Below are 57,671 nucleotides of genomic sequence, written 5' to 3' on the forward strand. Positions count from 1 at the left end.
AGGAACCGTCCGGACCGGGGTTCCGGACGGCGCAGCAACGCGGGAATCGCCACGTGGGCGAGGTTGAGGACGCCGCGGAGGTTGACGTCGAGGACCGCGTCTTCCTGCTCCGGCGGCATCTCCCATAGCGGCACGCCGCCCGCGATCACTCCGGCTGCCGCGATGGCCGCGTCGAGGCCGCCCCAGCGTTGTTCTGCTGCTGTTACCGCTGCGGCCAGCTGAGCGCGGTCTCGGACGTCTGCGCGGAATTCCTCCGCGGTGCCGCCTTTTTCGCGGATCTTGGCGACCACTGTGGACAGTTCTTCGCCGGTGCCCATCGGGTAGGGGAGGGCTGGATCGTCTTCGGCGACGTCCACGGCGAGCACGGACCAGCCCTGTTCGGCCAGCTTCACTGCGGTGGCCGCGCCGATGCCGCGCGCCGCGCCGGTGACGAGAGCGACGTTCATAGCGTCCCCGCCGAAGTCCAGTCGCGCACATGCGTGCGCAACTGTGTCGTGAGGTCGTCGAGGAGGTCGCGGCCTTCGTCTGCGGTAGCTCCGGTGGGATCGCCGAGAATTCCGGTGTCGGTCACCGCCCGCACGCCGCCCTTGCGCAGCGCGGGAAGCAGCTCGCTCAACGGACGATTATCGCCCGGCACCGCCTTGTCCATCTGCACCGCGTTTGGCCGAAGAGCCAGCTGCAGTGCGGTTTCCGGCCGTCCGGCGTGGGGATCGCCTTGCCAGCGCGGCTCGAAGACCGAGACGTCGCGCGATTCGGCACGCAGTGTCGCGACCGCGCGGGTCACCGAAGCCGCGTTGCCGCCGTGTGCGGACACGAAAAGCAGCCGCCGGAACGTCTCGCAGGCCGACCGGCCCAGTTCCACGAGCAGGAGTTCCGTGGCCGCTTGCCCGATCGACAGCGTTCCGGCGAACCCGGCGTGCTCGCCGCTCGATCCGTAGGGGACCGCGGGCGCGACCAGCACGTCCGGCCGGGTCGCGGCGAGCCGGTCGCACAACGCCGACGCGACGTCGGTGTCCGTGCTCAGCGGCAGGTGCGGGCCGTGCTGCTCGGTGGCCCCGAGCGGCACGGCGAGGATCGCGCCGGACGCCGCGTATTCGGCGACGTCCGGCGACGACAGGTCGGCCAGGCGCATCTCAGCGGCCTGGAGTGAAGCCGGCGAGCGGGTTCTCGTCGCAGGCCCGTTCCGGCGGACGGCGCATGCCGATGGTGACCGGCACCTTGCGGTGCGAGTGGTCCAGCGACGGTTTCGGCACGCTGCCCGCGGCGACTCCGGCCAGCGCGCGTTCGCCGTGGCCGCGCACGCATTCCGGGTCCGGGCCGTCGAGCGGGAGCCCGGTGAAGAACTTCGCCGCCATGCACCCGCCGCGGCAGGCGTCGAACGCCGAACACGACGTGCAGGCCCCGCCGCTCTGCGGGCTGCGCAGCTCGGCGAACAGCGCGGATTCCCGCCACACGCCGGCGAATCCGCCCTCGCCGCGGATGTTCCCGGCGAGGAAGGTGTCGTGGATGGCGAACGGGCACGCGTAAACGTCGCCGACCGGGTCGACCAGGCACACCACCCGGCCCGCGCCGCACAGGTTCAGCCCGGGCAGGCCGCCGTCGCCGTAGCCCGCGAGGTGGAAGAACGAATCGCCGGTGAGCACGTTTTCGCCGTGTTTCACCAGCCAGTCGTACAGTTCCCGTTGCTGGGCCGCGGTGGGGTGCAGCTCGTCCCAGACGTCCGCGCCGCGGCCGGACGGGCGGAGCCGGGTGAGCCGCAACTGGGCGCCGTAGCGGTCGGCGATTGCTTTGAAGTCGTCGAGCTGCCCCGCATTCTGCCGGGTCACCACGACAGAAATCTTGAAGTTCCCGAACCCGGCGGCGGCGAGGTGCTCCATCGCCCGGATCGCGGTGCGGTAGGAGCCGGGGCCGCGGACGTGGTCGTTGACCTCCTCGGTGGCGCCGTCGAGGGAGATCTGGACGTCGACGTAGTCGCTGCCGGCCAGCCGTTTCGCGACGTCCTCGGTGATCTTGACGCCGTTGGTGGAGAACTTGACCCCGACGTGGTGCTCGGTCGCGTAGTCGACCAGCTCCCAGAAATCGGGCCGGACGGTCGGTTCGCCGCCGCCGATGTTCACGTAGAACACCTGCATGCGCTCGAATTCGTCGATCAGCGCCTTGCACTCCTGCGTGCTCAGCTCGCGCGGGTCGCGGCGGCCGGAGGAGGAAAGGCAGTGCACGCACGAAAGATTGCAGGCGTAGGTGAGTTCCCAGGTCAGGCAGATCGGCGCGTCGAGCCCGAACTGGAATTCGTCCACAAGCGACATCACACGCTCCTCGGATGGATCATGTCCGACGCCGCGAGGGCGGCGAGGGCGGCGCGGTAACGGGGCAGTTCCGCCTGCGCGACCCCGGCCCGCGCGCACGCCGCGCGGGCGGAGGGGTGGTCGGTCAGCGCCTGCACCGCGGCGAGCATGGTGCGGCTCTTGAGAAAGGACAGCCGGCGGGTGCCGAAGTGGTACAGCAGCGCGCCGAACCGCTCCGGCCGGATGGAGACCCGGCTGTCCAGTTCCCAAGCACCGTCCAGATCGAACGCCGCGGCGTCGCGGTCAGTAGACACCGCACATTCCGTCGATCGAGACCTCTTCGACGAGCAGCTCGTCGGCTACGACCTCTTCGGGCTGCGTCTCGGGTGCGGCGGTCGTCTCGCTCATCGTGACTCCTTTGTCTCGTCCGGCGATATTTGACACCTGGTGTCGAATGTGACGGCGAGAATACTGTCACCCAGTGCCAGAAGCAATGGCTCGCTCTCGCGGGGCACCCGAATGGGGGTTCTGCGCGGCCGGGAACCGATGGCCCGGCCGGTCCGACTCCTCAGGAGGCGGACCACGCGAAGGGAGCAGGATGGCCATCGGCATCGACGACGTGCCACGTACCGAACCGGCGGCCGGGTGGGCGGCGCTCCGCCCGCTCGTGCTGCGGCTGCATTTCTACGCCGGAGTGTTCGTCGGACCCTTCCTCCTGGTCGCCGCGCTGACCGGGATCGCGTACGTGTGGACGCCGCAGCTGGAACAGGCTGTCTACCCACAGGAACTGCACGTCCCGGCCGCGGCCGGCGCGGTCCCGCTCGATCAGCAGGTTCTGGTCGCGCGCGGTCAGGTTCCGGACGGGAAGGTCATCGGCGTCCGCCCGGCACCGTCAGCGACCGACACCACCCAGGTGATCTTCGACCGTCCGGGCCTGGCACCGAGTTATCGGTACACAGTGTTCGTCAACCCGCACGACGGCCAGGTCCGCGGCGCCCTCGAGACCTACGGTTCCGGGCAGGCGCTGCCGGTCCGCGGCTGGATCGACAACCTGCACCGCAACCTCCATCTCGGCGACTTCGGCCGCCTCTACAGCGAACTCGCGGCAAGCTGGCTGTGGGTGATCACCCTGGCCGGACTGGCGTTGTGGCTCGGCCGCCGCCGACGCCTGCGTGCCGTGCTGCTGCCGTCCGCCGGGAAGCCCGGACGGCGCCGGCTGCGGTCGTGGCACGGTTCGGCGGGCCTGTGGATCGCCGCAGGCCTGTTGTTCCTGTCCGCCACCGGGTTGACCTGGTCGCTGCACGCGGGCGCGAACGTCACCGACCTCCGGTCCTCTTTGGACTGGACGACCCCGTCGGTTTCGGCCTCGGTGCGGACTCCCGGCGACGTCGGCTGGCAAGCCGCGCGCGACGCGACGGCCCGGGCCGGACTGTCCGGTCCAGTGGAAATCCGGCCGCCGTCCGAAGGCGGCTATGTGGTGCAGCAGATCGGCCGGAGCTGGCCGTCCCGGCAGGACTCGATGTCGGTCGACCCCGGAACCGGCCAGATCACCGGAACGCTGCGGTTCGCCGACTATCCGCTGGCCGCGAAACTGAGCCGGTGGGGGATCGACGCGCACATGGGGCTGCTGTTCGGGGTCGCCAACCAGATCGCGCTGACGGTCCTCGGCGTGGCGTTGATCTGCGTCGTCGGCTGGGGATACCGGATGTGGTGGCTGCGCGGACGGGCGAGCTTCGGCCGCCTGCCGATGCGGGGAGCCTGGCGTCGAATCCCCGGCCGAGTGCTGGCTCCGGTGCTGGTGGGAGTAGCGGTAGTGGCGTGGTTCCTGCCGGTGTTCGGGGTGACGTTGCTGGGATTCCTGGCGGTGGACTGCCTGCTGGGCTTGCGCGGGGAGGTCGCGCGATGATCACCGGACTCGGTTTGCGCTGGATCCTCACCCTGCTGTTCGCGGCAGCCGGGGTGTTCTGCCTGTACCGATGCGCGCTGCGCCCCGGCCTGAGCGGCCGAGTGGCGGACGCCTTGCACGCGGCGATGTGCGCCGGAATGGTGACGATGGCGTGGCCCGCGACGATGACTTTCGCCCGGATGCCCCAGGTGGTGCTGTTCACGGCCGCCGCCGGATGGTTCGCGGTGACGGCCGTGCTGGGACTCGGACACGGACGTCTCCCGGGCGCCCACCACGCGCTGATGATGGCCGGGATGGCGTGGATGGCGTTCGTGATGCCGTCGGCGATGGCGGGCATGACGATGTCCGCGACGTCGATGGGTGCCGAGCACGCCGGAATGGACATGGGCGACGCGGGGATGACGATGACCGGGCACGCACCGGTGCATGTCGTGGTGGTCGCGGTCGCGCTGGCGGTGGTGTTCCTGGTGGCGGGGCTGGTGTGGCTGGCCCGGGCGATCGACCATGCCCGGACGGTCGCCCGTCCTGGGCGGCGGGAGGCTGGGCTGGCGATGGAAGGGGTGATGAGTTTGGGGATGGCGGTGATGGCGGTGGCGATGATCTGAGCGGGTCGGGTTGGGGGCTTGGCTTGGATTTGGGCCGTCAAGGTCTCGGCGAGCTGTGGCGACTGATCCGCCTCGGGTTGCCTCAGTCGGTACTGCGGGGTTTGCCTTGAGGTGTGCGGGTTGCGGCTGCGTTGGCTGGTGCCGGGGGTTTGCCTCAAGCTGTGCGGGTTCGGTCGTGGTGGGCTGCGTGCGCTGGTGTCCGGGCGCGAGCTGTGCGGGTTGCCGCTGTGGTGGGCTGTGCCCGCTCGTGCCAGGGGTTTGCTTCAAGCTGTGCGGGTTCGGTCGTGGTGGGCTGCGCGCTGGCGTCCGGGCGCGAGCTGTGCGGGTTGCCGTCGTCGTGGGCTGGCTCCGCTGACGCCACGGGAGTTGTCCGCGCGGGCCGCTTTGGCTGCGTGGTCGTCGCCGGGGGACCCTGCCGGACGGGCGTGAGGTTCGCAACCGCGCCTCGTCCGGCGGTGTTGCGGTGGCCGAGCGTGGCGGGCATTCATGCGGCTAGCTGTGTGAGCGTGCTCGGCGGGAGTCAGGTGGCGGGCGAGCCGTGCGGGTTGCGGTTGTCGTGGGCTGGTTCCGCTGATGCCACGGGATTTGCCCAGCGCGGGCCGCTTTGGCTGCGAGGTCGTCTTGGCCGGGGGACCCCGCCGGACGGGCGTGAGGTTCGCACCACCGCACCTCGTCCGGCGGTGTCGCGGCGGCCGAGCGTGGCGGGCATTCCTGCGTCCGGCTGTGTGAGCGTGCTTGGCGGGAGTCAGGCGGCGCGGTGCCGTCCGGTCGGGCGCTGGGAATCGCGGCCGCGCTTCGGGTGCGGGCGGACCAGGGCGAGTGCGCCGTGGGCCGTCACGGAGGTCTGGTCCGGGTCGTCGGCGGTGTCGGCCAGGTCCGGGCCTGGCCGGTGGCGGAGCCGGTGCTGCCGGTGGACCGCGTAGAGCAGCACCAGCCCGACGACGAGGAAGACGTGCGACAGCACCCGGGCGACGGTCACCCGGTCGCCGATCAGGTCACTGGTCGTGAGCACCGCGAGGACGATCACAAATCCGGTGATCATCGGCAGCTGCCCGGCCGCGGCGCGCGTGCGCAGCGCGGCCCACAGCAGTCCGACGCCGACCGCGAGGTTCCAGGCCGCGCTCTCGTTGATGAGGTGGCCTTCCATGAACGCGCCGCCGTGGGCGTTGTCCATGCCGAGCAGTTGCGCGAAGGCGAGCCCGCACTGGACCAGCCCGATCAGCCCGAGCGCGACCCGCAGCCCCCATTTTTCCCGGGGCGGAGCCGGGGTTTCGGCGAGGATCCGGTCGGTGAGGTCGGGCACCGCGGGCGCGCTGCGGACCAGCAGGGAACGGCGCAGCGACGCGCTCCGCTCGTACCAGCTCCGGCACGACGCGCAGGTCTCCAGGTGCTGGTCGACCTGCGATTCGGGCAGCGGACCCGCTTCGCCGTCGAGTCGCGCGGACAGCGCTTCGCGGAAGATTTCACAGCTCACGTCTGTCATAGTCGCTCGGACCCGCGCTTCGGTTCCCGGCGGGCTCCGCGTTTTTCCCGGGCACTGGTCACGGAACCGTCCCGGAACGGCATGGACTACCGTGAGGTCCGTGTCCACCGGCCGCGACAACGACGACGAGCGGGTCACCGCGCTGGCCCTCGCCGCTGGCCGCGGCGACCGGATCGCCCTGGAAGCCTGGGTCCGCGCGACCCAAGCCGACGCGTGGCGGTTCCTGGCCCACCGCACCAGCCCGGCCGACGCGGACGACCTCACCCAGGAAACGTACCTGCGCGCGTTCGGCTCGCTGCCGAGGTTCGCGGGCCGGTCGTCGTCGCGGACGTGGCTGCTGTCCATCGCTCGCCGCGTGGTCGTCGACCGCATCCGCGCCCGTTCGGCCCGCCCCCGCGAATCCACGACGGCCGACTGGCAACGCGCGGCCGAAGAACAATCGGCCCGGACGCGCACGGCGGGCTTCGAGGACCTGATCGAACTGGGCCTCCTGCTGGACACCCTGGACGAGGACCGCCGCGAAGCCCTGGTGCTGACCCAGTTCCTGGGCCTGTCGTACGCGGAAGCGGCCGAGGTGTGCGGCTGCCCGGTCGGCACCGTGCGCTCCCGGGTGTCCCGCGCCCGCGACGATTTGCTGCGCGCCCAGGAGGAGAACGACACCGCGATGTGACGCGGGTTGTTCTCCTGTGCTGGAGCACAGCTCTCGGTGAGCGGGCTCGTTCGGCAGCCAGGCGGACTATCTGGCTTTCTGGCTTTGTCTGGTTGCCAGGCGGACGCATGAACCTCCGACGGCCAGGCGGATTGCCCAGTCCCTCGTTTCCACATTTCGCCCGGAGCCTGGGTTCGGTGAGATCGCCGACGGCGGGGACCAGGCGGTCGGCTCGGCCGGTCCTGTGCGAGCGCGGCGGTCGCGCGAGGTGATGCGGACGAGCACGCGGACGGCGGTCGTGTTCCGCCGCGTGAGCAACCCGAGCGACCAGGCGCTTCCCGCGGAAGCCTGTCGCGCCCGTGACAAAGCAGGTGCTCATGCCGGGAACACCTCCGCTGCCCGGCGCTCGACCCCACCCGGTGCTCGACGGTGCCTGTGGCCGGCCTCGTCCGGTGCCAGTGCTCGACTGCCAGTGTTCGACTTCGCCTCGTGCCCGCCCGGTGCCGGTATCCGAACGCCCGGTGAGCACCGGGCGTTGGAGCCGACCGTGTGCCCGGTGCCGGATTTCGACCGCGCGCCCGGAGTGCCCGACCCCGCCCGGCGACCGACCAGTCCCGGAGTCCGACGCGCCCGGTACTGGATCCCCGCCGTGATCCAGATCGCGGGAACTCGCGGCGATCTCCTCCCGACCATTCTCCTGTGCGCACTATTCCGACCCCGCACCGGCGCGCTTTGCTTGCCGCGGCGGGTATTGCCGCGGTGGCCGTGGTGGCGGTGGTCGCCGCGGCCGGCGACGTCTACGCCGCTCTCGGCAACCCGGCTCCGGGTCCGTTGACGTCCGTTGGCGCCTCCTTGCTCCGGTTGATCGCCGACGCGGCGGGGGTGGTCTGCGTCGGCGCGCTCGCGTTCGCGGCTTTTCTGAGCCCGCCGGGTGAATCGGGCCGGCTTTCGCCGGACGGGTACGCGGCGACCCGCACCGCGGCGGGTGCCGCGGTCGTCTGGACGCTCGCCGCCGCGGTGCTCGTGCCGTTCGACGCCGCCGACGCGTCCGGGCGGCCGGTTTCCGAGGCGTTGCACCTGGCAAACCTCGCCGTCCTCGTCGACGCCATGGAGGAACCCAAGGCGTGGCTTTGCGTCCTGGCGGTGGCGACAGTCGTGGCGATCGGCGTGTGGCGCACGTTGACCTGGCGGACCACGGTGTTCTGGCTGGGGCTCGCCGTCGTCGGGTTGCTGCCGCGCGCGATCAGCGGTCACGTCTCCATCGGCGCGTGGCACGACCTGGCCACGAATGCGTTGGTGTGGCACGTGATCGCCGCCGCGCTGTGGACCGGGACCCTGGTCGCGTTGCTGCTCCACGTCCGCGGTGCGGGCACGGCGCGCGAGGTCGCACTTCGCCGGTACCGCAGGTTGGCGACGTGCTGTCTCGTCGTGCTGGCTGCATCCGGGATAGTCGACGGTCTCGCCTTGGCCCGTCCGGCTGGATTAGTTACTGGCTATGGCTTGCTCCTCGGGGTAAAGGTCGTGCTGACAGCGGTGTTGGCGGCGCTGATCGCGGTCACCCGCCGTCGGTGGCGCGGCGGGACTGCGGCTCTCGTGGCGGAGGTCGTGGTGCTGGCTGGGGCTATGGGCGTCTCGGCCGGGTTGGCGCACCTCGTGCCGCCGGCGTTCGTGAACGATCCGGCGACCGTCGGCGAGACCGTGCTCGGCTACGACCTGCCTGATCCGCCGACGTTCGCCCGGCTTTTCCTGGATTGGCGTCCGGACTTGCTGCTCGGTGTCGTGGCAGTGCTCGCCGTGGCGGCCTACGCGGTCGCGGCGCGCCGCCTCCGCAAACGCGGCGACGGCTGGCCGCGCGGCCGGTTCTGGGCGTGGACTTGCGGCTGGGCGACGGTGCTGATCGCGACGTCGTCCGGCCTCGGCAAGTACTCGTCCGGAACCTTCAGCCTGCACATGGTCATCCATATGACGCTGGCCATGCTCGCCCCGGTGCTCCTCGTGCTCGGCGGCCCGGTGACCCTCGCGCTGCGCGCCTTGCCCGTGGCGGGCAAGGGACCGGACGGCCCGCGCGAATGGCTGGTGGCGCTGCTGCACTCGCGGTTCACCAGGCTGGTCGCCCACCCACTGGTGGCTTCAGTGGTGTTCGTCGGCTCGTACTACGCGCTGTACTTTTCCGGCCTGTTCGGCGAGGCGATGCGCTACCACTGGGCACACCAGCTCATGAACCTCCATTTCCTCGTGTCCGGCTACGTTTTCTTCTGGCTGGTGATCGGCGTCGACCGCCCGCCGCGTTCGATGCCGCATCTCGCGCGGCTCGGCATGATGTTCGCGGTGATGCCGTTCCACGCGTTCTTCGGCGTGATCCTCATGAACAAGCAGACGGTGATCGCCGAAACGTTCTACCGCAACCTGTCGCTGCCGTGGATGTCTGACCTCCTTTCCGACCAGCGCCTCGGCGGCGGAATCGCTTGGGCTGCCGGCGAAATCCCGATGATCGTGGTCGTCGTGGCGCTGCTGGTGCAGTGGAGCCGCCACGACGACCGCGAAGCCGCTCGCCTGGACCGTCGCTTCGACCAAGGCGAGGACGACGATTTCGCCGCCTACAACGCGATGCTCGCCACCTTGGCCGCCAGAAGGCAGTAGCCGCGGTCTGCCCTCTGGCCAAGAATCAGGCGGGAGCACGCGCTGAAAGCGGCTCAGCGACAGCGATCTCGTTGTGCTGAGCCGATTCCGTCGCTAACCCACGGCGGTCACCACCTCGTCCAAGGCTCCGGACTTCACGTCCGCGACGAGAACCTTCAGCTGTGCCACGCTCATCTGCACCAGCTGACCGAAGTCGTCGGTCAGCACGACGCGGCGTTCCGGCGGGGCCTCGTTGTCGACGAACAGCTCGGGGCAGCCGCAGTCGCAGTTGCCGCAGAACGTGGTCACGTGCTGCATATCTCCTGTCGCGGCAAGGGATTTGGTCATGGTCTCTCCTGTCTGATCGGGTCGGGCCGGGCACTGCCACCATCCGGATAGTCGTCGCAGCGGGCCAAAAGGTTCCCGAGTCACCCGAAGGTGTAACGGCGGAAAACCAGGCGTACGATGGAAAGCAGTCCGCCTTCCCGGTGCCGGCACTGCCACCGCCTAGTGCCCGTCCTGGAATCCGGAGAATCATGTCCACGCAGACCGCCGCCCCCGCGGCGACCCCGAACCGTCACCTCGATCTCGCCGTCGGCGGGATGACCTGTGCCGCTTGCGCGGCGCGCGTCGAGCGTTCCCTCGGCAAGCTCGACGGCGTCCGCGCCACAGTGAACTACGCGACCGAACGCGCGAGCGTCCACTATCCGCCCGACCTCGATCCCGCCGTGCTCGTCGCGACGATCGAGCGGGCGGGCTACACCGCGACCGTCCGCGGCGAAACGAGCCCGGAAAACCGCGACGCCCGCGTACGCGATCTGCGCCGCAGGCTGATCGTGGCCGCTGTGCTCGCGGTCCCGCTGGGCAACCTGTCGATCACGCTCGCACTCGTGCCGTCCTTGCGATTTCCGTTGTGGGAGCTGGTGTGCTTGCTGCTCGCGACGCCGGTCGTGTTCTGGTCGGCGGCCCCGTTCCATCGTGCCGCGCTGCGCAATCTGCGGCACCGATCGTCCAGTATGGACACTCTCGTTTCTTTGGGCGTGCTGGCGTCTTACCTATGGTCGGCGGCTTCGGTGCTGATCGGCTCGGGCAGCGAGGCGGGTTACTGGATCGGGTTCGGCGCCACCGCGCCGGGCGCGGATTCGGTGTATCTCGACGTCGCGGCCGGAGTGACGACGTTCCTGCTCGCCGGGAGGTACTTCGAGGCACGGTCCCGGCGCGGCGCGGCGGATCTGCTCGGCGCGCTCGACGCGCTGGCGGCGAAGGACGTACGGATCCTGCGCGCGGACGGCGAGGTGCTGGTCGGCATCGGCGAGCTGGTGGTCGGCGACCGGTTCGTGGTGCGGCCGGGCGAGAAGGTCGCCGCGGACGGGACTGTCGACAGTGGACTGTCCGCGGTGGACGTCAGTGCCATCACCGGAGAACCGGTTCCGGCGGAGATCGGGCCGGGCGACCGGGTGATCGGCGGGAGCATCAACCTGAACGGCAGGCTGGTGGTGCGCGCGGAGGCGGTCGGGGCGCGTTCACAGCTGGCGCAGATGAGCGCGCTGGCCGAGCGGGCGCAGGAACGGAAGGCCGCGGTGCAGCGGCTGGCCGACCGGGTGTGCGCGGTGTTCGTCCCGGTGGTCTCGGCGTTGGCGGTGCTCACGCTGGCCGGATGGTTGCTCGCCGGGAACCCGGTGCGGGACGCGTTCGGCGCGGCGGTGTCCGTGCTGATCATCGCGTGCCCGTGTGCGCTGGGGCTCGCGACGCCGACGGCGTTGATGGTCGGCGTCGGGCGTGGCGCGCAGCTCGGGATTCTGGTGAAGGGGCCGGACGCGCTCGAGGCGAGCCGTACGGTCGACACCGTCGTGCTGGACAAGACCGGCACGGTGACTCAGGGACGGATGACCCTCGCTGACACGCGGGCCTTCCGCTCGTTCTCACCGACGGAAGTGCTTCGTCTTGCGGCTGCGGTGGAAGCGTCGTCAGAACACCCGATTGCCGCAGCGATTGTCGCTGGTGGGCCGGAAGTCCTGCCGGAGGCCGCGGAGTTCCAGGCCTTGCCGGGGCTGGGCGCGCGCGGCTTGGTCGAAGGTGCGGCCGTGGTGGTCGGGCGGCCGCGATTGCTGGTTGACGAAGGGGTTTCGGTCGGGCCGGAGGTCGAAGCTGCGGTGGCGTCGGCGGAGGCAGACGGGGCGACGGTGGTGCTCGTGTCGAAGGGAGGCGAGGTCGCGGGCATGCTCGTCGTGCGGGACGAGGTGAAGCCTTCGGCTCGGGCGGCGGTCGCGCAACTGCATCGGCTGGGATTGAAAACGGTGCTGTTGACGGGCGACAACGAGGTGACGGCCAAGGCAGTCGCCGCGGAGGTGGGGATTGCCGAGGTGCTCGCCGGGGTGTTGCCGAGCGAGAAGGCAGCGGCGGTGTCCGCGTTGCAGCGCAAGGGGCATCGGGTCGCGATGGTCGGCGACGGAGTGAACGATGCTCCCGCGCTGGCGACCGCTGATCTCGGCCTCGCTGTTGCCGAGGGAACCGATCTCGCCTTGCGCTCGGCCGACATCATCCTGGTCCGCGACGACCTGTCGGTGCTGCCGGACGCGATCCGCCTCGCGCAGCGGACGTTGCGCACGATTCGCGGCAACCTCGTCTGGGCGTTCGGGTACAACGTGGCCGCGCTGCCGCTCGCCGCGTGCGGATTGCTGAACCCGCTGATCGCGGGGGCTGCGATGTCGCTGTCGTCGGTGCTGGTGGTGGCCAACAGCTTGCGGCTGCGGAACTTCGCGCCGGGCCGCTGAACGGGAGGTGGGCGGGATCACCCTGGCCGACGGTCGCCTTATGAGGTTAGGTTTGCCTAATCAGATCGGGTGACGGAGGCGAGGTGCGCGGTGACGCGGGACGCGGAAGCCGGGATCGAGGGGCGGGTCGCGCTGGTCACCGGCGGTGCGCGCGGCATCGGGGCGGCGGTCGTGGAGGCGCTCGCCCGGGCCGGTGCCGTGGTGGCCGCGGTGGACATCGACGAGGAGGGGTTGCGGACGGTCGCCGCGCGGGACTTCGGGGCGGGGCCGGTTGGAGCGGATGAGCGGGATGCCGGGGCCGGGTCGGGCCGCGGGGCGGGTGGCGATGTCGCGCGGGGTTCTGCGGGCGTGGACGTCTCGGCGGGGCGTGATGGTGCGGGACCTTCGGGGAGTGCGCCAATCGCAGCACGCGGTGAGGCCGAGCGGCGGTCTGCGGTCGATGCGCCAGCGGAGGTGTTCGCGGGAGGCGATGCCCCGCGCCCGGTGGACGCGATCGCGGGAGACGATGCTGCGCGCCTGGTGGACGCGATCGCGGGCAGTGGTGGCGCAACGGAGGAAGCGCGGCGTCGTGCCAACGTCGAGCAGTCAGCCAGCGCCGGGCGGTCAGCCGACGTCGAGCGGCCAGTCAGCGCCGGGCGGTCAGCCGACGTCGAGCGGCCAGTCAGCGCCGGGCGGGTCGTGCCGTTCGTGGCTGACGTCGGGGATCCAGGTGCGGTCGCGCGAGTCGTAGCGGACGTCGAGCGTGAGCTGGGACCGATCGGGATCGGGGTGTCCGTCGCGGGGGTGTTGCGGCCCGGGACGGTGGGCGAGACCAGTGACGAGGACTGGGCGGCGACGTTCGCGGTCAACTCGACCGGGGTGTTCACCGTGCTGCGCGAGATTTCGCGGCGGATGCAGCCCCGGGGGAGCGGGGCGCTCGTGACGGTCGGGTCGAACGCGGCCGGCGTCCCGCGCACCGGGATGGCCGCTTATGCCGCTTCGAAGGCCGCGGCGACCATGCTCACGCGGTGTCTCGGGCTGGAGCTTGCCGGGTCGGGGATCCGGTGCAACATCGTCTCGCCGGGGTCCACCGACACCGACATGCAACGTCTCTTGTGGACGGACGATTCCGGCGAAGCGCGCGTGATTGCCGGAAATCCGGAGGAATTCCGCGTCGGGATTCCGCTCGGGCGGATCGCCGATCCGGCGGATATCGCGGATGCGGTGCTTTTCCTCGCGTCCGACCGGGCCCGGCACATCACCATGCAGAACCTCTACGTCGACGGCGGCGCCACGCTCCGTGCGTGACCGGGTTGACCCGCCGGGCGGCTTTTCCTTTTCGTCCGGGTACGTTAGTGTCCATTAGGTTAGGCTAACCGAACAGTCAAACATCCGTGCCTTGCGCAAGGGACGGACGGGGCGGCTCGGCCGCCTGCGCGTGTGCGAAAGGGAATTCACCTCGTGTCCTCACCTGCTCCGGCCCGTCCGCGGCCGGTCCATCGGGCGGCGGATCTCCTGGCCGCGTACCTGCCAGGGTCGTTCTACTACTCGTCGGCCCGAGGGGTGCTGCTCGCCGACGGGGTGCACTCGCACGTCCGCGGCGCGACCGGGAACCGCGCCGCGGCGGCTGCCGAGGCGCTCGAAGCCGCGGTGCTGGCGGGGGTCGAGAATCCGGTCGTCGTGGGAGCTATCGGGTTCCGGCCGGATTCCGGGAGCAGCCTGATCGTGCCCGCGGTGGTGCGCCGGGCCGGTGCGCCGGACGCGTTGGCGGCAGGTCTCGACGCGGGTGGTCGTGCGACCGCGGGTACCGCTGAGCGAGACAGTGTCGATTCCGCGAAAGGCGGGGCCGAGTCCCGAAGAGCTGGCGGTACCGACAACCGAACGTCCTGGACTGTCGTGCCGCGGCCGGCTCCTGAGGTGTACGCCGAAAGTGTCCGTCGAGCGGTCGATCTCATTGCCGACGGGGAACTTCGCAAGGTCGTCCTCGCGCGGGCGCTGGATCTTGTTGGGGAGCAAGGCGTTTCCGTCCAGCAGTTGCTCAGCGACCTCGTCCTGGCGGATCCGGCGGCGCACGCCTTCGCCGTTGACGTCAGCGAGCCGGGGGATCCGGCTCCGCGGACGCTGGTCGGGGCCAGTCCGGAATTGCTGGTTTCGCGCAAGGGCGATGTGGTGACGGCGAATCCGCTCGCCGGGTCGCGGCGGCGGACGGGGGAACCGGCGCGGGACGCGCAAGCGATTGCGGAGCTGCGAGTGTCCGAAAAGGACCTTAACGAGCACGCCCTCGTCGCCGCGCAGGTGGCCGAGGTGCTGGGGCGCTACTGCACCGAACTGGACGTTCCGGAGCAGCCGGACGTGATTGGTACGCCGACGATGTGGCACCTGTCGACCCGGATCACCGGGCGGGTCGGGCCGGGCGGGCCGTCGTCGTTGGAGCTGGCCGAAGCGTTGCATCCGACGCCCGCGGTGTGCGGGGTGCCGGTCGGGCTGGCGCGCGACACGATTGCGCAGCTGGAGCCCGAGGACCGCGGGTATTACGCGGGGCTGGTCGGCTGGACCGATCTCGCGGGCGACGGCGAATGGGTGGTCACGATCCGGTGCGCCGAGGTTTCCGGACGGACCGCGCGGCTGTTCGCGGGGGCGGGGGTGGTCGCGGGGTCGGATCCGGCGGCGGAATTGGCGGAGACCAGCGCGAAGTTCGGGACGCTGCTGCGCGCGCTGGGTGCGGAGGGTGTCGCGTGAAGGGGTGGCCGGCGGAAGCCGCGGCGAGGTGTCGGGTCGGCGGGAGCCGGCGGACGTTCGGGGCACCGTTGGGTGTGAAGAGGCAGCCGGAGGAGACCGCGGCGAGGTATCGGGCGAGCGGGTATTGGCGCGGGCGGACATTCGGGGCGTTGCTGGGTGTGAAGGGGTGGCCGGGGGAGATCCGGGCGAGTGAATGTTGGCGTGGGCGGGCGTTCGGGGTGGAGGGTGTCGCGTGAGCGGGTGGCCGGAGGAGACCGCAGCGAGGTATCGGGCCAGCGGATACTGGCGCGGGCAGACGTTCGGCGCACTGCTGACGTCGCTCAAGGACGCCTACGCGGACCGGACGGCGGTGGTCGGCGAGCAAGAGCGGTGGACGTTCGCGGAGCTGGACGAGCGGGCGCATCGGCTGGCGGCGGGGTTTGCCGCGGGCGGGATCGCCAGGGGCGACCGGGTCGTCGTGCAGTTGCCGAATATTCCGGAGTTCGCGTCCGTCGTTTTCGGGTTGTGGCGGGCCGGTGCGGTGCCGGTGTTCGCGTTGCCCGCGCATCGGGACAGTGAGTTGCGGCATTTCGCCGAGCAGAGCGAAGCGAAAGCGATCGTCACCGTCGGGGAGCACGCGGGGCATGATCACGCGAAGATGGCGCGTGAGGTTGCCCAGCACCGGAAGGTCCTCGTCGTGGGGGAGCCGGAGTTCGCGGAGCTGACGGCCGCGGAGCCGCGGGAGTTGCCCGAGCCGGATTCGGAGGGGATGGCGTTTCTGCAGCTTTCCGGCGGAAGCACGGGGCTGCCGAAGCTGATTCCGCGTACTCACGACGATTATCTCTACAGCGTCCGGGAAAGCGCGCGGATTTGCGGGCTGCGGAAGGAAAGCGTTTACCTCGCGGCGTTGCCCGTCGCGCACAACTTTCCGCTCAGCTCGCCGGGGATGCTCGGGGCGCTGCACGCGGGCGCGGCCACGGTGATGGCGCCGCGGCCGGACGCGGACACCGCGTTCCGGCTGATCGAGGCCGAAGGGGTCACGATCAGCGGGGTGGTTCCGCCGCTCGCCGCGGCCTGGGTGCAGGCGGCGGCGCGGACCGGGCGGGATCTGTCCTCTTTGGACGTTCTGCTGGTCGGCGGGGCGAAGTGCGGCCGGGAACTCGCCGAACGCATCGGCCCGGCGCTGGGGTGCCGGCTGCAGCAGGTGTTCGGCATGGCCGAAGGACTCGTCTGCTACACCCGGCTGGACGATTCCGACGACCTCGTCCTCGGCACCCAGGGACGGCCGATTTCGCCGGACGACGAGGTGCGCGTGGTGAATCCGGACGATCCGCTGGCGAAGTCGGACGATCTCGTAGCACCGGGCGAAATCGGCGCGCTGCTCACGCGCGGGCCGTACACGATCCGCGGTTACTACAACGCCGCCGAGCACAACAAGACCGCGTTCACCGAGGACGGCTTTTACCGTACCGGCGATCTGGTGCGGCGGAGGGAATCCGGGCATCTCGAGGTCGTCGGGCGGGCGAAGGAGCAGATCAACCGCGGCGGCGAGAAGGTCGCGGCGGAAGAGGTCGAGAACCACCTGATGGCGCATCCGGGCGTGCTCGACGCGGCCGTCGTCGCGGTGCCCGACGAGTACCTGGGCGAGCGGACCTGCGCGTATGTCGTTCCGGCGGACGGGCAGCAGCCGACCGCGGCGGAGCTGCGCCGGTTCGTGCGCGGGCGCGGGGTGGCCGCGTTCAAGGTGCCGGATCTGGTGGAGGTGGTCGGGGCGTTCCCGGTCACCGGCGTGGGCAAGACCAGCAAACGCGAACTGCGGGCGGCGCTCGCCGCCCTGGCGAAGGAGAGGTGAGGCGTGTCCCTGCCGAAGATCCGGGCGTATCCGCTGCCGACGGCGGCGGACCTGCCCGAGGGCCGGGTCGACTGGCGGCCTGATCCGGCACGGGCGGCTCTGCTCGTGCACGATGTCCAGCGGTATTTCCTTGCTCCGTACGAGGGTTCGCCGATTCCGGAGATGGTGGCGAACATCGCGGAGCTGGCGGCGAAGGCGCGCAACAGCGGCGTTCCGGTCTTCTACACCGCCCAGCCGGGCAAGCAGCCCGCCGCCGATCGGGGGCTGCTCACCGAGTTCTGGGGCGACGGCATCGGCGCGGTGATCGACGACGACCCGCGCGCCGCGGACATCGTCGACGAGCTGGCCCCGCGGCCGGGCGACACGGTGCTGGAGAAATGGCGGTACAGCGCCTTCCAGCGCAGCACGTTCCGCGAGCAGCTCGGCGACCGCGACCAGCTGCTGATCACCGGCGTCTACGCGCACATCGGCTGCCAGGCGACGGCGGTCGAGGCGTTCATGCGCGACGTCCGGCCGTTCCTGATCAGCGACGCGGTCGCGGACTTCGACCGCTCCCGGCACGACCAGGCGTGCGAGTACGTCGCGCAACGCTGCGGCGTCGTCACCACCACCGCCGACGCGCTCGCCGCGCTGTCGGCGCCGATTCCCGCAGGAGCACCTCGATGAGCACCCCCGGACTGACCGCCGACCAGGTCAACGCCGACGTCGCCGAACTGCTCGGCTGCGGCGTCGACGAGCTGACCCCGGACACCGATCTCGCCGACCTCGGCCTCGATTCGATGCGGATCATGAGCCTGGTCGAGAAGTGGCGCGGCGCGGGCGCGGCGCAGCTGGAGTTCGCCGACCTCGCCGAGGACCCGCGCCTCGGGCACTGGACGAAGCTGCTCGCCGGCGGCGCGCAATGAGCCGGGACACCCACCGGCATCGGCACACCGCGCGGATCGCGGAGGTCCGCGCGGGCCGCCAGGCCGAGAAAGTGCCGTACCCCATCCGGATCCGGCGCGCGGAGGTCGTGCGGACCAGCGCGGTCGGCGCCGGGCTGCTGCGCGTCACCCTCGGCGGGCCGGGCACGGCCGGGTTCGAGGCGCATTCGCCGGACGAGCACGTGAAGATCCTCTTCCCGGACGCGGACGGCCAGCTGCGGCTTCCCGAGCCGAACGGCGACATGCTCCGCTGGCCGAAGCCTTCGCCGGTCTCGCGCGAGTACACCGTCCGCCGCTACGACCCGGCGTCCGGCGAGCTGGACCTCGACGTCGCACTGCACGACGGCGGCCTCGGCTCGGACTGGGCGCGCGCGGTTCAGCCGGGCGAGGCCGTGCACGTCGCGGGTCCGCCGGGCGGGCTGATCGTGCCGCATAACTACGACCGTTACCTGCTCGCCGGCGACATCACCGCGTTGCCCGCGCTCGCGCGCTGGCTGGAGGAACTGCCGCGGACCGCGGTCGGCTGGGCGTTCGCCGAGGTCGCCGACGCGAGCGAGGAGATCGACCTCGACGCTCCGGACGGCGTCGAAGTCCGCTGGCTGCACCGAGGCCCCGGCAATCCGCCTGGCAGCGTCGAGCTTCTCGCCGACGCCGTGCGCCAAGTCAAAGTGCCCGAAGGCGAACGGCTTTACGCGTGGATCGCCGGGGAGGCGGGCGCGATCAAGCCGCTGCGCCGGTGGCTGCGCGACGACCTCGGGCTCGCTCGCGAGGACTGCGACGTGACCGGCTACTGGAAACGCGGCGTCGCGGACTTCGACGACGAGCACGACCACTGATCCGTCAGAACAGCAAGAAACATTGAGGACCCTCGCATGACCGTCACCAGAAAGACCCGTCTCGCCGCCGCCGCGCTCGCGGTCGCTCTCACCGTGGTCGCCGGCTGCGGCTCCGGCGACGCGCAGAGCGGCGGAAGCGACGCCCCGACCCGCGCCTTCGCCGCCGACAACGGCGAGATCAAGATCCCGGTCAAGCCGAAGCGCGTGATCGCGACCGGCTACGCCGTGCCGGCGCTGCTCGAGGCGAAGGCCCCGCTCGTCGGGATCTCGACGTGGAAGCGCGGCCTGCCGATGATGACGGCCGAGGACCGCAAGAAGTACGACGAGCTGCCGAAGGTCGCGGGCGAGCAGGCCGCCGAGACGAACTACGAGGCGATCGCGCAGGCCGATCCGGACCTGATCGTGATCGGCGTGCCGAAGCCGGTGCTCGCCGACATCGACGTCAAGCGGCTGCAGGAGATCGCGCCGGTCGTGGCGATCGGGCCGTCGGTGCCCTCGGCGTGGCGGGAGCTTTCGCGCAAGCAGTCCGACGCGGCGGGCGCGCTGGCCGGGTTCGACGCCGCGCGCCAGGAGTACGAGGCCAAGGCGAAGCAGCTCAAGGAGAAGTACAAAGCCGTGCTGCCGCAGCTGAAACTGGGCCACGTCGGCGCGTACGGCGAGGTCGCGAAGGGCAACTTCCAGCGCGAGTTCAAGGATTCCTGGGGCACCAACGTCGCACAGGACATCGGCGCGAACTACTTCGGCCAGGTGAAGGTCAAGGGCGGCGGCTCGAAGGACGTCAGCGAGTACCCGTCGATCGAGGAGCTGCCGACCGCGTTCGCGCAGGCGGACGCGATCACCTACTCGGTCAAGCCGGACGGTTCGGTGCCGCCCGCGGTGAAGTACGTGCTCGATTCGCCGCTGTGGAAGGAACTTCCGGCGGTGAAGGCGGGCAAGACGTTCGCCTTCCGCTACACCGAAGCGGCCACCTACCGGGCGGCGATGAAGACGCTGGACGCGGTGGACCAGGCGTTCGCGCCGCTGCTGAAGAAGTGACCGGACGCAGCCGGACCGTGCTGCTGGCCGCCGCCGTCGTCCTGCTGGCGGCGGTGGCCGTGGTCAGCGTGGGCGTCGGGGCGCACGGCATCGCCCCGGCGGACGTGCTCCGGGCCATTTTCGGGCAGGGCGATCCGGCCGATCAGGCGGTGGTGCGCGACGTCCGGGCGCCGCGGGCGTTGCTGGCGGTCGGCGTCGGGGCGGCGCTGGCGGTGGCCGGGGTGCTCGTCCAGGTGCTGTCGCGCAACCCGTTGGCTGAACCCGGCGTGCTCGGCGTGACCGCCGGGGCCGGGTTTGCCATCACGATCGGTTCCGCGCTCGGCATCGCCGTTTCGGAGTCCGGTGAACTGCTGTTCGCCGTGCTCGGCGCGGTGCTGGCGACGCTGCTGGTGTACGCGGTCGGGCGGCGGTCGCCGTTGCGGATGGTGCTGACCGGCACCGCGCTGACGTTCGTGCTCAGCGGCGTTTCGCTGGGGCTGCGGCTGTTGCTGCCGGACACCTTCGACCGGTACCGGTTCTGGGCGGTCGGCTCGCTGGCCGGACGGGAGCAGGCTCCGCTGACGGTGCCGCTGATCGTGATCGCGGTGAGCGTGGTCGCCGCGTTCCTGTTGAGCCGTCAGCTGAACGCGCTCGCGCTGGGGGACACCGTCGCGCACACGCTTGGCGCGCGCGTCGCCCGGATCCGCGCGGTGACGCTGTTGCTGATCACCTTGCTGGCCGGAGCCGCGACCGCGGTGGCCGGGCCGATTCTGTTCGTCGGCCTGATCGTGCCGCATCTCGCTCGGCGCGCGGCCGGTGCTTCGGTGCCGTGGCTGACCGCGTTCGCCGTGGTGCTGGGCCCGATTCTGCTACTGCTGTCGGACATCGGCTCGCGCGTGCTGCTGCCGACCGGCGAGGTGCCGGTTGCGATCGTGACCGCGTTCATCGGCGGCCCGGTGCTGATCTGGGCGGTCCGCAAGTACGGGACGGCCGCGCTGTGACCGCGTTCGTGCTCCGCCGGGGGCGGTTTTCGTTCAAGGTCGAGCGCCGCGCTGTCATCCTCGTCGCCGTGCTCGCCGTCATTCTCGCTGGTCTGGCGTTGCTGGGGCTGTGCTACGGCGCGGCTTGGGCGAGCCCGGCGCGGGTGTTCGCCGCGCTCGGCGGGTCCGGCGGCGGGCCGGGCGTGGTGATCCGCGAATGGCGGCTGCCGCGGGTGGCGGCCGGGCTGATCTTCGGCGCCGCGCTCGGGCTGGCCGGGGCGATTTTCCAGAATGTCACGCGGAATCCGCTCGGCAGCCCGGACGTCATCGGCCTCGATTCCGGTGCCTACACCGGCGCGCTGATCGCGATGACGGTGCTGTCCGGGTCGCCGGCGCAGCTGACGTTCGCGTCGGTGCTCGGCGGGCTGGTCACCGCGGCCGCGGTCTATCTGCTGTCGATGGGCGGCAGCCGGTCCGGATTGCGGCTGATCGTCATCGGGATCGCGATCAACGCGATGCTGACCGCGTTGAACTCGTGGATCGTGCTGCGCGCCGACCTGGAAGTCGCGATCGCGGCGGTCGGGTGGAGCGCCGGTTCGCTCAACGGGATCGGCTGGAACGACGTCGCGGTGCCGTTCGGGGTGCTGGCCGTGCTGTTCGCGGTGCTGCTGACCCGGGCTCCGGCGCTGCACCAGGCGGCGCTCGGCACGGAACTCGCGGTGACGACGGGGGTCCGGCACGAAGCCCTGCGGCTGCAGCTCGTGCTGATCGGCGTCGGCTGCACGGCGACGGTCACCGCGGTGGCCGGGCCGATCGCCTTCGTCGCGCTCGCCGCGCCGCAGATCGGCCGCAGGCTCGCCCGCGCGCCCGGCATCCCGCTGCTGCCCGCCGCGCTGACCGGCGCGGTGCTGCTCGCCGGCGCGGATCTCGCCGCGCAGATGCTGCTCGCCCCGGTGTCGCTGCCGGTCGGCGTGGTCAGCACGGCGATCGGCGGCTGCTACCTGATCTGGCTGCTGACCAAGGAGGTGCGGCGGAAGTGACCGCTCGCTTGACCGCGCGGGACCTGACCCTGCGCTACGGCGACCGCGTCGTGTCGGCGCGGTTGCGGCTCGACGTGCCCGACCGCGCGTTCACCGCGGTGGTCGGCCCGAACGCGTGCGGCAAATCGACATTGCTGCGCGCGTTCGTCCGGCTGCTCCGCCCGGCCGAGGGCGGGGTGGCCTTCGACGGCCGGGCGGTCGGGGCGTACCCGGCCAAGGCGCTGGCGCGGGAACTCGGCTTCCTGCCGCAGGATCCGTCCGCGCCGGAGGACGTCCGGGTCCGGCAGCTGGTCGCGCGCGGGCGGTTCCCGCACCAGTCGCTGCTGTCGTCGTGGTCGGAGGAGGACGAGTCCGCGGTCGTCGGCGCGATGACCGCGGCCGGGGTCGCCGGGCTGGCCGACCGTCCGGTGCAGGAGCTGTCCGGCGGGCAGCGGCAGCGGGTGTGGATCGCGGTCGTGCTCGCGCAGCGCACGCCGTACCTGCTGCTCGACGAGCCGACGTCGTTCCTCGACATCGCGCACCAGTACCAGGTGCTGGAGCTGCTGAAACGGTTGCGCGACGAGGGCCGCACGGTGATCGCGGTGCTGCACGACATCAACCAGGCCTGCCGCTACGCCGACCACGTGGTCGCGATGCGCGACGGGCGGGTCGTGGCCGAGGGCGCGCCCGGCGACGTCGTGGACGCCGCGCTGATCAAGGAAGTCTTCGACCTGCCGAGCGTCGTGGTGCCCGATCCGGTCACCGGCACGCCGATGGTCGTGCCGTCGCTCTGAGCCCGGGAGTCACCTGTTGAGCACCGCACTCGCCACCCTCGAACTGACCAGCGCCCAGCTGGGCATCTGGAACGCGCAACGGCTGGAGCCGGATTCGCCGTATTACCTCGTCGGCGATGTCGTAGAGATTTCTGGCGGTGAGCCGGTCGACCTGGCCGCGCTGGCCGAGGCGATCCGCGCGACCACCGAGGAGGCCGAAAGCCTGCGGCTGCGGGTGCTCGACACTCCGGACGGTCCTCGCCAGGTGGTGTCCGCCGAGCCGGTGCCGCTGCCGGAAGTCGTTGACCTGCAAGGGGAAGCGGACCCGCTGGCCGCCGCGCACGCCCGGGTCGCGGCGGAACGGCGGCGGGTGGCCGAGGCGTGCCGCGGGATGCTGGACCGGGCGTTGTTCTCGCACCTGATCCTGCGGCTTTCCGAGACCGAGGTGTGGTTTACCCAGCTCGGCCACCACCTGGTGTTCGACGGCTACACCGCCGCGATGCTCGCCCGGCGCACCGCTGCCCGGTACACCGCGGCGGTGCGCGGCGAGGACGTGCCGCCGTCGACGTTCGGCCGGTTCGCCGACCTCGTCGACGCGGACCGCGAGTACCGGACGAGTGAGCGCTTCACACAGGACCGCGAGTACTGGTGTGAACGGTTCACACCGATGCCGGAGCTGGCTGAGGACGCGAGTGCGGCCGGGCTGCCGGAAGCGACGTTCACCGCGCGTGCCGAGCTTTCCGCGGCCGAGGTCGCCGGGCTCCGCGAACTGGGCGCACGGGCGAAGACGACCTGGGGCGACGCGCTGATCGCGTGTTACGCCGCGTTCCTGCACCGGGTGCTGGGCACGGCGGACGTCGTGTTCGCGGTGCCGCTGATGTGCCGGGTGGGCGCGGCGTTGCGCACTCCGGCGATGGCGGTCAACGTGCTGCCGCTGCGGGTCCGCGTGCGGCCGGGAGACCGGCCGGAGGAGCTGACCGCGCGGGTCGCCGAGGCGCTGCGTGAAATGCGCGCACACCAGCGGTACCGGGGTGAGAATCTTCCTCAGGACCTGGCGGTGCCCGGCGCGGGCGCGTTGCTGCACGGGCGCGGGATCAACCTCAAGGCGTTCGACCTGGAGCTGGCGTTCGGCGAGGCGCGCGGGACGATGCGGAACGTCGCGGGCGGGCCGCCGGAGGACATGGGGCTCAGCGTGCTGCCGACGTCCGGCGGCGGGCTGCTGCTGGGCTTCGAGGTCGACGCGCGGTCCCAGGACCAGGCCGGGGTCGACGCGCAGCTCGCCGCGTTGAAGGCGTTGATCGCCGCGTTCACCGGGGAGGACGCGCCGGTCGTCGGCGGGGTGGACCTGGTGCCGGACGTCGCCGCCTTGCTCGCGGAATGGTCGACGCCCGCGGTGGCCTCAGCGGGCGAAGGTCTCCTTGCGGGACTCAGCGGGGAGACCGCGCTGGTGTGCGGGGACGAACGGCTCACCGGCGACGAGGTGCTGGACCGGGTGCACCGGCTGGCGCGGGCGTTGCGGGCGCGGGGAGTCGGGGCGGACGACGTGGTGGCGCTGGCGCTGCCCCGGTCGGTCGATCTCGTGGTGGCGCTGCTGGCGGTGCTCGACGCCGGGGCGGCGTTCCTGCCGCTGGATCTGGCGCATCCGGCGGAACGCTTGCGCTCGCTGGTCGCCGAGGTGACTCCGAAGCTCGCGGTGACGGACTCGGATTCGTTGCCCGGAGTGCCGCAGCTTCGGCTGGACGATCCGGTGGTGCGGAACGAGATCGCCGGGTACTCGGCCGCAGAGTTGTCCGATGTGGACCGTCATCCGGAACACCTCGCGTACGTCATCTTCACCTCCGGTTCCACCGGCCGGCCCAAGGGCGTGCTGGTCCGGTCTGGCGGGCTGGAGACGTTGCTGCGGAACCACCGTGCCACCACGGTCGCCGAGACCGCGCAGGGGCGGCGGCTTCGCGTGGCACACACGTATTCCTTCGCTTTCGACTCGGCGATCGAGCAGCTGCTGTGGATGCTGTGCGGGCACGAATTGCACGTCTACGACACGGAAACCGCGCGTGACGTCGATGCGCTGCACGCCGCGTTCGTTCGGGACGGGATCGAGGTCATCGACACCACGCCGTCGATGGCGGCTCCGTTGCTGGACGCGGGTTCGCTCGACCCGGCGTTGCTGGTGCTCGGCGGAGAAGCGACGCCTCCCGCGTTGTGGCAGCGGATTGCTTCGTCCGGTATCCGGGCGCGCAACATTTACGGTCCCACTGAGGCCACTGTGGACGGTGCCAGCGCGGCGATCGTCGGGGACGAACCGGTGATCGGGTACGCGGTCCCGGGCACGCGGGCATACGTGCTCGATGCCGCGTTGCGGCCGGTGCTGCCCGGCAGTCGCGGGGAGTTGTATCTCGCCGGGCCGCATCTGGCGCGCGGTTATCTCGGGCGTCCGGGCGGGACGGCGGAACGGTTCGTCGCCGATCCGTTCGGGCCGCCGGGGGAGCGGATGTACCGCACCGGCGACGTCGTGCGCTGGGTGCCCGGGCGCGGGCTGGAGTATCTGGGGCGGCGCGACGGGCAGGTCAAGATCCGGGGCCATCGCGTGGAATTGGGCGAGGTCGAGGGCGCGCTCGGCGCGGTGCCGGGCGTGCGGGCCGCTGCGGCGGCGGTGCGCGGGCCGCGGCTGATCGGGTACGTCGTCGGCGCCGGGCTGGTCGCGGAAGACGTACGGGCGACGCTCGCGCGGCGGTTGCCGGAGGCGATGGTCCCGGCGGCGGTCGTGGTGCTGGACGAGCTTCCGGTGACCAGCAACGGAAAACTCGACCGGGACGCGCTCCCCGCGCCCGCGGCGGCCGACGGCGGACGCGAGCCGCAAACGGAGCGGGAACGGTTGCTGTGCGCCGCGATCGCCGAGGTGATCGGCGTGGAGCGGGTCGCGGTCGACGACGACTTCTTCGCCCTCGGCGGCGACAGCATCACCGCGATCAGTGTCAGCAGCCGGCTGCGCGCCCACGGGTTAGACCTCCGTCCGCGCGATTTGCTGGCGCGGCGCAGTTTCGCGGCCTTGGCGGCGGCTAGCCGGGATCTGTCCGAACCGGACAGTGTTCCGGACGAGCCGATCGGCGAGGTTCCCGCGCCGCCGATCGTGCGGACGCTGTTCGACCTGAACCCTGATCTGGACGCGATCGTCGGCTATGCACAGTGGACAGTGCTCCGCGTGGACGGTCCGGTTCCGGGGCTGGCTCAAGGTGTTCAGGCAGTTCTCGATCACCACGACGTGTTGCGGCTTCGCGTCGAACCTGATCGCACCTTGGTGATCCGGCCGCGCGGCGCGGTCGATGCGGCGGAGGTGCTGACCGAGGCGGTCGGGAGCCCGGCGGAGGTGGCGGAGCGGCTGGCGTCCGAATTGGACCCGCGCGCCGGGGCGATGCTGCGGGTCGCGCTGGTAGGGGACCAGTTGGTGGTGGTCGTGCACCACTTGGCGATCGACGGGGTTTCCTGGCGCATTCTCCTGCCTGATCTGCAGACGGCTTGCGCGGGCGGAGTTCTCGAGCCAGTCAAGGCGTCTTGGCGGCGGCACGCGTTGGCGCTTGCCGAACAAGGCGCGAGCGGCGCACGGCGCGGGGAACTGGAGTACTGGCAGTCGACGCGGAAGAGCAAGCTTGATCCGAAGCTCGACACCGTTGCCACCGCGCACCGTTCGGTCACGGTTGCCTCCGAAGAAGAAAGCACTGCGGTCCTGACGACGTTGCCTGCGGCCTATCGTGCGGGTGTCGACGAGGTGCTGCTTGCCGCACTCGTGCTGACCCTGCGCGGCGACGAGGACGCCATGACCGTCACGATGGAAGGCCACGGCCGCGAAGGTTTGGATCTCGCTCGCACCGTCGGCTGGTTCACTGCTGAATACCCAGTCCACATAGGTCTGTCTGGTGTGGACAGTATCGATCGGTTGCTGCGCGCGGTAAAGGAAGCGCGGCGGTCGGTGCCGGACGGCGGGATCGGCTTCGGCGTCCTCCGGTACTTGGACCCCGAAGCTGAGTTCACGCCGGAGATGCCGGACGTGCTGCTCAACTACCTCGGCCGGTTCACCCCGCTGTCCGGCGGCTGGCAGCTGCCGGACGACGATCCGTTCGCGGTCATCGAGCCGGCAGCCAAGGCGTTGGAGCAGGTGCTCGCACTGAACTGCTTCGTCCGCGAGGACGACGTGCCGCGGATCGCCGTCGAGTGGACCGCCGCCAGCCGGGTGCTGCCGCCGGAGGACGTCGAACGCCTGCAGGGAAAGTGGGCGACGGCGCTGGCCGCGTTGGCCGCACACGCGCGGGAAAACACCGGCGGGCTCACGCCGTCGGACCTTCCGCTGGTCACCCTCACCCAGGACGAGATCGACACTCTCGAACAGCAGGGTCCGGTCGCTGACGTCCTGCCCGCGACGCCGTTGCAGGCCGGGCTGTCGTTCCACACGCTGACCAGCGGCGGGCCGGACGTTTACACCGTGCAGGCGGTCACCCATCTGGAAGGGCAGCTCGACGCGGACCGGATGCGCGCCGCCGCCGAGGAGCTGCTGCGACGGCATCCGGCGCTGCGCGTCCACCTGCACACGACGGCGGCGGGCGAGGTCGTGCAGGTCGTGCCCGCCGAGGTGCACCTGGATTGGCGGCAGGTCGAGCGTCCGACGAGCGTCGAGGGCGAATGCGCGGCCGAGCTGGCCAGGCCGTTCGACCCCGCGGTGCCGCCGCTGATCCGGTTCCTCCTGCTCACCCTCGGCCCGGCCGAACACCGGCTGGTGCTGACGATCCACCACGCGCTGCTCGACGGCTGGTCGATGCCACTCGTCGGCCGCGCCCTGCTCGCTACTTACGCCGAGCTGGGCGGCGGACCGGCCGCTCCGGTCGCGCCGCCGCTCGCCGAGTACCACCGGGTGCTGGCCGCCCGCGACCACGACGCGGCCGTCGAGGCCTGGCGGGAGGCATTGGCCGGCCTGGAAGAAGGAACCCGGCTCGCCCCGGCCGCCACGGAGTCCACTTCGGACCGTCCACAGCGGATCTGGGTGGGGCTCGGTGCGGAGTTCAGCGAGCAGTTGCGGGGCTTCGCGCGGGAACGCGGCGTGACGTCGACGGCGGTGTTCCAGACCGCGTGGGGCGTCCTGCTGGCGCGGCTCACCGGACGCCAGGACGTGGTGTTCGGCTGCCCGGTGTCCGGTCGTCCGTCGGATGTCCCTGGGGTGGAAGGGATGATCGGCCAGCTCGGCACGACCATCCCGGTGCGGGTTTCGTTCGCCCCGTCCGATCCGGCCTCGGCGCTGCTGGCGCGGGTGCAGGACGAGAACGCGCGGCTCACCGACCATCATCACCTCGGGCTGCCGGACATCCAGCGCGCGGCGGGCGTCGGCGACCTGTTCGACACGATGCTGGTGATGGAGAACTTCCCGCTGTCCAGCCGGGAACGCGAACCGCTCGCCCCCGGGCTCGATCTCGCCGGTGTCGACATCACGGACGCGACGCACTATCCGCTGACCGTGATCGTGCTGCCCGGCGACGAGATCGCGATCGGCCTCGGCTATCAGCCGAACGCCTTCGACGAATCGACCGTGCAGGAGTACGGCCGCTGGCTGTCGACGCTGCTGCACGAGATCGTGTCCGACCCGGAGCGACCGGTCGCTCGGCTGCGTTCCCTTGCCGCAGAAGAAGAAGCGGCGCTGCTGCGGCAGGGAACCGGCCCGGAGCCGCGTCGGGAAGCGGGCACCTGCCTGGCCGAATTCGCGCGCTGGGTCCGGGAAACGCCGGATGCCGAGGCCGTCGTCTGCCGGGACCGCCGGCTGACCTACGCGGAACTCAACCGGAAAGCGAACCAGCTCGCGCATGCGTTGCGCGCCGCCGGGGTACAGGAGCAGGACCCGGTCGCGGTGCTGCTGGAACGGGACATCGACCTGGTGGTCGCGTTGTTCGGGGTGCTCAAGGCCGGTGCGGTGCACGTGCCGATGGACCCGACCTATCCCGCGGAACGACTGGCGCATCTGGTGAAGGACAGCGCGCCCGCCGCCGTGGTGTCCACTCCGGACCCCGGTTTCGGCATTCCGGTGATTGACCCGAAGGTCCTGAGTGGACCGTCTACTTGGGACGATGTGCTTCCGCATCCGGACTCGCTGGCGTACGTGATCTACACGTCCGGAACCACCGGAAAGCCCAAGGGCGTGGCGATTGCCCACCGGGGCATTCCGAGCCTCGTCGCGCTGCAGGAGGACATCGTCGGCATCCGGCACGGCGAGCGGTACCTGCACTTCGCGTCCACGAGTTTTGATGTGTCGTACTGGCAGTTCTTCCTGCCGTTGCTGTCCGGCGGCACCTCGGTGATCGCGCCGGAGGAGGTCCGCGGGTCGGGCGACGACCTGCTCGCCTACGCCGCCGAGCACCGCGTCACCGGGCTGAACCTGCTGCCGTCGTTCCTGTCCGCGATGCCGGACGACGCGACGGTCGACCCGGAGGTGTTCTTCGTGGTCGGCGCCGAGCGGCTCGACCCGGAGCTGGCGCGCCGCTGGGGCGACCGGCGGGCGCTGTTCAACGCTTACGGCCCAACCGAGGTCACGATCAACTCCGTCACCTGGGTGTACTCCGCCGACGACCCGGGCCCGCTGCCGATCGGGCGGCCGGACCCGCAGGTGCGGGCGTATGTGCTGGACGCGGGGCTGCGGCCGGTCGGGACCGGCGTCACCGGCGAGCTGTACCTCGCCGGGCCGAAGCTCGCGCGCGGCTACGTGAACCGGCCGGGGCAGACCGCGGAGCGGTTCGTGGCCGACCCGTTCGGCGCGCCCGGCGACCGGATGTACCGCACCGGCGACCTGGTGCGCTGGCGGCCGGACGGACAGCTGGTGTTCCTCGGCCGCGCCGACCACCAGGTGAAACTGCGCGGATTCCGGATCGAGCCGGGCGAGATCGAGTCGGCGCTGGCGCGGCATCCGGACGTGCGGGCCGCGGTCGTGCTGGTGCGCGAGGACCGGCCGGGGGACCGGCGGCTGGTCGGGTACGTCGTGCCGGTCGACGGCGCGGACCCGGATCCGGCGGCGCTGCGCGAGTACCTGGCCGCCGAACTGCCCGCGCACATGGTGCCGTCGGCGGTGCTCACGCTGGATCGGCTGCCGCTCGGGCCCAGCGGGAAGCTGGACCGGGCCGCTCTGCCCGCGCCCGGCCCGCGCAACGTCGCCGCTGCCCGCCAGCCCGCGACTGAAGCGGAAACCGTGCTGCTGCAAGTAGTTCGGGAACTGCTCGGGCCGGACGTCACAGTGGACGACGGCTTCCTCGACGCCGGCGGTGACAGCATCGCGTCGCTCCGGCTGGTCGCGCGCGCCCGGCGGGAGGGCCTGCACCTGACCGCGCGGGACGTTTTTGAAGGCGGCACCATCGCCGGGATTGCGGCCCGGTGCAGCGACACGACCGTGGTGGTTTCGCCGGATCTGACGCCCGCGGTCGGGGACGCGCCGCTGACGCCCGTCATGCGGGAGCTGCTGGAACGCGCTGGTTCGGCCGCGGACGGGTTCTGCCAGTGGGTCGAGGTGTGCGTGCCGTCCGGCGGGGCGGTGCCGAGGTGGCGGGCGGCGCTCGACGCGGTGCTCGAACGGCACGATGTGATCCGTTCACACCTGGCCGGCGACGTGCTGAGAATTCCGGAACCCGGCACGGTGACCGGCGCGGACGTGCTGATGGTCGTCCCGGCGGGCGAGGACGCGGATCTGCGGGCGCTGCTGGACGAGCGGATCACCGCGGTCCGGAACGCCATGGACCCGCGGACCGGACCGTTGCTGCGCGCCGTGTGGGTGGACGCCGGGCCCGCGCGGCCGGGGCGGCTCGCGCTGGTCGCGCACCATCTCGTGGTGGACGCGGTGTCGTGGCGGATCCTTCTCGACGACCTTGAACAGGCGTACCTCGGGAATCCGCTGCCGGATCGTGGGCCATCGTTCCTCGGCTGGGCGCGTGCGCTGGCCGCGGCCAAGCCGGCGCGGCAGGTGGAAAGCCCGCATTGGCAACGGGTTTCCGGGGAAGCCCGTGCGGTCAGCGGAACCGCGCGGCACCACGAGATCGAGGTGCCGGAGGACATCACGCAGACGGTGCTGACGACGTTGCCGGGCGCGTACCGGACCGGTCCGGACACCGTGCTGCTCACCGCGTTCGCGCGGGCTTACCGTGCTTGGCGCGGTTCGGAGCTGCACGTCGCGCTGGAGAGCCACGGCCGTCCGGATCACACGCCGGACTTCGCCGGAGCGGTCGACCTGTCGCGGACGGTCGGCTGGTTCACCGCGGTCTACCCGGCGCGGATCGCGCCGCCCGCCGGGGCGACCGCGATCGCCGCGGTCCGCGACCAGCTGCGCGCCGCGGGCGACGGGCTCGGGTACGGGATCCTCGGCGGGACCTCGACCGGGGCGGACGTCAGCTGGAACTACCTCGGCCGGTTCGAGGCGGCCCCGCAGGCGGAGACTCCGTGGCAGCGCCCGCCGGACGCCGATCCGCTCGGGTCGGACGGCGGCCCGCTGGCACACGCGCTGATGGTCAACGCGATGGCGCGCGACGACCGGCTGGCGGTGCGGTTCACCTGGCCGTCCCCGGTGTTCGCCGCGGACGAGGTCGCCGCGTTGGGCACGTTGTTCCAGGACGAACTCGCCGCGCTGGCCGCTGCGGTACCGACGGGCGAGCTGCTGCCGTTGACGCCGCTGCAGGAGCTGATCCTGCGCGAATCCCGGGCGGCGAGCGAGGATCCCTATCCGGTGCAAGCGGCGTTTTTACTGGTGGGCGCGCTGGATTTGGCTGCGCTGGAGGCAGCCGCGCACGCGTTGGTGCGGCGGCATCCGAACCTCGGCGCCGTCTTCCCGGACGGGCACGAGGTGCAGGTGCTCCCGGCCGAGCCACAGGTCGGTTTCCGGGTGCGCCCGGTCGAGGACGATGTCGAGCGGCTGCTGGCCGAGGATCTCGCGGAACCGTTCGATCTCGCCGCTGGGCCGCTGCTGCGGGTCACCGTGCTCCGGCACGGTCCGGACCGGCACGAATTGGTGCTCACCAGCCATCACCTGCTGTCCGACGGCTGGTCGGCACCGCGGATCCTGGCCGAGTTGTTCGCCGGGTACGCCGGTGAGTCGCTGCCGGACGCGGTGCCGGTGTCGCGGTACACGCGGTGGCTCGCGGCGCGGGACCACGCGGTCAGCGGGCATGCGTGGCGGACGGAGCTGGCTGGCCTTCCGTCGCGGAAGCTCCTGAGTGGACAGTGCTCGGCGGTGGAGCCGGAACTGTTCACTGTGGACGCTTCGCTGGTTGCTTCGTTGACGCAAGCCGGGGCCCAGCACGGGATCACAGCGGGGACTTTGCTGCAGGGTGCGTGGGCGGCTGTGCTCGCTGCGCGCTCCGGTGTCGCCGATGTTGCTTTCGGCACGATGGTTTCCGGCCGTACGTCCGAAGTGGACGGTGTGGAGGAGATCCTCGGGCTGCTCGCCAACACCGTGCCGGTTCGGGTCCGGTTCACCGGCACCGTGGGGGAGGCGCTTCGGCACACCCAATCCCGGCAGCAGGAACTGCTGGCGCATCAGCACGTCGGCCTGGCGGAGCTGGGCGCGCTGACGGGCCGGGACCAGCTGTTCGACAGCCTCGTCGTGTTCGAGAACTATCCGGTGGACCCGGCGAAGCTGCGCGAACCGGCTCCCGGGCTGGCGATCACCGGGACCCGGTTCCGTGAACGCACGCACTACCCGATGACGGTGACTGTGATTCCTGAACACGCGGGCGGCTGGTCCGGTGTGTTCGGTTATCAGGCCGGGATTCTCACCGCGGCGGAGGCCCGGGCACTGGTCGCGGACCTGCTGCGATTCCTGGCCGAACTGCCCGCGCGGCTGGACGACGACGCGGGCGAGTGGCTGCGGTGAACCTCTGGCGGACCGCGTTCGTGCTCGTGCTGGGCACCTTCATGGCGACGCTCGACAGCACGATCGTCTCGGTCGGCGTGGAAACGCTGGCGCAGCGGTTCGACGCGTCGGTCACTGAGGTCCAATGGGTCACCACGGCCTACCTGCTCGCGGTGGTGGCCGCCGTGCCCGCGTCCGGCTGGCTGGCTGCGCGATTCGGCGGACGGCGGACGTGGCTGACCGCGGTGGCGGTCTTCGTGCTGGCGTCGCTGCTGTGCGGGCTCGCGAGTTCGCTGCCGATGCTGGTGGCGTTCCGGGTGCTGCAGGGGCTGGCCGGCGGTCTGCTGCCGCCGACCGGACAGGCGTTGCTGGCGCGGGCGGCCGGGCCGGAGCGGATCGGGCGGCTGATCAGCGTCGTCGGCGTGGTGCCGTTGCTGTCGCCGGTGCTGGGGCCGCTGGCGAGCGGGGCGATCCTCAGCGTCGCGGACTGGCCGTGGCTGTTCTACGTCAATCTGCCGGTCGGGGTGGTCGCGGTGCTGCTCGGGCTGCGGTACGTCGCCGCGGACGCGCCGGCCGATCCGCGCGAGCCGTTCGATTTCCGTGGCGCGGTTTTGCTTTCTCCCGGGCTGGCGGCGGTGGTTTTCGGGCTTACCGGATTTTCTGACGGGTATCCGAAGCTGCTTTCCTCGGCGGCGGTTGTGGTGGGGTTGCTGATGCTGGGCGCGTTTGTCCGGCACGGGTTGCGGGTGCGGGCGCCTTTGCTGGATCCGCGGTTGTTCACCCGGCCGCCGTTCGGGGCGGCCGCGCTGGCGTTGGTGGTGCTGGGGGCGTCGGTTTTCGGGACGATGTTCCTGCTGCCGTTGTACTTGCGACGCGGTGCCGGGCTGGACGCGTGGAATACCGGATTGCTTTTGGTGCCACAGGGGATTGGCGCGGCTGCCGGATCGGTCCTGGTGCATCGAATCGTGGACCGGGTGGCACCGCGGACACTCGTGTTGAGCGGGATTGGCCTGGTCGCTCTGGGGACCGCTGCGTTTACTCAGCTAGGCCCGGAATTGCCGGATGTTGTGTTGGTCATTTCTTTGTTGCTGCGCGGGTTCGGGGCGGCGATGATCAGTGCGCCGGTGCTGGCGCTGGTGTATCGCAGCCTGGAAAAGGCGCAGTTGCCGAAAGCGGCCGGTGCGCTTAACTTGCTGAACACGCTGGGCGGTTCGATCGGGACCGCTGTTCTCGCTCTGGTATTGCAGAACCGTTTGGCCGCGAGGGGCGCGGACGTCGCGGCGGCTTTCGCGGACACGTTTTGGTGGGTGCTCGGACTGGTCGTGGTGGCGGCTGCCGGGGCGGCGAAGCTGCCTAGGGAAAGGAGCCGGTAAATGCAGGACACATTGCCGAGCCCGGCGGAGGTGACCGCGGGTGCGGGGCCGGATGTCGCGCGGCATCGGGAGACTGTCTCGGCGGTGCTGGCGCGCCGGGATCCCCGGTTGCTGGTGATCGTCGGGCCGTGCTCGGTGCACGATCCGGAGGCGGCGCTGGAGTATGCCGGGCTGCTCGCCGGGGCGGCCGCGCGGTATGCGGATGATCTGGTCGTCGTTTTGCGGGCCTATTTGGAAAAACCGCGGTCGGTGACGGGCTGGACTGGGTTTTTGCCGGATCCTACTTTGGACGGCAAAGGGGATCTTGCCACCGGCGTCCGGCTGGGCCGACAGTTTCTGCTCGACGCGTCGGCGACCGGTTTGCCGTTGGCGTACGAATTCGTGGATCCGGTGCTGGCGCCGTATGTCGCGGACACGGTGAGCTGGGGAGCCATTGGGGCGCGGACGGTGGCCAGCCAGCCGCATCGGCAGTTGGCGTCGTGGCTGCCGATGCCGGTGGGAATGAAAAATTGCGTTTCCGGGCGGCTGGGACCCGCGGTGGACGCGATTCGCGCGGCCGGGGCGCCGCACGCGTTTCCGGGGCTGGGGGTCGACGGGCGGATGAAAACCTTGCGCAGCAGCGGGAATCCGGATGCGCATCTGGTGCTTCGCGGAGGTCCGGTTCCGAATTACGACGCGGCGTCGGTCGCGGAGGCGATGGGGTTGCTGGGGGCGGCGGGGCTGCCGCGAAGAGCGGTGGTCGATGCCGCGCACGGGAACAGCGGGAAGGACCACAACCGGCAGCCAGGGGTGGTCGCCGACGTGGCGGGGCAGATCCGCGACGGGGCCGCGGTCGCCGGAGTGATGATCGAGTCGTATTTGCGGGACGGGGCACAGGATCCGGAGCGAGTGCCCGCTGATCCGGCGGTGAGCCGGACGGACCCTTGCCTCGGGTGGGAGCGGACTGTTCCGTTGCTGGAGTCGCTGGCTCTGGCCAGCCGGGCGCGTCGCGGAATGGCCGTGAGGGCTAAGGCAGCAGGTTCGCCCGGCGGGCAGCGTTGACCGCTTGCAGTCGGGTCTTCGCGTCCAGCTTCCGCATCGCGTTGCGCAGGTAGCTCTTCACCGTCTCCGGCCCCAGCCCGAGCGCTTCGGCGATGTCGGCGTTCGTGTGCCCGGCTGCGGCTCCGGCCAGGACGTCCAGTTCGCGCGTCGACAGCGTCGGTCGCGGGCCGTCAGGGGCGTTGCCGGCGAGCGATTGGCATACGGCGTCCAGGCGGGTTCGCAGGTCTGGGTCGGTTATGGAAGCGGCGATGCGACGGAGTTCGGCGTGGCTCTCCCGGACCGTTTCGCGGTCCGCTGGCTCTCCGGCGGGCGCTTCCGGGGGCGGGGTCAGCAGTTCCAGCCGGCGGCGGACTTCGGCGCGGATCGCCAGCTCCTGCTCAAGATCACGGGCCACTTCGACCATCGCGGTAACCGAGCGGTCGCCGAAGCTGACGTGTTCCCGGACCGCGCCGTAGAGGACTGCTCGGACGGTGCGGGACACGATCACCGGCACCGCCATTACCGAGCGGACGCCCTCGGCTTGCACGGCGCGGTCGAAGTGGTGGCTGATGGCTTCGCTCTTGTAGTAGTCCGGCAGCACGACCGGCTTGCGCAAGCCGATCGCGCGGCCGCCCAGGCCCTTGCCCTCCGCTACGACCAGGCCGAGCAGCGACGTCGTCGAGTTGCCGACCAGTTCTGTCATGCGCAGCCGGCGGCCGTCGGCGACCGCGCCGCCGAAGGACAGCGGGACCTGGGCGGCTCCGCGCAGGCGGACCAGCGCGCGGCGGACCTCCGCGACGTCCTCGGCCGGGACGGGGTCGGTGACGGGCATCGGGCGTCACCCCTTTTCGGGGGTAGTGGGCCTGCTGACGTGCGGAGATAGTACCGCCGACACCGGCCAACGACGACCGTGGAGCACGCTGTGAGCCCTGAGCGGACCACCTTCGACCTGCTGCAGACCTACGCCGCGCCGGACGCGGACGCGACCCGTTTGCTGTGCGGACGCCACCCCGCCGACGCGGTCGCGTTCACTCTCGTGGAGGCCGATCTCAGCAGCCGCGACCTCACCTACGGCCAGCTCGAGGCCGCTTCCGCCCGTTTCGCCGCCGCGCTCGCCGCGCACGGGGTGCGCCCTGGCGACCGGGTCGCGACGTTGATGGGCAAGTCCGCCGAACTGGTCACCGCACTGCTCGCGATCTGGCGGCTCGGCGCGGTCCATGTGCCGTTGTTCACCGCGTTCGCGCCGCCGGCCATCGCGCAGCGGATCGTCGGGAACGGGACGCGCGTGGTGGTGGTCGACGCTGGCCAGCGCGCCAAGCTCGACCCCAGTGAAGACCTGCCCGCCGACCCGTCGCGGATCATCGTGACGACCGGCGAGGCATCCGGCGGCGACCTGTCGTTCGAGGCGCTGCTCGACGAGCCGCATCCGCTGCCCGACCCGGTCGCGGTCGGCGGCGACGGGACGCTGGTCGAGATCTTCACCTCCGGCACGACCGGCACCCCGAAGGCGGTGCCGGTGCCGCTGCGCGGGCTCGCCGGGATCCACTCCTACCAGCAGTTCGGCCTCGACCAGACCGACGAGGACGTCTTCTGGAACGCCGCCGACCCCGGCTGGGCGTACGGGCTGTACTTCGCGTTGCTCGGCCCGCTCGCGACCGGACGGCGCAGCCTGCTGCTGCACGCCGGGTTCAGCCCGGAACTGACCTGGCAGGTGCTCGAACGCTTCGGCGTCACCAACTTCACCGCCGGTCCCACGGTGTATCGCGCGCTGCGCAGCTCGGGCTTGCCGGTGCCGGCCGGGCTGCGGCTGCGGCACTGCTCGTCGGCCGGGGAGCCGCTGACGCCGGACGTCGTGACCTGGGCCGAGGAGGCGCTCGGCTGCCCGGTGCGCGACCACTACGGCCAGACCGAGACCGGCATGGTCGTCGGCAACGCCTGGCATCCGCACCTGATCGCGCCGGTCAAAACCGGGTCGATGGGACGGCCGCTGCCCGGGTTCGCGGTCGAGGTGCTGAAGGCGGGCAGCGACGAGATCGCGGACGTCGGCGAGACGGGGCGCGTCGCGATCGACGTGCCGGCCAGCCCGCTGATGCCGTTCTCCGGTTACCGCGACGCGCCCGAGCGGACCGCGGAACGCTTCAGCGCCGACGGCCGCTGGTACTACACCGGCGACATCGCCGCGCGCGACCGCGACGGCTACCTCACCTTCGGTTCCCGCGACGACGACGTCATCCTCATGGCGGGCTACCGGATCGGCCCGTTCGAGGTGGAAAGCGCGCTGGCGCAGCACGAAGCCGTCGCCGAGGCCGCGGTGATCGGCGCGCCGGACGAACTGCGCGGGGAGCTGGTGGTGGCTTACGTCGTGCTGAACCCCGGCGTCGACGGTTCGGACGAGCTGGTCGCTGAGCTGCAGCAGACGGTGAAAACCCGGCTGGCGGCGCACGTTTACCCGCGCCGGATCCACTTCGTCGCGGAACTGCCCAAGACGCCGAGCGGGAAGATCCAGCGGTTCGCGTTGCGGGGCCGGGAGCTGAGCGCCGTCTCGCTTTCGAGCTGAGGTTTTCCGCGGTCGGTGCCACACTGGGCCGATGCCGCCTGATCTGCACGGCCGGGTCGCCCTCGTCGCGGGGGCGACCCGCGGTGCGGGCCGGGGCATCGCCGCCGCGCTCGGCGAGGCCGGCGCGACTGTGCTCTGCACCGGACGCAGCAGCTCCGGCCCCGATCGCCGCCGTTCGGACTACGACCGGCCGGAGACGATCGAGGAGACCGCCGCGCTGGTGACCAGCCTCGGCGGCGTCGGCGTCCCGGTCGTCGCCGACCATCTGGACCACGAGGACGTCCGGCGGCTGGCCGCGCTGGTCCAGTCCGAGTACGGGCGGCTGCACGTGCTGGTCAACGACATTTGGGGCGCGGAACGGCTCAAGGGCGGCCCGGCGGACTGGAATACGCCGGTGTGGGAGCACGATCTCGACGCCGGGCTGCGCATTCTCCGGCTTGGGGTCGAAACGCATCTCGTGACGTCGCATTTCCTGCTGCCGTTGGTGATTCGCGAGCCCGGCGGGTTGGTCGTCGAGGTCACGGACGGGACTTCGGCGCACAATGCTTCGCTGTACCGGATTTCGGTGTTTTACGACCTGGCGAAGGCTTCGGTGAATCGGCTCGCTTTTTCGCAGGGGCATGAGCTTGCGCCGCACGGTGCGACGGCGGTCGCGGTGACGCCGGGCTGGCTGCGTTCGGAGATGATGCTGGACGCTTACGGAGTACGCGAGGAAAACTGGCGTTCGGCGTTGGAGAACGGGGCTCCGCCGGGGTTCGCGGAATCGGAGTCGCCTCGGTACGTGGGGCGCGGGGTGGCTGCGATGGCGGCGGATCCGTTGCGGGCTCGGTGGAATCAGCGGTCGGTGACCTCGGCGGAGCTGGCGCGGGAGTACGGGGTGACCGATGTGGACGGTCGGCAGCCGGACAGCTGGTGATTACCAGCTGAGTTCGCCGGTTTCCAGAGCTGCGCATACTTCGCGGAGCCAGGTCAATTCCGCGGTGACGACAGTCGTGCGGTGTTCGTGCTCCAGCAGATACAGCCGCGGGACGTAGGCGTCGCGCGAGGCGCGGAGTACGGCTTCGGTGCTGTTGAGGCTTTCCTGCAGTGCTTCGATCCGTTGCCGCAATTGGGCCAGTGCGTCTTCCGGGGTGAGCAGGTGCAGGAATGACACTGCCGCCGGAAAGAGCGGGAATTCGGCGGCCGGGGTTGAAATGCCGGATCGGACCGCGGTCAGCAGTGTTTGCCTCCCTCCCGGAGTGATTTCGTAAACCGTGCGCTCAGGCCGTCGCTCCGCGCGTTCTACAGCGTGCACGCGGACGAGACCGTCGCGGACGAGCCGCTCCAGCGCGGTGTGCAAACCGGACCTGGTGCGGACGTTCACGACCAGGTCGACGCCGCGTTCCTTGATCAGCTGCTGCATCCCGTACGCGTGCCTCGGCTCCTCGGCCAGCAGGGCGAGAACCGCGAGGACGACGGGGGACAGGTTTCCGCGAGGTGGCATAGTCTGTATCGTACTAGTCTGTAACGGACTAAGTTGGGAGGGTGCGATGGAGAGCCGGAGTCTCGGCGTGTCGGTGCTCGAGGTCGTGGTCTCCGTCGGGGGCTACTACGTGCTGCGCGCGTGCGGTGCGGGCGTCTTCTGGTCGTTGACCACGCCGGCGCTGGTGGTCGCGGCACTGGCCGTCGCCTCGACGATCCGGCGGCGACGGATCGATTTCGTCGGGCTGCTGGTCCTGGTCGAGTTGGCCACGACGCTCACCTTGACGCTGGTGACGCGAAACCCGCGAGTGGCCGCCTTGCGCGAGGCGGCTTACGTCCTGGTCGCGGGGGTTTTCTGCCTGGCCACCCTGTTCCGGCGGGCTCCGCTGACACACGTCTTCGTCGCGTCGGCAGCCACCTTCGGCGACCCGGCGCGGGAACGGGCGTTCGCGCACGCGTGGAGTTCCGTGCCGCAGTACCGGCGATGGCAGCGCGCGCTGACCGCGGTGTCGGGGACGATCTTGCTGGCTGCGGCGGTGGTTCGGGCGGTGATCCTGGTGAGCGCTTCGGAAGCGGGGCTGGCGGATGCGGTGGATCTGTCGAATACGGTGACGTTGTGCATGCTCGGGGCGCTTGGCGTGGCTAGCGGGGTGTTGATTCAGGTGCCTCGGCGGATCATCGAGCGGTTGGCGTCGGCGGAGACGGGGGCATGACGCTCTGTGGTATTTCGCCGTGATGCTCGGAGAAAGACAGCGCCGCGGAAGGAACCTGAGGGGAAACGGGAAAGCAGCGCCTTGTAGTCGGCCGGAAGAGAGGTGCCGAGTTTTCGCTCGACATTGGCCCATTCCCGGCCTTTCCGGATGCCGCCGGTTCAGCCGGAAGCTCGGGCGAGATAGTCGATCGAGTGCCGCTGTGCGGTCATCGGTACTCGGGCGAGGGAAGCCATCGCCCGTCTCCGAGGTGTATCGACGGAACCCGGAATACGCGCGGCAGTTCTCCGAGCGTCCAGCCGAAGATGTTGTCGTCGCCGGCTGAGGTCAGGACTTCCCGGATGACCTCGGTCATCGGCCCGGGGTGTTCGCGCCAGTGATCCATGCCTTGGGCGTAATAGGCGACCCGCCAGCGGTCCGGGTCCGCCGGTTCGGTGATCCAGCAGAGCATGCCACCTTGTCCGTCGTGGCCCCACGGCAAGAGCCCGCTCTGGTCGGGGAAGAGCCGGTAGTCGGCGTTCTCCAGGTATTCCAGCTCTTCGTCGGCCAGGATTTCCAGGATTCCGAAGACTTCTTCCCCGATGAACCGCGGGTAGTCCGTGCGCGCGTCGACCGGGTTGGTCACGACGATCAAGTCGCGGAAAGCGCCGGACGGGAACCGGGAGAACAGTTCCTTGTAGTCGGCCGGGAGCGTCGTGCCGATGTCCCGCTCGACGTCGGCCCATTCCCGGCCCTGCCGGACGCCGCCGGTCCACCCGGTGACTTCGACGATTTCCTCGACAGGGTGCCTCACCTGCGCATCCTATCGCAATTCGGCCACCGGCCGGATTGCGCTGAACAGAGCAATCAGGAGTCGTTGAGTCGAGGCAGGCGGCTGACCACCGCCGCATACTCCGCCGTGATCCGCGAGACGATCTCCGCCGCCGGAAGCACCTCGGCGATCAGTCCCGCCGACTGGCCAGCCTCCACCTTCCCCGAAACGACATCCCCGTCCAAAGCGGCGTCCTTCAACGACGAAGCCTGGAAAACCTTGCGCCGCAAAGACTCCTCAACTCCGGACTCCTCCAGCTCAGCCATCCGCGTGGTGAAATCGTTCGACAGTGAACGGATCACACCCAAACCACGCCCCACTGTTCGAGTGTCATCAACACCCGCGGCGAGCACCGCTGCCTGGTAAGAACGGTGCACAGTCGCCTCGGAACTCGCCAGGAACCGGGTCCCGAACTGAGCCGCCCCCGCGCCCAGGGCCAGCATCGCGGCCAACCCGGCGCCGTCGGCAACCCCGCCCGAAGCGATCACTGGGATTGAAGGCACCGCCGAGACCACCGCGCGCACCAGGACCTGTGTGGTGACCATCCCGGGCGGCGGATGTCCGCCAGCCTCGGCACCGACGACCACCAACCCGTCGACTCCCGCGTCAGCGGCTTTCAGCGCATGCGAGACCCCGGCAACGACGTGCAGACACCGCGTTCCGACGGCGTGGAACCGTTCCAGGTACCGGCGCGGGCCGCCTTGGGAGGCGATCAGGACCGGTGGGCGGCGGGAGAGCAGCAGGTCGATGACCTCGTCCGCGCCGGCCCGGTACAGGGGCAGGTTCACCGCCCACGGACGGTCGGTGCCAGCGGCCATTTCGTCCAGTACCCGGGTCAAGTCGGGCAGACGCATCGGGCCGGCGGCGACGACGCCCAGGCCGCCGGAATTGCTGACGGCCAAGGGAAGAGCCGAGGACGACGAGGCCCACGACATTCCGGCTTGGATGATGGGCAGGTCCAGGCCCAGCAAATCGGTGACAGAAGTGCGCAGCCGCGTCATGAGTTCTCCAGCAAGGCGCGGGCATAGCGGGCCAGGTGGGTTTTCTGCACTTTGGCGCTGGCGGTCATGCCGATCTCCTCGAAGCCGTCCACAATGCGCAGATGTCGCGGGACCTTGAACCCGGCCAAGCGTTCTTTCGCCCACGAAAGCAGATCGGCTTCCGAAACGTCCGGGGAAGCCAGCACGACAAAGGCGAACGGCACTTCGATCAACCGCTCGTCCGGGACTCCGACAACCGCGGCCTGTCGCACGGCGGGATGACGGTGCAGGACATCCTCGACATCCGCGGGCGCGACGTTTTCCCCGCCGACCCGGATGATTTCCTTGGTGCGTCCGGTGAAATGGAACCGGCCGGACTCGTCGAGCAGGCCGACGTCCCCGGTGGACAGCCAGCCGTCGGCGTCGATGGTTTCGGCGGTGCGGACGGGATCGTCCAGATAACCTTGCATGACATTCCAGCCGCGCACCAGGACCGAGCCGGGTTCGCCGGGGGCGCAGTCGCGGGTGTCGTCCAGCGCGCGGATGCGGATTTCCACCCCGGGTTCGGGGGCCATCGCACCCGAGGCGCGGATTTCTTCCGGTTCCCACCAGGCGGATTGGGCGACGTTGGGCGAGGCTTCGGAAAGCCCGTATCCGGCAACGCATTCGCGCGCGCCGAGTTCGTCGATGACACGGCGCACGACGGTAGGGGAGGCGGCGACCCACGCCCCGCGCAGGGAAAGGCGGCGGTGCGGACGGTCCGGGTGGTTGAGCAGGAGAAGGGCGATGGTGTCGTTGCCGGAGAAGTGCGTGCACCGTTCGGTTTCCAGCAGGCGCAACGCTTCCGCTGGTTCGAATTTCGGCATCGTCACCAAGGTGGTGGCGTGTTGCAGCGACGACAGAACCGACAGAGTGCTTCCGGCGACGTGGAAGAACGGGCGCGCCGAGTGGAATCGGTCCCCGGGGCGCAAACCCAAGCGGGCTCCGGAAAAGAAGGCGTCGGCGCACATGCTGCGATGGGTCAGGAGGACGCCTTTGGGGCGCGAAGTCGTGCCGGAAGTGTATTGCACGAGAAGGAGATCGTCCGGTGAAGCGACCGGTTCGGCGGACACTCCGGAACCCGCAGCCAGGAAATCCGTCCAGCTGTCTTGGCCTAGGACGATGATCCGCTTCAAAGAAGGCAAAGTCGCGCAGCCGGGCTCGATGCCGGCGGAGGCGAACAGCGCAGGGAAATCGACGTTCAACACCCGGTCGGCGGCGAACAACGTGCTCACTCCGGCATGGGCGAGCGTGTAGTGCACTTCGTCGGCAGTGAAGCGCGTGTTCACGGGCACCACCAGTGCGCCGAGAGAACCCAATGCAAGGAACAGCGTGACCCACTCGGGAGTGTTGCCCAGGCACAGCCCGACCCGGGAGCCCCTTCCGATGCCTGCGGCGGTCAGCGCCGCGCGTACCCGAGAGACCTCGAGATCCAGCTCCCGGTAGGTGATCCGCGCGTCGGCGGTGACGACGGCCTCGACGTCCGGAGCCAGGAGCGCGGCCCGGGCGAGGGCGTCCTGGACGGTGAGCGGGCAGGCGGTGCGCAGGTCGGTCATCGGGCCTCTCCAGTGAACCGGGCGACGCCGTCGCGCCAGCTGCCGTCGGCGAGATTCTGTTCGATGGCGGACATTTCGATCCGGATGCCGCGGTCCAGGTCGGTTTCCGAACCCAGGTCGACGGCGCGTTTGGTCAGGGCGATCGCACCGGGCGGGGCGGCGGCGATGGCGGTGGCCACCTCGGTGCCGGCGGCGGCCAGGTCGGGCACGACGCGGTTGACCAGGCCGAGCGCGGCGGCGTCCGCAGCGGACAGCGGCGTGTTAGTGAATAACAGTTCCTTCGCGCGGCGTTTGCCAATGGCTCGCTGAAGCCGCTGCGTCGCACCGACGGTGCCCCAATGCGGTTCAGGGAAGCGGAAAACGGTGTCCGAAGCGGCGAGAGCGAAATCGGCGGCCAGCGTGATCTCCCCGCCGGAGCCGACCACGGTGCCGTGCACCAGCGCGACAACGGGACAGCGGCAGGCCTCGATCGCCGCATAGGCCGCGAAGGACGCGACACGGCGCCGGCGGACCCAAGCGGCGTCCTTGCCGGTCCGTTCCTTCAGATCCGCACCGGCGCAGAAGACCGGTCCGGCACCGCTGAGCAGCACCACCCGGGCGTCCGAGACATCAACGGCGTCAAAGGCTTCCTTCAACGCGTGGCACATCGCGAGATCCACGGCATTGCGCGCCGACGGCCGGGCCAGCTCGACGCGGGCGATCCCTTCGGTGACGTCCAGCGTCACGCGTTCGTTCATCAGAGCACTCCCGCGGCCCGCAGGCCCTCGATCTCGCTGTCCGACAGTCCCGCCAGTTCGCGCAGCACGGCGTCGGTGTCCGCGCCCAGCACCGGCGGTGTTCCCGGCGCGGGCGCGTCACCGGCAGTCTCGCGCAACGGCGTGCGCAGCGCTGGGAACGAGCCTTCGACGGGATGCGTGAACTCGCCGACGACCCCGCGCGCCACCGCGTGCGGATCGGCCAGCGCCTCGCGGACCGAACGCACCGCGCCAGCGGGAACCTCGGCGGCCTGCAGTTCCTTGACCAGCTGGTCCCGGTCGTGCTGGGCGATCGCGCCGCGCAGCGCCTTCATCACGCGCTCACGGTGTTCGACGCGGCCCGCGTTGTGCTGCAGCGAAGGGTCCGCGCCCAAAGCGGACAGTCCGAGCACCGTGCACAGCGGGCCCCAGTGCTGGTCGCTGCCGCTGATGTGCAGCCATTCGCCGTCCCCGGCCTGGAACGCTGCCGACGGCACCCGGCCGGGATGTTCGGTCCCGGTGCGGACGGGGTCCTCGCCGAGCGCGAACAGCCGGGCGGCGTTGAGGGCGTGCAGGCTGAGCTGGACGTCCATCATGGCCACGTCGAGATGCCGGCCGCGGCCGTCGGACGCGCGCCCGGCGAGCCCGGTCAGCGCGGCGATCACCACCCACAGCCCGGACGTCAGGTCCGCCACCGGCACCCCGGTTTTCGCGGGCGGACCAGCGGGATCGCCGGTCATCGCCATCACGCCGGACAGCGCCTGGAAGACCGTGTCGTAGCCCTTGCGGTGCGCGTCCGGCCCGGTCTGGCCGAAGCCGGTCGCGGACACCAGCACGAGGCCGGGGTTCGCCGCGGACAGCTCGGCGTAGCCGAGGCCGAGCCGGTCGAGCGTGCCGGGCAGGAAGTTCTCCACGACGACGTCCGCGCGCGCGGCCAGTTTCCGGACGACGTCGCGGCCGCGCGGGTCCTTCAAGTCCACAGTGACCGATCGCTTGCCGCGGTTGAAGGCGAAGAAGTACGCGCTTTCGCCGTGCGGCAGCCGGGGCTCGAAGCCGCGGGTCTCGTCGCCGGAACCGGGGCGTTCGATCTTGATGACGGTCGCGCCGAGTTCGGCGAGGATCTGGGTGGCCAGCGGCGCGGCGAGGACCCGGGACAGGTCCAGCACGGTGACCCCGGCGAGCGGCCCGGTCACGAGCGGAACCCGCGCATCAGGGCGTTGACGTCCTGGCCGGCGCGCATCGCGGCGTCCGTCGGCAGGTCCGCGACGCGGTAGAAGAGGTCCTTCGCGGCGGCGAGCGCGCGCGGCTCGACCGAGGCCCAGCGCTGCGCGATGGCGAGCGCGGCGGGCACGATCTCGGCGGGCTCGACCACCTGGTTCACCAGCCCGTACGCCGAAGCCTCCGCGGCGGTGAGCAGCCGGCCGGTGCTGACCAGTTCGAACGCGAGCTTGCGGCCCAGGTGCCGGACCAGCCCGGTCATCACCAGCGCGGGGACGATCGAATGCTTCAGCTCGGGGTAGCCGAACTTCAGGTCCGACCCGGCGACCACCAGGTCCGCCCCGATCGCCAGCCCGGCGCCGCCGCCGACGGCCGCCCCGCGCACCGCGCTGACGACCGGGACCGGCAGCTGCTGCATGCGCGTCTGGAGCCGGGCGGTGAGCGCGGCGCGCTCGAGGACGGCTTCCGGCTGGTCCGGAGTGAGCGACGAGAACTCATTCAAATCGGCCCCCGCGCAGAACCCCCGTCCCGCGCCGGTCAGCACGACGGCGCGGACGCTGGGGTCCCGCCCGGCTTCGGCCAAAGCGGTGTCGAGGGCGCGGGTGAGCGCGGTGTCGAGGGCGTTGAGCTTGTCCGGCCGGTTCAGCGTGAGGACGCGGACGGCGTCGTGATTTTCGGTCAGCAGCACTGGTTTTCTCCCCAAAAGTTCAGACAGACGCGAAGCCGGCGCGGGCGACCATGCTGTGCAGCGGGCGGCCGAGCGCTTCTTCGCAGGCCGCGGACGCCGCGGCGAGCTGGTCGAGATCGAGGCCGGTGTCCACGCCCATCGCGGCGAACAGGCTGGCCAAGTCCTCTGTGCACACATTGCCGGTGAGCCCGGCGCCGTAGCCGATCTTCGCCGGATGCCCGCCGACGCCGCCCATCGCGGAATCGAAATGCCGGCACCCGGCGTCCAAAGCGGCGACCGCGTTGGCGATCCCGGTGCCGCGCGTGTTGTGCAGGTGCGCGACCAGCGGCAGGCCCGGGTGCTCGCGGGACAGCCGGGCGTACAGCGCGCGCACCGAGCCCGGGGTCGCGACGCCGGTGGTGTCGCCCAAAGTCACCAGGCTCGCGCCGAGTTCGGCGAACCGTGCGACGTCCTCGGCCACCCGGCCCGGGTCGACCTTGCCCTCGAACGGACAGCCGAACGCCACCGACACCACGCCGACCAGGCGAAACCGTCCGTCGGCGAGCTTGACCATCTCGGTCACGCGCTCCCACTGCCCGGCGCGCGTGGTGCGCAGGTTCCGTTCGGTGTGCGCTTCGGTGGCCGACACCAGCAGGCTCAGTTCCTCGGCGCCGTGCCCGGCTTCGAGGTCGGCGAGCGCGCGTTCGACCGCGCGCGGGTTCGGGCAGGTCGCCTTGAACGCCACGCCGGGGCGCCGGTCGATCCCGGCGAGCACCTCGGACGCGTCGGAGAACCCGGGCACCCGCGCGGGATGGCTGTAACTGGTCGCCTCGATCCGGCGGAAACCGGTGCGCGCGAAGGAGTTCAGCAGCGCGATCTTCGTCGCGGTCGGCACGGGCTCCGGCTCGTGCTGCAGCCCGTCGCGGGCGAAGCACTCGCAGATCGTGACGGCGTCGGACATCCTGGGCCCACCTCCTCGTCGGTGGTTCCAGGAGTACGCGAGGGTGTTGATAAAGTCAACACTACTCGGCGGCTGGGTGAGCCCGCTCACTCTCCTCGACGGCCAGCGCGTGCTCGGCGAGCTTGTCCAGCGCGCGGTCCAGCACCCGCGCCTCCTCGGCGGTGAGGGTGGCGAGGAAGTCCGCGTCGCGCTCGTTGGCGGCGGTGATCAGGCCGCGGTAGACCCGGGTGCCCTCGGCGGTCAGCGCCAGCTGCGACGTGCGCCCGGACCCGGCCGTCCGGTTCACCAGCCCGCGCTCGGTCAGGCGGCTGACCACCCGGCTCATCTGCGCTTTGTCCAGTCCGGCGCGGCGGGCGAGCCGGTTGAGCGTGAGCGTCGGGTCGGCCGCGATGAGCGCGATCGCGCGCCATTCGCCGAGGCTCACGCCGAAGTCGCGGCGGTAGCGCACCGCGGCGCTGCGCGACATCGCCGACGACGTGCGCGAGAGCCGGTAGGACAGCAGCCCGGAAATGGGGACCAGTTCGTGTCCGTCTGCGCGTTCGGCCATGGCCGGACATCGTAGCCGTTACCCGTCCGGTGTTGACAAACTCAACACTTGATGCGGAGACTGCCACTCGCCCGATCCGGACGAAGGAGTCTCAGCCGTGGCCGAACCATCCGCTGTCACCGGCGCTCCGGCAACCGCCGCTGTCGACCGCAAAGCGACCTATCGCACGATCGCCCGCCGCGTCATGCCGCTGCTGGTGCTGTGTTACGTCGTCAGCTACATCGACCGCACCAACATCGGCATCGCGCAGCAGGGCCTGAAACGGGATCTCGGCTTCGGACCCGCGGTGTACGGGCTCGGCGTCACGCTGTTCTTCGTCGGCTTCATCCTCTTCGAGGTCCCGAGCAACGCGCTGCTCGCCCGCATCGGCGCGCGCAAGACGCTCGCCCGGATCATGGCCACCTGGGGCGTGATGACCGTGGTGACCATGTTCGTGCACAACGAAATCATGTTCTACGCTGCGCGTTTCCTGCTCGGTGTCGCCGAGGCCGGGTTCTTCCCCGGCGCGCTGTACCTGCTGTCGCTGTGGTTCCCGTCGTCGCGGCGGACGCGGATGACGGCCGTGTTCTTCATCGGCATCCCGGTGTCCGGCGCGCTCGGCTCGGTGATGTCCGGCTGGATCATGCACTCGCTCGGCGGCGTCGGCGGGCTCGCGGACTGGCAGTGGCTGTTCCTGATCGAGGGGCTCCCGCCGATCCTGCTGGCCGGTCTCGTGCTGCTCTTCGTCACCGACGGTCCGGAACAGGCGAAGTGGCTCACGCCGGAGCAGAAGGCGGCCGTGCGCGCGGACCTCGAGGCGGATCGGCGTGACAAGGGCGCGGCGTCCTCTTCGCACAACGGACTGCTGCTCGCCCTTCGTGACCCGAAGGTGTGGATTCTCGGCCTTTGCGCGTGCGGTGCGTACACGCTGGCGAACGCCGTCTCGTACTGGACGCCGCGGATCATCGCCAACGCCGGCGTCGGGAACGTCCTGAACCTCGGGTTCTTCTCGGCGATCCCGCCGCTGCTCGGCATCGTGGTGATGCTGCTGGTCGGCAGGCATTCCGACCGCACCCTGGAGCGGCGCTGGCACGCGGCGACGAGCTGGATCGTGGCGGCGTTCGCGATGCTGGCGATCTCGGTGTCCGGCGGCAACGTCGTGGTGATCATCCTGCTGCTCGCGGTGATGGCGGCCGCGCACTACTCCGGGCTGACGGTGTTCTACTCGATCCCGTCGATCTATCTGACCGACCGCGCGGCGGCCACCGGGATCGCGGTGGTGACGTCGATGGGCTCGTTCGCCGCCGCCGCTTCGCCGTCGTTGCTGGGGTTCATCGAGTCGTCGACCGGGAGCCTGTCGCTGGGGCTGCAGATCAGTGCGGGGATCATCCTGCTCGCGGTGGTGGTGCTGCTGGTCGGGGTCCGGCCGGGGGATCTTCGCGAACGGCGCCGCTGACCCTTCGCTCTTGTCGTCCGTGAAGGGCTCCTTGAGGGAATCAGATTCCTTCAGGGGCCCCTCGCGGACTGGCGGAAACGGTAATAAGGGTATAAACCGCGCATATCGCCAGGATTAGCGTCCTTTGTGGACGGGTGGCGTCTGAACCCTCAAGGGCCCCTTCACGGACCATCGGAGATGGTCACGTGGGTGCCAATCGGGCATTTCGGCGGCGTTGGTGTCCTGTATGGACGGTCGGCCGGATAAGGCCACGCCGCTTGCCGCTCCCGGCATCGCCGCCAGCGGTCGTGCGGGGTTCCCTCCGGCCGACCTCCTCTCTCATCGCTCTCACAGGAACCCCGGAGTAGACCGGGTGCGCCGGAGGGAGGAGCGGTGAGTGGTGAAGCGCGCGAACGGGCACTGGGCCGAACGGATCGGCGTCGTCGTGCTGGTCGCGGTTCTGCTGGGCGGGGCCGCGTACGGCTGGGCCGAGCTGCGCGCGCTGCTGTCCGGGGTCACGACGTCCACCGCGCTCGACGGGCAGGCGCGGTCCGGCGGGGACACGAACATTCTGGTCATCGGGCTCGACTCGCGGCTCGACGAGCGGGGCGAACCGCTGCCCGCCGGGCTGTACGAACAGCTGCACGCGGGCGACCAGCGCGCCGGCGGCTATCACGCGGACGTGCTGATGCTGCTGCACGTCCCGGCCGACGGCGGGCATCCGACGGTCATCTCCATTCCGCGCGACGATCGCACCGATCTCGCCGGCTGTCCGGACGGGGTGTGCCAGGGCAGGATCAAGGAGGCTTACGGGTACGCGTTCTCCGCCGAATCCCATCGGCTCGCCGCGCAGGGCGTCACCGACAAAGCGGTTCGCGAACAGAGGTCCCGGGACGCCGGCCGCGCGGCGGAAGTCGCGACGGTGCGCCAGTTCCTCGGAGGGGCCGCGGTGGACCATTTCGTCGAAGTCACCCTGGTCGGATTCTTCCAACTCGCTGAGGTCGTGCAGCCGATCACAGTGTGCCTGGCCGGCGATACTCGCGACAGCTATTCGGGAGCGGATTTCCGGAGCGGCCAGCAGCGGATTTCCGCCGCGCAGGCGCTCGCGTTCGTGCGGCAACGGCGCGATCCGCGGCACGAGTTCACCGACCTGGACCGGGAACGGCGGCAGCAGGCGTTTCTCGTTTCGCTGGCGCATCAGCTGAAAGAAGGCCGGGTGTTCGGAGATCCGGAGAAACTCGGGCAGCTGGTTTCGGTCGCCAAGCAGAACGTCGCCGTCGATTCCGGGCTGGACCTCAACGCGCTCGCGCATCAGGCGGAATCATTCGCCGGGGGAGATTTGACGTTGGCGTCGCTTCCGGTCGAACGGTTCGAAAAAGACGCCAAGGGCGAAGACGTCAATATCGTCGATCCGGAGAAAATCCGTGCCGCGGCGGCGCGCCTGCTCGGCCGGACGGTCCCGCCGCCGCCCGCCGCGACGGCCGGGCCCGCGGTGGACGTGGTGAACGCGAGCGGGCGCGAGGGTGCGGCTGCTCACGTGCTGAAGACGCTGCCGTCGCGGGGATATCGAGCCGGGCACGCGGCTAATGCGAAGCACACGCACCACACCGTGGTCCGTTACGGGCGCGGGGATTCCGCCTCGGCGGCGAAGCTCGTGGCAGCGCTCGGCGGCGGGTACGCCGTCAGCTACGACGGTGCGTTGCCGGCGGGGGAGTTGAAGCTGGTGCTCGGTGCCGATTTCCGGGAAAAGGCCGCCCAGGTGGAGCCGGTGCCGGTCGCCCCGGTTTCGCCTGCCGACGAATTGTCCGGAGGCGGGGTGCCGTGCGTGCGGTGAACGGGAGTAGCGCAACGATCCTGTGAACCCGTTGAGAACGAATGCCGAAATTAACTCGCTCGAGTGAGAACGGCGGCTATTTGTCCGCCGATGTCCGGGCTCCAGTGACCGGTCGCACAGTCGCGGCCCGCTGATTGCCCGTTATTCCTGTTTTCAGCGCCAGGAACGGCGCTGCTGCTTCAGCCCGGCCTCACGCCGCCCATTGTTGAGTGGTGGTCGGCCGGTTTCGTGACTCCTGTTCTCCTGGAAAGAGGTTTCCTGTGACGCTGGACGCGGATCGGGCGCGCACAGCCGCGCCCGAAGGACTCGCCGAAGAGTCGACGGCGGTTTACCGGGCAGGTCCGGCACCCGCCGCGCGCACGCTTTACGACATTTTCGCCGAAACGGTGCGCCAGCACCCGGACGCGCTCGCCCTTGACGACGGAACCGAAAAAGCGACCTACCGCGATTTCGCCGCACAGGTCGAAGAACTCGCCGGACGCTTGCGCACCGCCGGAATCGTGCCGGGTGACCGGGTCGGCATCCGGATGACGTCCGGCACGGCGGCGCTTTACCGCAGCATTCTCGCCGTTCTCGCCACCGGTGCGGCTTACGTCCCAGTCGACGCCGACGATCCAGACGACCGCGCCGAGACAGTGTGGACTGAAGCCCAGGTGAGCTTGGTGCTGAGCGACGCGGGATTGCCTCCGTCGCGCGGACCACAGTGGCCGCGGGTCCGTCCGCAACCGCAGGACGACGCCTGGATCATCTTCACCTCCGGCTCCACCGGCAAACCGAAGGGCGTCGCCGTCACGCATCGCGCGGCAGCGGCCTTTGTGGACGCTGAGGCCCGGTTGTTCTGCGCCGCGCAGCCGCTCGGGCCGGGCGACCGTGTGCTGGCCGGGCTGAGTGTCGCGTTTGATGCGTCGTGCGAGGAAATGTGGCTGGCCTGGCGGCACGGCGCGTGCCTGGTCCCGGCTCCGCGCTCGCTCGTCCGCGCGGGCGCTGACCTCGGGCCGTGGCTGGTGGAGCGCGGCGTGACGGTCGTGTCGACGGTGCCGACGCTCGCCGCACTGTGGCCAGTGGACACTCTGGCCGGGGTCCGGCTGCTCATCCTCGGCGGCGAAGCGTGCCCGCCGGAGGTGGTGACGCGCTTCGACGACGGCAAAAGGGAAATCTGGAACACTTATGGCCCAACGGAAACCACCGTCGTCGCGTGTGCGCAGCGGCTGCGCGCGGGCGAACCGGTGCGGATCGGGCTGCCGCTCGACGGCTGGGAACTCGCGGTCGTCGACCCGGCGGACCCGGCTGGCATCCCGGTGCCGTGGGGCCGCAGCGGCGAGCTGGTGATCGGCGGGGCCGGGCTCGCCCGGTACCTCGACGCGGCGAAGGATGCCCAGAAGTTCGTGCCGCTGCCGGGGCTCGGCTGGAGCCGCGCGTACCGCAGCGGCGACCTGGTGCGCGCGGTGCCGGAAGGACTGGAATTCGTCGGCCGCGCGGACGGTCAGGTCAAGATCGGCGGACGGCGCGTCGAGCTGGGCGAGATCGACGCCGCGCTGCGGGCGCTGCCGGGCGTCGCTGCGGCCGCGACGGTGGTGCGTCGCACGGACAGCGGCGCGCAGGTGCTGGTCGGCTACGTGGTGCCGGAGGTCGAAAGTTTCGACCGGGCCGCCGCGCGCAGCCTGCTGCGGGACCGGCTCCCGGCGGCTTTGGTGCCACGGCTGGCGTTGGTCCCGGATCTGCCGGTTCGCGCGTCGGGCAAGCTCGACCGCGACGCGTTGCCGTGGCCGCTGGATGAACCAACAGCCGTGCCGGCGGTGCCGTCCGATCCGAAGCTGGCTTGGCTGTTGCAGGTGTGGAGCGAACATCTGGGAACCGCTGCCGGACCGGACGACGACTTCTTCGACCTCGGCGGTTCGAGCGTGACAGCCGCGAGGCTCGTTTCCGTGCTGCGCGAGCGGTATCCGGGCGCGGCAGTGTCCGATGTGTACTCCTGCCCGACGCCACGTGAGCTGTACGAACGGCTCGCCGGAGCGCCGGTCGAAACGGTTGCAGCGGAAGAGCCTCAGGTCGCGGCGGTGCGCGGCAGCGGATGGTGGCAGGCCGGGGTGCAGCTGGTTTTGCTGGCGCTCTCCGGAATGCGGTGGCTGCTTTCGGTTTCTCTGCTCGGCGCACTGGTTTCGCTGGTGCTGCCGGTGCACTGGCTGCCGCGGATGTCGTGGTGGATCCTGGTTCCCGCGTGGCTGGTGCTGCTGAGCCCGCCCGGACGGATGCTCCTCGCCGCAGGCGGCGTGCGGTTGCTGCGCGGGAAGCTTACGCCAGGGGAGTACCGCCGCGGCGGCATTGTCCACATGCGACTGTGGACGGCGGAACGGTTCGCTGCCGTGGTCGGCCCGCCGGGGGTCACCGGGACCCCACTCGCCGCGCCATACGCCCGGTTGCTCGGCAACCGCGTCGGCCGCGGCGTGGATCTGCACTCGCCGCCGCCGATCAGCGGACTCGCCGACTTCGGCGACGGCTGCGCGATCGAGCCCGAGGCAGACCTGGCCGGTTGGTGGCTGGACGGCTCGGTGCTGCGGATCGGCCGCGTCCGAGTTGGCGCCGGGGCCCGGGTCGGCGGCCGCAGCACGCTGTTGCCGGGTACCGATCTCGGTGCCGGGTCGGTACTGCTGCCGGGCTCCACACTGGACACCCGCGTGCCGGACGGCGCGATCTGGGGCGGTTCCCCGGCCGGACCGTCCGGTGAACGCCCATCGCGGCCCACTGAAGCGGCACCGCGGGCGAAGCGGTACTCGCTGGCTTTCGCGCTCGGCGGGACGCTGCGGTCGGTGTTCATGTTCGTGTCCGCGATCCCGTTGATCGTGGTCGCGCTGCTGCTGATCCCAGCAGCGGACAACCCCGGCAGCGCCGCGCTGGCGATCCTGCCGTGGACGCCGCTGCTCGTCTTCGCCGGAATCGTCTTGTACGCCTTGACGATCGTCGGGCTCGCCCGGTTGGCCAGCCTGGCGGTGCGGCCGGGCACCTATCCGGTGCTGAGCCGCGCGGGCTGGGCGGCTTGGTTCGTGCACGAACTGCTCGAAATCGCCCGACGGCAGCTGTTCCCGCTCTACGCGGCGCTGGCGACTCCGGTCTGGATGCGACTCCTGGGCGCACGGATCGGCCGCAACGTCGAACTGTCCACAGTGCTCAGTCTGCCGTCGCTGCTGCGCGTGCGAGACGGCGCGTTTCTCGCCGACGACGTCCTCGCCGCACCGTACGAACTGGACCGCGGCTGGGTCCGGCTAGGCGTTTCCAGAAGTCGGAGAACGCGCCTTCGTCGGCAACTCCGCCGTCGTCGGTCCAGATCGGACACTCGGCTCCGGCGCGCTGGTCGGCGTCCTGTCCGACACCCCGGCGGACGTCCCGGACGGCACTTCCTGGCTCGGCCGCCCCGCGTTGGAGCTGCGTCGAACCGCCGACACTGTCGACCCCGCCCGCACTTTCGCGCCGCCGCGCCGGTTGAAGATAGCGCGCGCAGTGGTCGAATCCTGCCGGATCGCGCCGCTGCTCATTGCGGGCCTGCTCGGACTCGCGGTGACCGCGGTACTGTCCGGAGTGGACATCGCCGACGGCTTCTGGGTCGCCGCCGCGCTCGCTCCCGTCGTGTTCGTGTCGGCCGGTCTCGTCGCCGCACTGCTGACGACGCTGGCGAAATGGACGCTGGTCGGCCGCTTCCGGCCTGGCCGCCATCCACTGTGGAGCGCGTTCGTGTGGCGGAACGAGCTGTACGACACCTTCGTCGAGACGCTCGCCGTCCCGTGGTTCGCCGGATCGTTCCTCGGCACGCCGGTGCTGAACTGGTGGCTGAGGACCCTCGGCGCCCGCATCGGACGCGGCGTCTGGTGCGAGAGCTACTGGCTGCCCGAAACGGACCTCGTCCACCTCGGCGACGGTGCGGTCGTGAACCGCGGTTGCGTGCTGCAGACGCACCTGTTCCACGACCGCGTCATGCGGCTGGACCCGGTCCGCCTCGGCCCCGGCGCGACCCTCGGGCCGCGCGCGTTCCAGCTGCCCGGCAGCGGGATTTCCGAAGGCGCGACGGTGGGTTCGGGGTCGCTGGTGATGGCGGGGGAGACAGTCCCGGCGCGCACCCGGTGGCGGGGCACGCCGGTCCGTCCCTGGCGGTGACGGCCTAGGTGCGGGGGAGGTCGATGCGCGCCGCTCCGCTTTCGAGCGCGGCATCGACCTCCTTTTCGGACAATCCCGCAGCCGCCAGCACCTCCCGCGTATCCGCTCCTGGCTCCCGAGGCGACTCCGCCGCACAACCCGGCGTACGGCCGAGCTTCACCGGCACCCCGACCCCGCGATACCCGTCCCGCTCCACCACCATCTCCCGGTGCCGCACCTGCGGAGCGTTCATCGCCTCCGCGATGTCGTGCACCGGAGAAGCCGGAACACCCTTGGCCAGCAACAGCTGAGTCAGCGAGTCCCGTTTGTACTGTCCGATCAGTACACTCAGCTCGGCCCGCAACGCGTCCACATTGCTCACCCGGTCGGCATTGGACGCGAACCGCGGGTCGGCAGCCAGCCCTGGCGCACCAAGTACTTCGGCCAACGCCGCGAACTGCCGGTCATTGCCCGCACCCACGAAGAACAGTCCGTCCGCCGTCGAAAAAGTCTCGTACGGCGCGATCGACGGATGCGCTGAACCTGTCCGCCGAGGCACCGCACCGTCCGCGAGCCACGCCGCGGAATGCGGATGCAACAAGCTGATCACTGTGTCCAGCAAAGAACAATCCACCAGCTGACCGAGCCCGGACCGTTCCCGCTCGTGCAGCGCCAGCAGAATCCCGGAAAACCCCAGCACCCCGGTCACTACGTCGACGACCGGCACCCCGATCCGCAACGGCGGCCCGTCGGCCTCGCCGTTCACGCTCATCAGCCCGCCGTACGCCTGCAGCACCGCGTCGTACCCGGGCAGCCCGCCGAGCGGCCCGTCGGTGCCGAACCCGGTGATCCGGCAATGGATCAGCGCCGGGTACTCCGCCCGGATCGTCTCGTCCGGCCAGCCCCAGCGCGCGAGCGTGCCCGCCTTGAAGTTCTCCACCACCACGTCCGCGCCGGCCAGCAGCGTGCCGAGCAGTTCGCGACCGTCCGGACCGGACAGATCGAGCACGATGTTCTTCTTGCCCCGGTTGAGATTCGCGTAGTACGCGCTGGTCCCCTCGGAAAGGAACGGCGGACCCCAGCCCCGCGTCTCGTCGCCGGACGGCGATTCGACCTTCACCACCTCGGCGCCGTGGTCGGCCAGCATCTGCGTGCAGTACGGCCCGGCCAGCACCCGCGAAAGGTCCAGCACCCGCAGCCCGTCGAGCGCTCCCATCAGTACGACCTCGGCAGCCCGAGCACGTGCTGGGACACGTAGTTCAGCACCATTTCCTGGCTGATCGGCGCGAGCCGCAGCAGCCGTGCCTCCCGGAAGTACCGTTCGACGTGGTACTCCCGCGCGTACCCCATCCCGCCGTGGGTCTGGATCGCCTGGTCGGCGGCCTGGAAGCCGGCGTCCGCGCACAGCCATTTCGCCATGTTCGCCTCCTTGCCGGCGGGCAAGCCGCGGTCGTAGCGCCAGGCGGCGTTGCGCGCCATCAGCTCCGCCGCGTCGAGCCGGGTCGCGGCCTCGGCCAGCGGGAACGCCAGCCCCTGGTTCTGCCCGATCGGACGGCCGAACACCTGCCGCTCCCCGGCATACCGGACTGCCCGCCGCAGCGCCGCCCGGCCGATGCCGAGCGCTTCGTGGGCGAGCAGGATGCGTTCCGGGTTGAGCCCGTCGAGCAGGTACCGGAAGCCCTTGCCCTCCTCGCCGACGCGCGCCGATTCCGGCACTCGCAGGCCGTCGATCAGCACCTCGTAGGACGACACCGCGTTGCGGCCGAGCTTGGGGATCGCGCGCAGCTGCACCGCGTCGGACTCGATGTCCACGACGAACAGGGACATGCCGTCGGTCGGCTTCTCCACCTCCTCGCGCGGGGTGGTGCGGGCGATCAGCACCATCTTCTGCGACTGGCCGGCCTTGGTGATCCAGACCTTCCGGCCGTGCACGACGTAGGAATCGCCGTCGCGCCGGGCGAAAGTGGAGATCCGCGTCGTGTCCGTGCCCGCGTCCGGTTCGGTCACGCCGAAGCAGACGTGCAGCGAACCGTCGACCGCACCGGGCAGGATCTCCTGGCGCATTTCCTCGCTGCCGTGCTTGACGATCGTGTTGAGCCCGAAAATCGTCAGGTGCATCGTGCTGCACCCGTTCATCCCCGCCCCGGACGCGGCCACCTCTTCCAGCAGCAGCGCGGCTTCGAGGATGCCGAGCCCGCCGCCGCCGTACTGCTCCGGGATCGCCATGCCGAGCCAGCCCGCCGAGGCGAACGCGTCGTAGAACTCGCGCGGGAACTCGCCGCGCTCGTCGCGTTCGGCCCAGTATTCGTCGGGGAACCGGGCGGCCAGCTCGCGCACGGCGCGCCGGATGTCCTCCTGGTCTTGGCTCAGCTGGAAGTCCACAGTGCTGCTCTCCATCGTGCGTATATGAGAACGCTAAGTTCGGATATGCGGCCAACGTAGGACGGCGCGCGGCTCGGGTCAAGCGCCGTCCGGGGTGATCGCCGCGTTAGGATTCGCATCTACGAACGCAGGGGAGGCCGCCGTGACCGAATCGACCGCCAAAGCCCATCGGACGGTCGGGCGGGTCACCAGCATCCTGGAGTGTGTCGCGCGCCAGCCCGGGATGCGGCTGCACGAGCTGTCGGTCGCCCTCGACGCGCCGAAATCCTCGGTGTTCGGCCTGGTCAAAGGCCTGGTGTCGACCGGATACCTGATCGAGGCGGACGGCACGTACCGGCTCGGCCCGGCGCTGGGGAACCTGCTCACCGGCGGCCTGCCCGGCATCGCGACCGCGGCCCGGCCCGCGCTGGAGGAGCTGCGCCGCCGGTTCGGCGAGACGGTGATGCTCGGCGCCGCGGTCGGCGATTCGCTGATCTACGTGGACGCGGTCGAGTCCGAGCAGCCGATCCGCTACTCCGCGCCGCTGCGCACCCGGCGGCCGCTCTACCCGCCGAGCGCGGGCAAGATCTTCCTCGCGCACTGGTCGGCGCGCCGGCGCGAGGCGTACCTGAAGTCCGTGCTCCCGGACGCCGACTGCGTGCGGGCCGCGATGGACGAACTCGAGACCGTCCGCGCCGAAGGGGTGGCGCTCAACCGCGGCGAAACGCTGCCCGACGTGAGTGCGGCGGCGCGGCCGATCCTGGTCGACGGCGAGGTGGTCGCGGCGATCGCGGTCGCGGGCCCGACCACGCGGATTTCCGAACGGCTGCCCGAAATCGGCGACGCACTGGCCGGCATCACCGCGGCGGTCGTCCAGCGTTGGGAAGCCTCCCGCCAGGGCTGATCGCCACGCGCGAGGCCTGCCCGGCCCGCTGCGCCCGGCTCCTGTCACGGGAGCGCCGATCCCGGCCAGAACCGTGATCAACACTCACGACGCCCTTGACCGGTGTGTCGGCGGTCTCTTAG

Annotated in this window: 44 protein-coding genes and 1 pseudogene (1 of these 45 running past the window's edge); 26 read left to right on the plus strand and 19 right to left on the minus strand. The window is 70.7% G+C overall.

Annotation, left to right across the window (positions count from 1 at the left end; translation table 11 throughout):
• The 5 genes in view from RPX00_RS30400 to mftA are tightly spaced (at most 1 nt apart) and all read right to left on the minus strand, a layout consistent with a single transcriptional unit that may run on beyond the window.
• Positions 1-446, minus strand: partial view of a mycofactocin-coupled SDR family oxidoreductase gene (locus RPX00_RS30400; protein WP_406630511.1) — the 5' portion only. Its footprint begins 343 nt before the window's first position; 446 of the gene's 789 nt are visible here — the first part of the coding sequence; its start codon is at positions 444-446; its stop codon lies off the left edge, out of view.
• Positions 443-1,132, minus strand: coding sequence for a mycofactocin biosynthesis peptidyl-dipeptidase MftE (gene mftE / locus RPX00_RS30405; protein WP_406630513.1), 690 nt, complete (start codon positions 1,130-1,132; stop codon positions 443-445). Before mftE ends, RPX00_RS30400 begins: the two co-directional genes overlap by 4 nt.
• A gap of 1 nt (position 1,133) precedes the next feature.
• Complete coding sequence (gene mftC / locus RPX00_RS30410; RefSeq protein ID WP_406630515.1) at positions 1,134-2,306, minus strand: mycofactocin radical SAM maturase; 1,173 nt, start codon at positions 2,304-2,306, stop codon at positions 1,134-1,136.
• The gene (mftB, locus tag RPX00_RS30415) at positions 2,306-2,599 is read right to left on the minus strand and encodes a mycofactocin biosynthesis chaperone MftB (RefSeq protein ID WP_354743320.1); all 294 of its coding nucleotides are present in this window, start codon (positions 2,597-2,599) and stop codon (positions 2,306-2,308) included. Before mftB ends, mftC begins: the two co-directional genes overlap by 1 nt.
• Positions 2,589-2,693, minus strand: coding sequence for a mycofactocin precursor MftA (gene mftA / locus RPX00_RS30420; RefSeq protein WP_406630518.1), 105 nt, complete (start codon positions 2,691-2,693; stop codon positions 2,589-2,591). Before mftA ends, mftB begins: the two co-directional genes overlap by 11 nt.
• Positions 2,694-2,883: 190 nt before the next feature.
• Between mftA and RPX00_RS30425 the strand changes: the two genes are divergently transcribed.
• Positions 2,884-4,191, plus strand: coding sequence for a PepSY-associated TM helix domain-containing protein (locus RPX00_RS30425; RefSeq protein ID WP_406630519.1), 1,308 nt, complete (start codon positions 2,884-2,886; stop codon positions 4,189-4,191).
• Positions 4,188-4,796, plus strand: a complete 609-nt coding sequence (locus RPX00_RS30430) for a DUF5134 domain-containing protein (RefSeq protein ID WP_406630521.1) — start codon at positions 4,188-4,190, stop codon at positions 4,794-4,796. The genes RPX00_RS30425 and RPX00_RS30430 overlap by 4 nt, the downstream gene beginning before the upstream one ends.
• A gap of 745 nt (positions 4,797-5,541) precedes the next feature.
• Here RPX00_RS30430 and RPX00_RS30435 read toward each other — a convergent pair.
• Positions 5,542-6,279 carry a zf-HC2 domain-containing protein gene (locus RPX00_RS30435; protein ID WP_406630523.1) on the minus strand — a complete coding sequence of 246 codons (738 nt, stop codon included), beginning with the start codon at positions 6,277-6,279 and terminating at the stop codon, positions 5,542-5,544.
• A 100-nt stretch (positions 6,280-6,379) separates the two neighbouring features.
• Between RPX00_RS30435 and sigC the strand changes: the two genes are divergently transcribed.
• Both sigC and RPX00_RS30445 read left to right on the plus strand, forming a co-directional pair.
• Positions 6,380-6,949 carry an RNA polymerase sigma factor SigC gene (gene sigC, locus RPX00_RS30440; RefSeq protein WP_406630525.1) on the plus strand — a complete coding sequence of 190 codons (570 nt, stop codon included), beginning with the start codon at positions 6,380-6,382 and terminating at the stop codon, positions 6,947-6,949.
• A 678-nt stretch (positions 6,950-7,627) separates the two neighbouring features.
• On the plus strand, positions 7,628-9,568 hold the full coding sequence (locus RPX00_RS30445; RefSeq protein WP_406630527.1) for a cytochrome c oxidase assembly protein: 1,941 nt from the start codon (positions 7,628-7,630) through the stop codon (positions 9,566-9,568).
• 93 nt (positions 9,569-9,661) lie between these two features.
• On the opposite strand, the gene RPX00_RS30450 is transcribed toward RPX00_RS30445, so the two are convergent.
• Positions 9,662-9,895: a hypothetical protein gene (locus RPX00_RS30450; protein WP_406630529.1), complete on the minus strand. Its 234-nt coding sequence runs from the start codon at positions 9,893-9,895 to the stop codon at positions 9,662-9,664.
• Between the two features lie 188 nt (positions 9,896-10,083).
• Here RPX00_RS30450 and RPX00_RS30455 point away from each other — a divergent pair, with 188 nt between their 5' ends.
• From RPX00_RS30455 to RPX00_RS30525, 15 genes and pseudogenes are all read left to right on the plus strand, one after another.
• The gene (locus RPX00_RS30455; protein WP_406630531.1) at positions 10,084-12,321 is read left to right on the plus strand and encodes a heavy metal translocating P-type ATPase; all 2,238 of its coding nucleotides are present in this window, start codon (positions 10,084-10,086) and stop codon (positions 12,319-12,321) included.
• Positions 12,322-12,411: 90 nt separating this feature from the next.
• A pseudogene (locus RPX00_RS30460) lies at positions 12,412-12,558 on the plus strand (SDR family NAD(P)-dependent oxidoreductase); the annotation flags it as partial.
• A gap of 255 nt (positions 12,559-12,813) precedes the next feature.
• Positions 12,814-13,608, plus strand: coding sequence for a 2,3-dihydro-2,3-dihydroxybenzoate dehydrogenase (locus RPX00_RS30465; RefSeq protein ID WP_406643142.1), 795 nt, complete (start codon positions 12,814-12,816; stop codon positions 13,606-13,608).
• Between the two features lie 153 nt (positions 13,609-13,761).
• Positions 13,762-15,039: an isochorismate synthase gene (locus tag RPX00_RS30470; protein ID WP_406630533.1), complete on the plus strand. Its 1,278-nt coding sequence runs from the start codon at positions 13,762-13,764 to the stop codon at positions 15,037-15,039.
• 232 nt (positions 15,040-15,271) lie between these two features.
• The gene (locus tag RPX00_RS30475; RefSeq protein ID WP_406630535.1) at positions 15,272-16,870 is read left to right on the plus strand and encodes a (2,3-dihydroxybenzoyl)adenylate synthase; all 1,599 of its coding nucleotides are present in this window, start codon (positions 15,272-15,274) and stop codon (positions 16,868-16,870) included.
• A gap of 3 nt (positions 16,871-16,873) precedes the next feature.
• Positions 16,874-17,536, plus strand: a complete 663-nt coding sequence (locus RPX00_RS30480) for an isochorismatase family protein (RefSeq protein WP_406630537.1) — start codon at positions 16,874-16,876, stop codon at positions 17,534-17,536.
• Positions 17,533-17,775 carry a phosphopantetheine-binding protein gene (locus RPX00_RS30485; protein ID WP_406630539.1) on the plus strand — a complete coding sequence of 81 codons (243 nt, stop codon included), beginning with the start codon at positions 17,533-17,535 and terminating at the stop codon, positions 17,773-17,775. Before RPX00_RS30480 ends, RPX00_RS30485 begins: the two co-directional genes overlap by 4 nt.
• Complete coding sequence (locus RPX00_RS30490) at positions 17,772-18,629, plus strand: siderophore-interacting protein (protein ID WP_406630541.1); 858 nt, start codon at positions 17,772-17,774, stop codon at positions 18,627-18,629. The genes RPX00_RS30485 and RPX00_RS30490 overlap by 4 nt, the downstream gene beginning before the upstream one ends.
• A 36-nt stretch (positions 18,630-18,665) precedes the next feature.
• On the plus strand, positions 18,666-19,664 hold the full coding sequence (locus tag RPX00_RS30495) for an ABC transporter substrate-binding protein (protein WP_406630543.1): 999 nt from the start codon (positions 18,666-18,668) through the stop codon (positions 19,662-19,664).
• Positions 19,661-20,644 (plus strand): FecCD family ABC transporter permease, encoded by a 984-nt coding sequence (locus tag RPX00_RS30500; RefSeq protein ID WP_406630545.1) that lies wholly within the window; start codon positions 19,661-19,663, stop codon positions 20,642-20,644. Before RPX00_RS30495 ends, RPX00_RS30500 begins: the two co-directional genes overlap by 4 nt.
• A complete protein-coding gene (locus tag RPX00_RS30505; protein ID WP_406630547.1) occupies positions 20,641-21,663 on the plus strand; it encodes a FecCD family ABC transporter permease in 1,023 nt (340 codons plus the stop codon). Before RPX00_RS30500 ends, RPX00_RS30505 begins: the two co-directional genes overlap by 4 nt.
• A complete protein-coding gene (locus RPX00_RS30510) occupies positions 21,660-22,436 on the plus strand; it encodes an ABC transporter ATP-binding protein (RefSeq protein ID WP_406630549.1) in 777 nt (258 codons plus the stop codon). The genes RPX00_RS30505 and RPX00_RS30510 overlap by 4 nt, the downstream gene beginning before the upstream one ends.
• 16 nt (positions 22,437-22,452) lie before the next feature.
• Positions 22,453-32,298, plus strand: a complete 9,846-nt coding sequence (locus tag RPX00_RS30515; protein ID WP_406630551.1) for an amino acid adenylation domain-containing protein — start codon at positions 22,453-22,455, stop codon at positions 32,296-32,298.
• Positions 32,295-33,650 (plus strand): DHA2 family efflux MFS transporter permease subunit, encoded by a 1,356-nt coding sequence (locus RPX00_RS30520; RefSeq protein ID WP_406630553.1) that lies wholly within the window; start codon positions 32,295-32,297, stop codon positions 33,648-33,650. Before RPX00_RS30515 ends, RPX00_RS30520 begins: the two co-directional genes overlap by 4 nt.
• A complete protein-coding gene (locus tag RPX00_RS30525) occupies positions 33,651-34,691 on the plus strand; it encodes a 3-deoxy-7-phosphoheptulonate synthase (protein WP_406630555.1) in 1,041 nt (346 codons plus the stop codon). It abuts the gene before it with no gap.
• Here the strand turns inward: RPX00_RS30525 and RPX00_RS30530 are convergent.
• Complete coding sequence (locus RPX00_RS30530; RefSeq protein ID WP_406630557.1) at positions 34,657-35,502, minus strand: LuxR C-terminal-related transcriptional regulator; 846 nt, start codon at positions 35,500-35,502, stop codon at positions 34,657-34,659. The genes RPX00_RS30525 and RPX00_RS30530 overlap by 35 nt on opposite strands.
• 90 nt (positions 35,503-35,592) lie before the next feature.
• Here RPX00_RS30530 and RPX00_RS30535 point away from each other — a divergent pair, with 90 nt between their 5' ends.
• Entirely contained in the window at positions 35,593-37,227 is a 1,635-nt protein-coding gene (locus RPX00_RS30535; protein WP_406630559.1) for an AMP-binding protein, read from the plus strand.
• Positions 37,228-37,258: 31 nt separating this feature from the next.
• Positions 37,259-38,143 (plus strand): SDR family oxidoreductase, encoded by an 885-nt coding sequence (locus RPX00_RS30540; protein WP_406630562.1) that lies wholly within the window; start codon positions 37,259-37,261, stop codon positions 38,141-38,143.
• On the opposite strand, the gene RPX00_RS30545 is transcribed toward RPX00_RS30540, so the two are convergent.
• Positions 38,144-38,710, minus strand: coding sequence for a PadR family transcriptional regulator (locus tag RPX00_RS30545; protein WP_406630564.1), 567 nt, complete (start codon positions 38,708-38,710; stop codon positions 38,144-38,146).
• Positions 38,711-38,756: 46 nt separating this feature from the next.
• Here RPX00_RS30545 and RPX00_RS30550 point away from each other — a divergent pair, with 46 nt between their 5' ends.
• Entirely contained in the window at positions 38,757-39,401 is a 645-nt protein-coding gene (locus tag RPX00_RS30550) for a VC0807 family protein (protein ID WP_406630566.1), read from the plus strand.
• 205 nt (positions 39,402-39,606) lie between these two features.
• Here RPX00_RS30550 and RPX00_RS30555 read toward each other — a convergent pair whose 3' ends face one another.
• The 8 genes from RPX00_RS30555 to RPX00_RS30590 all read right to left on the minus strand — a co-directional run bounded on the left by RPX00_RS30555 (position 39,607) and on the right by RPX00_RS30590 (position 46,911).
• Positions 39,607-40,191 (minus strand): SMI1/KNR4 family protein, encoded by a 585-nt coding sequence (locus RPX00_RS30555; protein WP_406630568.1) that lies wholly within the window; start codon positions 40,189-40,191, stop codon positions 39,607-39,609.
• 53 nt (positions 40,192-40,244) lie between these two features.
• Positions 40,245-41,210, minus strand: a complete 966-nt coding sequence (locus RPX00_RS30560) for an NAD(P)H-dependent flavin oxidoreductase (RefSeq protein WP_406630570.1) — start codon at positions 41,208-41,210, stop codon at positions 40,245-40,247.
• Positions 41,207-42,784, minus strand: coding sequence for an AMP-binding protein (locus RPX00_RS30565; protein ID WP_406630572.1), 1,578 nt, complete (start codon positions 42,782-42,784; stop codon positions 41,207-41,209). The genes RPX00_RS30560 and RPX00_RS30565 overlap by 4 nt, the downstream gene beginning before the upstream one ends.
• Positions 42,781-43,521: an enoyl-CoA hydratase/isomerase family protein gene (locus RPX00_RS30570; protein ID WP_406630574.1), complete on the minus strand. Its 741-nt coding sequence runs from the start codon at positions 43,519-43,521 to the stop codon at positions 42,781-42,783. The genes RPX00_RS30565 and RPX00_RS30570 overlap by 4 nt, the downstream gene beginning before the upstream one ends.
• Complete coding sequence (locus RPX00_RS30575; RefSeq protein ID WP_406630576.1) at positions 43,521-44,711, minus strand: CaiB/BaiF CoA transferase family protein; 1,191 nt, start codon at positions 44,709-44,711, stop codon at positions 43,521-43,523. Before RPX00_RS30575 ends, RPX00_RS30570 begins: the two co-directional genes overlap by 1 nt.
• The gene (locus tag RPX00_RS30580; protein ID WP_406630578.1) at positions 44,708-45,424 is read right to left on the minus strand and encodes an enoyl-CoA hydratase/isomerase family protein; all 717 of its coding nucleotides are present in this window, start codon (positions 45,422-45,424) and stop codon (positions 44,708-44,710) included. The genes RPX00_RS30575 and RPX00_RS30580 overlap by 4 nt, the downstream gene beginning before the upstream one ends.
• Before the next feature lie 19 nt (positions 45,425-45,443).
• Positions 45,444-46,364 (minus strand): hydroxymethylglutaryl-CoA lyase, encoded by a 921-nt coding sequence (locus RPX00_RS30585; protein ID WP_406630580.1) that lies wholly within the window; start codon positions 46,362-46,364, stop codon positions 45,444-45,446.
• Positions 46,365-46,425: 61 nt separating this feature from the next.
• A complete protein-coding gene (locus RPX00_RS30590) occupies positions 46,426-46,911 on the minus strand; it encodes a MarR family winged helix-turn-helix transcriptional regulator (RefSeq protein WP_406630582.1) in 486 nt (161 codons plus the stop codon).
• Between the two features lie 97 nt (positions 46,912-47,008).
• On the opposite strand from RPX00_RS30590, the gene RPX00_RS30595 reads away from it, so the two are divergent.
• The 3 genes from RPX00_RS30595 (at position 47,009) to RPX00_RS30605 (ending at position 54,313) form a co-directional block, all read left to right on the plus strand.
• A complete protein-coding gene (locus RPX00_RS30595; RefSeq protein ID WP_406630584.1) occupies positions 47,009-48,346 on the plus strand; it encodes an MFS transporter in 1,338 nt (445 codons plus the stop codon).
• Between the two features lie 376 nt (positions 48,347-48,722).
• The gene (locus tag RPX00_RS30600; protein WP_406630586.1) at positions 48,723-50,159 is read left to right on the plus strand and encodes an LCP family protein; all 1,437 of its coding nucleotides are present in this window, start codon (positions 48,723-48,725) and stop codon (positions 50,157-50,159) included.
• 260 nt (positions 50,160-50,419) lie between these two features.
• The gene (locus tag RPX00_RS30605) at positions 50,420-54,313 is read left to right on the plus strand and encodes an amino acid adenylation domain-containing protein (RefSeq protein ID WP_406630588.1); all 3,894 of its coding nucleotides are present in this window, start codon (positions 50,420-50,422) and stop codon (positions 54,311-54,313) included.
• On the opposite strand, the gene RPX00_RS30610 is transcribed toward RPX00_RS30605, so the two are convergent.
• Together RPX00_RS30610 and RPX00_RS30615 are read right to left on the minus strand one after the other, a co-directional pair.
• Positions 54,310-55,500 carry a CaiB/BaiF CoA transferase family protein gene (locus RPX00_RS30610; protein WP_406630590.1) on the minus strand — a complete coding sequence of 397 codons (1,191 nt, stop codon included), beginning with the start codon at positions 55,498-55,500 and terminating at the stop codon, positions 54,310-54,312. The two genes, RPX00_RS30605 and RPX00_RS30610, sit on opposite strands and share 4 nt — an antisense overlap.
• Positions 55,500-56,681, minus strand: coding sequence for an acyl-CoA dehydrogenase family protein (locus RPX00_RS30615; protein WP_406630591.1), 1,182 nt, complete (start codon positions 56,679-56,681; stop codon positions 55,500-55,502). Before RPX00_RS30615 ends, RPX00_RS30610 begins: the two co-directional genes overlap by 1 nt.
• Before the next feature lie 127 nt (positions 56,682-56,808).
• On the opposite strand from RPX00_RS30615, the gene RPX00_RS30620 reads away from it, so the two are divergent.
• Complete coding sequence (locus RPX00_RS30620) at positions 56,809-57,549, plus strand: IclR family transcriptional regulator (protein WP_406630592.1); 741 nt, start codon at positions 56,809-56,811, stop codon at positions 57,547-57,549.
• Positions 57,550-57,671 lie beyond the last annotated feature (122 nt).

This window comes from Amycolatopsis sp. WGS_07, from assembly GCF_045278895.1.
Classification (GTDB): domain Bacteria; phylum Actinomycetota; class Actinomycetes; order Mycobacteriales; family Pseudonocardiaceae; genus Amycolatopsis.

Coding starts and splice junctions, on each gene's coding strand:
- mftE (WP_406630513.1), bottom strand. CDS start 1,132: ATGCGCCTGGCCGACCTGTCGTCGCCGGACGTCGCCGAATACGCGGCG.
- mftC (WP_406630515.1), bottom strand. CDS start 2,306: ATGTCGCTTGTGGACGAATTCCAGTTCGGGCTCGACGCGCCGATCTGC.
- mftA (WP_406630518.1), bottom strand. CDS start 2,693: ATGAGCGAGACGACCGCCGCACCCGAGACGCAGCCCGAAGAGGTCGTA.
- RPX00_RS30425 (WP_406630519.1), top strand. CDS start 2,884: ATGGCCATCGGCATCGACGACGTGCCACGTACCGAACCGGCGGCCGGG.
- RPX00_RS30430 (WP_406630521.1), top strand. CDS start 4,188: ATGATCACCGGACTCGGTTTGCGCTGGATCCTCACCCTGCTGTTCGCG.
- RPX00_RS30435 (WP_406630523.1), bottom strand. CDS start 6,279: ATGACAGACGTGAGCTGTGAAATCTTCCGCGAAGCGCTGTCCGCGCGA.
- RPX00_RS30450 (WP_406630529.1), bottom strand. CDS start 9,895: ATGACCAAATCCCTTGCCGCGACAGGAGATATGCAGCACGTGACCACG.
- RPX00_RS30455 (WP_406630531.1), top strand. CDS start 10,084: ATGTCCACGCAGACCGCCGCCCCCGCGGCGACCCCGAACCGTCACCTC.
- RPX00_RS30485 (WP_406630539.1), top strand. CDS start 17,533: ATGAGCACCCCCGGACTGACCGCCGACCAGGTCAACGCCGACGTCGCC.
- RPX00_RS30490 (WP_406630541.1), top strand. CDS start 17,772: ATGAGCCGGGACACCCACCGGCATCGGCACACCGCGCGGATCGCGGAG.
- RPX00_RS30495 (WP_406630543.1), top strand. CDS start 18,666: ATGACCGTCACCAGAAAGACCCGTCTCGCCGCCGCCGCGCTCGCGGTC.
- RPX00_RS30525 (WP_406630555.1), top strand. CDS start 33,651: ATGCAGGACACATTGCCGAGCCCGGCGGAGGTGACCGCGGGTGCGGGG.
- RPX00_RS30530 (WP_406630557.1), bottom strand. CDS start 35,502: ATGCCCGTCACCGACCCCGTCCCGGCCGAGGACGTCGCGGAGGTCCGC.
- RPX00_RS30540 (WP_406630562.1), top strand. CDS start 37,259: ATGCCGCCTGATCTGCACGGCCGGGTCGCCCTCGTCGCGGGGGCGACC.
- RPX00_RS30545 (WP_406630564.1), bottom strand. CDS start 38,710: ATGCCACCTCGCGGAAACCTGTCCCCCGTCGTCCTCGCGGTTCTCGCC.
- RPX00_RS30550 (WP_406630566.1), top strand. CDS start 38,757: ATGGAGAGCCGGAGTCTCGGCGTGTCGGTGCTCGAGGTCGTGGTCTCC.
- RPX00_RS30560 (WP_406630570.1), bottom strand. CDS start 41,210: ATGACGCGGCTGCGCACTTCTGTCACCGATTTGCTGGGCCTGGACCTG.
- RPX00_RS30565 (WP_406630572.1), bottom strand. CDS start 42,784: ATGACCGACCTGCGCACCGCCTGCCCGCTCACCGTCCAGGACGCCCTC.
- RPX00_RS30570 (WP_406630574.1), bottom strand. CDS start 43,521: ATGAACGAACGCGTGACGCTGGACGTCACCGAAGGGATCGCCCGCGTC.
- RPX00_RS30585 (WP_406630580.1), bottom strand. CDS start 46,364: ATGTCCGACGCCGTCACGATCTGCGAGTGCTTCGCCCGCGACGGGCTG.
- RPX00_RS30590 (WP_406630582.1), bottom strand. CDS start 46,911: ATGGCCGAACGCGCAGACGGACACGAACTGGTCCCCATTTCCGGGCTG.
- RPX00_RS30610 (WP_406630590.1), bottom strand. CDS start 55,500: ATGGGAGCGCTCGACGGGCTGCGGGTGCTGGACCTTTCGCGGGTGCTG.
- RPX00_RS30615 (WP_406630591.1), bottom strand. CDS start 56,681: ATGGAGAGCAGCACTGTGGACTTCCAGCTGAGCCAAGACCAGGAGGAC.